This is a genomic window from Shewanella vaxholmensis, from assembly GCF_031932135.1.
Taxonomy (GTDB): domain Bacteria; phylum Pseudomonadota; class Gammaproteobacteria; order Enterobacterales; family Shewanellaceae; genus Shewanella; species Shewanella hafniensis.
In genome coordinates this window covers 173015-227497 of record NZ_JAUOEV010000003.1, presented here as the reverse complement: position 1 = coordinate 227497, position 54483 = coordinate 173015, and the positions used below count along the sequence as shown (strand labels likewise).

The window sequence follows — 54483 nt, the reverse complement described above, 5'->3', positions numbered from 1 at the left end:
GTGTTGCGATCAGCAAGGTTAAACCTTTGCTGATGAGTGCCGCCAAATTATCAAGTGAAATGATTGAATCCCAAGTTGTCGATCTGTGGGGCGAGCAAATTACTGCGCTGAATGCAGCATTGTTCGACTTCAATCAGCATAAATTGCAGCAGATATTAGACGATGCATTTGGCTTATATCCGTTTCAATTAGTGAAAGAAAAGTTACTGCAACCTTGGCTTAATCAACTCGATGACTTAGTGGATGAGCGGCTCGATGCCGAGTTAATTCTCGCTTGGTTAAAAAGCGAATTACTCAGCCGAGTTGGTGGGCGTTATGCCTTTACCGGACAGGCCATTGCGGCGCGAATGGCTGTGGTGCAGTTATCCCGCGGCGCGGCCACGCAGCCTAACTCTACCCGAACTAAAAGCCTGTTTTCTTTGCTCTTATCGCTCGAGTTAGCGTCGCTTCGAGTATCGGTTATCGACCTTGGCGAGCAGGCCATAAGTAGTTTACCGCTGCTGCAGGGCAGGCTTAACGTCGATGCGCTTTTGCTTATTCCCGATCCAAATCATTCGGGGTCTGAGCAGACTGAAATGCTCACTGTATTGGCACAAATGAGTTTCCCCTGTCGATTTGTTGGCCCCTTTGCGCCGACCTTGACTTCCTTATCGGCTTTCTGGGCGCCTTCGATGACAGACTTGATTGGACAAATGCCGTCTCGAGCAGTGGGGAAGACTAACAGAAGTCACAAAGGCAAAGGGAAAAGCGAGCAGGGCAATAGTGGAGAAAACAATGACATCAGTTAACGATTCAATGCCAATAGATTCAATGTCAATAAAAGTGCAGGGCAATAATGCACTGATGTGGTTTCGCCAAGATTTACGCCTTGCCGATAATCAAGCACTAAGTGCAGCCTGTGATTGGGCGCGGGAGAATGGAGTGGCACTTAAGGCCATTTATATCGCTACGCCAACTCAGTGGCAACGCCATGATGTGGCGCCCATTCAGTTAGACTTTATCGAACGTCACATCAATCTGCTTGCCCAAGAGCTGGCGAGCTTGGGGATTACATTCGAATTAATTCAGTTAGATACCTTTGCCGATGTGCCAGCGTTTATCAGTGATTACTGCCAGCAGCAAGGTATTAGCCGCGTGTTTGCAGGCAGTGAGCCTGAGATTAACGAGCAACAGCGTGACCAAGCCTGTATTCAGGCGGGTATTCCTCTGGTGCTAACCGATGAGCATTGTTTGCTTAAGCCGGGCAAAGTGCTGAACTTGTCCGGCGACATGTATAAGGTTTTCACTCCTTTTAGCCGTAAGTGGCGAGAAATTGCCGCTCGCCATGCCATTTTGCCGCTTCCAGTTCCGGCGCCGCTTGGACCTGTGTTGACCGAGCCAAAGCCGCATTTGTTTAACAATGTCACTAAAGTATCGAGTGAACTTTGGGCTGCGGGAGAAGGGCAGGCAAAGCGTATACTTTCAGCATTTATTCAGCAGAAAGTGCAGGATTATAAGCAAGATAGGGATTTCCCCGCCATCGATGGCACCAGTTCAATTTCACCTTATCTGGCCATTGGCGTCATTAGCCCAAGACAATGCGTTGCCGCGTTGCTGCATGACTTCCCCGAGGTGATTGTCGACGATACTAGTCCAGCCCGTACTTGGTTAAATGAGCTTACCTGGCGTGAGTTTTATCGTCATTTGCTGGTGGCATTTCCTGATTTATCTAAGAATCATAATTTCAATCGACAAGCTGACCATGTGCAGTGGCGCAATAATCCGCAGGAGTTTGCCGCTTGGTGTGAAGGTCGTACTGGCTATCCGATTGTCGATGCGGCAATGCGCCAGCTCAATCAAACGGGTTGGATGCACAATCGTCTGCGGATGGTGGTGGCGAGTTTCCTGACTAAACATCTACTGATTGATTGGCGTTGGGGCGAGCGTTATTTCCGCCAAAAGCTCATCGATGGTGACTTGGCTGCAAATAGTGGCGGCTGGCAGTGGTCCGCCGGTTGTGGCTGCGATGCCCAGCCTTATTTCCGCATTTTTAATCCTATGAGCCAGAGTGAAAAGTTTGATCCAGATGGCAGCTTCATCCGTAAGTACTTACCAGAGCTCGCATCTTGGCGAATTAAGCAATTACATCAACCCAGTACAGCGCAGACACCGTCCTTGTTTGAACAGCCGTTATTTAACACTCAAACGGCTTATCCGAGTGCGATTGTCGAGCACAGTGCAGCAAGAGCAAGGGCGTTAACCGTACTAGGCGTATTGAAAAAGGCCGCGGCCCAATAAATAGGATCAGGAGCAATAACCAGATGACAAACCAAGCGACGACTGAGACTAATACGCTTGTTGATGATTTTATTCAGCTTTATCAAGCCTTGAATAAAGATAACTTGCACCTGTTGGGTCAAGTTTACGACGACAGTATTAGCTTTACCGATCCTATGCATCAAATCAAAGGGCTAGAGTCGTTAACTCAGTACTTCGCGAAGTTATATAAGAATGTTAAGCATATTCAGTTTGAGATCAAAGAAGTACAGCAGGATGCGAATCAAGCCGCGCTGTTTTGGCAGATGGAATATAGCCACCCTAAGTTGAATAAAGGCGGACTTATCCGTGTTGATGGCATGAGCCAACTTAAATTCAACGACAAGATTTATTTTCACAGGGATTACTTCGACTTAGGGCAAATGTTGTACGAGCATTTGCCTTGCATGGGCGGGCTTATCCGCTTGCTCAAAGACAGGGCGGCAAAATAATGAGCGCTGTTAAACCATTGAAAATTAATACCGTGCTGATTACAGGTGCAAGCTCAGGAATTGGGCTTCAACTGGCGCAGGATTATTTAGCCTTAGGTTGGCACGTCATTGCCTGTGGCCGCTCCCAAGAAAGATTAGATGCGTTAGCCTTGAATGAACTCGTAGGTGCCACGCTGTTAATTTTTGATATATCCCAGCGCGACCAAGTTCAACAAGCTGGCCAAGATTTAGCCGAGCTGTTGGCGAAAACCGATTGTCAGCTCGATTTGGTGGTTTTGAACGCAGGCAGTTGTGAGTATATAGACGATGCTAAGGCCTTCGATGATGTGTTATTCGAGCGCGTCGTCCATACCAATTTAATTGCGATGGGATATTGTCTCGGGGCATTTTTACCTTTAATGCCAAGGGGGTCACGTATTGGCTTAATGAGTTCCAGCGCTATTTATTTACCTTTCCCTCGCGCTGAAGCCTACGGCGCCTCTAAAGCTGGCGTGCAGTATCTCGCCTCGAGTCTCTCACTTGATCTTGCTAAGAATGAAATCGGTGTGAGCTTGATTTGCCCTGGTTTTGTGGCGACGCCACTGACCGCAAAAAATGATTTTTCTATGCCAATGCAAGTGAGTGTACAAACCGCTTCTAAGGCGATACGTAATGGGCTGAAAGGTGGCAAGCGCGAGATCCATTTTCCGCGACGCTTTACTTATCTATTGAAATTGATGTCGTTTTTACCTGCCTTTGTGTGGCAAAAAATGATTGCAAACGATACTCAAGCCAAGCCGCTTAAGGACAAGAGTTTATGAAAAATATCGCCATCGTCGGCACCGGCATTTCTGGATTAACCTGCGGCCATCTATTAAGCGAGTCGCACAAGGTCACAGTGTTTGAGGCCAATGACTATATCGGCGGCCACACGGCGACAGTCGATGTGGAGCACCAAGGCCAAACCTACGCCATAGACACAGGTTTTATCGTGTTTAATGACAGAACCTATCCACGATTTGAGCGTTTATTGGCTCGCCTCAATGTCAACATATTACCGACTGAGATGAGTTTCAGCGTCCATAATGCGCTGACAGGGCTTGAATATAACGGCCACAATTTAGGGAGTTTGTTTGCCCAAAAGCGTAACCTGCTGAATCCGCGCTTTTGGGCCTTTTTAAAAGAAATCCTGCGCTTTAATAAAGGCTGTAAGGCACTCTATCAACAGGATATTTACCCTGAAGGTAACTTAGGTGATTATTTAGACAGTGAAAACTTTTCGCGCTTTTTTGCCGAGCACTATATTTTGCCCATGGGCGCGGCAATTTGGTCTTCGAGTATAGAAGATATGCGTTCGTTTTCGTTGAAGTTTTTTATTCGTTTCTTCCAGCACCACGGTTTATTAAATGTCAGTGATAGGCCACAGTGGTATGTGCTAAAGGGCGGCTCGCGTAGCTATATTCCTGATCTTATTGCGCCCTTTAAAGACAATATTCGCCTTAACTCCCCCGTGACAGGTATTGAACGTCATGGCAATGGGGTGAAGTTGCAGGTCCACGGTGAATGGTTGGAATTCGATGAGGTGATTTTAGCCTGTCATAGCGACCAAGCACTGCGGATGTTAAACGATCCCACGCCAACAGAACGCGCCATTTTAGGCGATCTCAGCTACCAAAATAACGATGTGGTGCTGCACATGGATACGGGTATCCTGCCTAAGCGAAAAGCGGCCTGGGCGAGTTGGAACTATAGGTTAGATGGCAATCTAAAACGCCCAGCGTCAGTAACTTACAACATGAACATACTGCAACAGTTACCAGCCAATGCGCCGACGTTTTGTGTCACTTTAAATCAGTCAGAGTTGATTGATGAGGCGAAAGTGATACGCCGCTTCAATTATGCCCACCCAGTGTTTAACGAAGCCAGCCTTAAGGCCCAGGGCCGCCGTGAGGAAATATCCGGCCAAAATCATACCCATTTTGCTGGAGCCTATTGGCACAATGGTTTCCATGAAGATGGTGTTCGCAGTGCACTGGATGTGTGTGCCCATTTTGGTGTCAGCCTATGACCGATGTAAATGTGACAAGCTTAAATATGACAGAGCTCAATAGCGGCATTTATTACGGCACTGTATCCCACAGCCGTTTTACGCCGATTAAACATAGCTTTAGTTATGCAATGGCGCTGCTGGCGATTGACTTAGATGAAGTCGATAAGATCAGTGCCATGGGGCGAGTTTTTGCCAGTCAGCGCCGCGCTTTACTGAGATTTAATCCGAAAGACTATTTAACGTCTTTTACGACTAAATCCAATAACAGCGGTGAAGTGGCAGTTGCCGATCCGAGCGCCGCGGCACTTAAGAGTCGAGTGCTAGCGCAAGTGGCCGAGTTAGGTGCAGATAAGCTTTGCGACCGAGTTTTGTTTGTGGGTCAGATCCGTCATTTTGGCGTGTATTTCAGCCCAGTAAATTTCTATTTTTGTTATCAAGATAAAACGCCTTTATACATGTTGGCCGAGGTGAGTAACACGCCTTGGGATCAACGCCATTGCTATTTAGTAGATGTAGCCGCGCCCAAACCTTCTGACAAAGTGTTTCACGTTTCCCCCTTTATGACCCTCGATATGCGTTATCTCTGGCATGTGGCTGCGCCGAGTGAAGACTTAAATATTGGTATTGAAAACAAGTCGATGCAAGAGAATGGTAAAAAACTGTTTAATGCCAATCTAATGATGAAACGCCAACCTATCACGGCGGCCAATTTACGTACGCTTTTATTTCGCTTTCCTTTTATGACTCTCAAGATCTTCTTCGGGATTTATTGGCAAGCGCTGAAACTCTTTTTCAAACGTGTGCCCTTTGTGCCGCATCCAGCTCAGATGGAGAAATAACATGGAAAATACTGCTTCGCAAACCTCAGTCGCCACAGGGAAACTGCCCGACAGTATTGCGCGTAAAGTCTTGCTCAAGGCGCTGGAAAGTCTGCCCCACGGTTGCTTGACCTTAGTTGAGGGCGATAAGAGCTATCGTTTTGGTGAGAGTCATACCGATTTACATGCCACGCTTGTGGTTAAACACCCCAGTTTTTATCGTCAAATAATGCTTTCAGGCTCCATTGGTGCAGGTGAAGGTTATATTCAAGGCCATTGGACGAGTCCTGATCTCACCAAAGTCGTGCAACTATTTGCCCGCAATTTAGCCTTGCTCGATAGGATTGAAGCCAAGTTTTTTTGGTTAACTGGCACGTTAAATCGCGTGAAGCATGTGCTGAATCGTAACTCGCAGGAGGGCTCGAAGCGCAACATTTTGGCCCACTACGATTTGGGTAATGCCATGTACGAGCAATTCCTCGACCGTGAAATGTTGTACTCGAGTGCGCTTTATCCCCATGAGGAAGCCAGTTTGCAGGAAGCCCAGCTGTTTAAGCTGATGACTATCTGCGAGCGCCTCGATTTACAGCCAGGTCAAACCTTACTTGAGATTGGTACTGGCTGGGGCGCACTGGCTATTTATGCGGCGAAGCACTATGGCGTGCACGTGACAACGACGACGATTTCAGATGCGCAATACGCCTATGCCAAAGCGCGCGTTGAAAGCGAAGGCCTGAGCGATAAAGTGACACTGCTGACCGAGGATTATCGCAATCTGACGGGGGAATACGACAGGGTTGTTTCTATCGAGATGATTGAAGCGGTAGGGCATGAATATTTACCGGGCTTCTTTAAAAAGCTGGAATCACTGTTAAAACCCCATGGGCGCATGCTGCTACAGGCGATAACGATTGCCGATCAACGTTACGACAGCTATCGCAAAAGTGTGGATTTTATTCAGCGCTATATTTTCCCCGGTGGCTGTTTACCTTCTGTCAGTCAAATGGTCGGTCACATTGCCAAACAGACGGATATGGTGGTCTGGTCGCTCAATGATATGGGGCTCGATTACGCTAAAACGCTGAGGCATTGGCATGAGAATTTTGATCATGCCGTGGGTGAAATCCAAACCTTAGGTTATGGCGAAGACTTTATCCGCATGTGGAAATTCTACCTAAGTTATTGTGAAGGTGGATTTTTAGAACGCACCACAAGCACAGTGCATTTAGTTGCCGTACGTCCGGACTATCGCGTTCTAGGCAATAGTCAACCTAGCCTGGCTGTTCCTGCGGCTACCCGGTTAGATTAGCCGTTGAGAGTAGTTCGTTTAGATGCATCCGTTTAAATGAAATTGTCGCTGTAGTTGTAGCAAGATAAAAGTGAGGCAAAGATGAAGTCAATGTTAGCTAACTCTCGGCATCTGCCTAAACATCAGGGTTTTATACTCTATAACGCCCTGAGTTTTCAGGCTGTGTGGTGGTCGAGTGTGCTTTGGCTTAACTTGTCACTGCTGCTAACTATACCTTTGTTATTGTTTCACTTTATCCTGTTGTCCTCGTCGGGTAAGCGCCAGTATCGCCAAGTCGATTTACGATTAATGCTCAAGGTTGCCGCCCTAGGGATAGGCATTGACACTGTGCTGTCGGTTTTAGGCCTGTTTGAGTTTGCTGCCTTCCCTTGGTGGCTTGGCTGTTTATGGCTGCACTTTGGCTTGAGTTTGAATCATAGCTTAGCGTTTATGCGACCCTTACCGCTGATATTGCAGGCGTTACTCGGAGGAATATTTGGCACGTTAAGCTATGTCGCGGGCGCGCAGTTTAATGCGGTGATTTTGCCCTACGGCAATGTTATTTCTGCTGTGGTGTTATTTTTTGTTTGGCTAGTCTTGCTGCCATTTTTAATCCAACTTGCTAATCCCTATGGATTTAATCGAAGCACTAAGGCTCGCACTTTTACTGTTTTTAATTTCAGCAGCTTAAGTTTATTGGCGCTCGGTTTGTTGATTGCACCTTTAAAACCATTAGAGGCGAAAACTTCTAACTTTGAAAACATTACTATCGAGCTGAATGATGCCGCAGATGTGACGCAGACTTTTCAGGAAGTGGGCCGGACAGAAATGGATTGGCTGTGGTTTAGTTTGTATAAGGCGAGGCTGATGACGGTAACTGGCCGTTATCAACAGGGGCAATATCCTCTGCTGCTAGATATTGAATATTATCGAGATATAGAGTCTGAAGATCTGTTAGAAGCGACAAAAGATCAATGGCAGCATCTAAAATTTGCCGAAAAGGATATCCAGCGTTGGCTCAGTTTATTAACCGCCACTTGGCCCGATGTGAAGCAGGGCGACCATTTAAGTTTTAAGGTTATGGATGGGCAAACGAGTCAGTTTTTCTTTAATCATCAACCACTCGAGATTATCCAGGATGCTGATTTTGCGGAGGCATTTTTAGCGATTTGGTTATCGAAAGACACTAGCCGTCCGAGTTTGCGGGCGCAATTACTCGGAGAAAAACCATGCGATTGTTAACACGACTTATCGGTCAAAAGTTATTGTTAGGCCTAATAATGATAGGGCTTTTATCGAGTTGTTCATCGGTGGAAGTGACAGACTATAAAGATTCTCATCCGACACTGGTGTTGGAATCATTCTTTAATGGGCCATTAAAAGCGTCTGGGATAGTACATGATTTTAGTGGCAAAGTGATCCGCAAATTCAATGTCACTATGGAAGCCAGTTGGCAGGGAAACGAGGGCGTCATTAATGAATGGTTTGTTTATGATGATGGCGAAACTCAAACTCGTGTGTGGCGCATTAAAGCGCTAGGGGAAGGGCGATACTCGGGAACTGCAGGTGACATTATCGGCACCGCCGATGGTCAATCCAGTGGTAGCGCGCTACGTTGGAAATACGATATGTTATTACCCGTCGATGGCGATGAATACCAAGTTCATTTCGACGATTGGATGTTCTTAGTGAATGATAATACCATTATAAATCAGAGTGATATTATTAAGTTTGGCATCACAGTGGCTAAAGTCACTTTAGTTATTCAAAAATAGTCTCAGCAATTTTTAGTTAAGTTAGCTTAACTATGTTTGTGCTTGCTTGTCATGGATTCACTCTGTTGATTAAGGCTTAAGTTGGCTTAAACAGTATAGCTTGGCTAATAATCACCTTTTGTCTGCACTAAAGTATCTAACTCAAACCAAAGTGTCAGCTAGGCACTTTTGCTAGCGGCATAAAGTGATAAATATGATAGTTAATTATATGTAACTCATTGTTTATTATTTTAATTATTCCAAGTTTAAGTCGGTGTAGATTAATGATTAAAAAACACTTAGTTCTATGGTGTGCCTTGTTGAGTTTGTCGTTAACTGCTTGTTCATCCTTTGACGTTGTGTTTGAGGAACAAGCTGAGACAAAAGCTGACCCTCATCAACCTGCCAGCGATCCTATGGTGCAAGATAATGAACGCCGTATTCGAGATGCGAGGGCAGATGGTCGTTTAGAATCCGATTTTTTTAAAACCTAGGTACCCGGTTAAGTTTAAATAAGAAGAGTGGGTTAGGGACTCGCTGCAACCTCAATACTTAACCCTCAATACTTAACCTTCAACAAGCATTGTGGGTTAAGTATTGAGGTTGCTAGGGAAAAGGGCGAAGAGCTAGCCTGCTTGACGACTGTTATCTATCGATTTTTTGTCATAATATTCAAACGGAAACACATTACGGATCCTTTGCTTCACATTGTCACTCACGTTGGCAGAAATATGTAAGCGTACATCTCCTGATTTTTCAGCCCTAACAGTACAGGTCAGTTTTTCAGCTTTAGCAATGTGGCGGCATTCCCGCTCGAAGCGCTCTGGGATTTTGCCTTTATGCTGAGTCATGCGGCCATCTTTAAAATGCATTTCAAAAATAGTTAGACCTTTCTTGCCACCAAATATGAGTTTGTAAACGAGAAAAATACCAATAGCGACAAAAATGAGTTTGAAAATATCGGCTGTCATAACGCCCCCTATCTTATGTTTATAGGACAAAGATACTCCTGAGTGACTTGTTTTAACAGTGCGCGAACACGCAATTTTGAATTGGCAATAAAATCATTCCCGCCTAGACTTAACTGGCGAAGGAAAAGTAATCCCTCAGTTAAGGAAAACGCCATGTACTTATCAAATGCAGATCGTTGGTCATTATTGTGTAAGAAGCAAATCGATGTAATTGAAAAACTTTCTACACAATTCCCCGAGAGAAAAGCACATCTTAGTGAACTCACTCAAGGGTGGCGCCATGTTCAACATCAAGTTCAAGCCGGTGATAGGCCTATGCCACTCGAGCTAATTAAATAAGCGCGAGCTGCTTGAACTGATAGTTTGTATAAGAGCCCAAAGTCACTCAATGAGTGGCTTTTTTATGATGTGTGTATTGATGCGCTGTTTACGCAATTTATCGAGTATTTGGATAGGGCGGGGTTCGCTAGTAAGTTTTTTAGGGCAAGCAACACAAACTGCTGGTGTTGATGTAAGTCAGTTGCACTTTGCTTTGAACTAATTCAAATTTCAGATACAAAAAAGCCACTCATTGAGTGGCTTCGTTGTTTATATGGTGCCGGCACCAAGAGTCGAACTCGGGACCTACTGATTACAAGTCAGTTGCTCTACCAACTGAGCTATGCCGGCTAAATTGTGGTGCCCGAACCCGGAATCGAACCAGGGACACGAGGATTTTCAATCCTCTGCTCTACCGACTGAGCTATTCGGGCAACTAACTAAGCGTTAGTTAACTACTTCAAACTAAGTCGTAAAGACCTTGTTCGTTCGAAGTGCGCGTATAATATAGTGCTCGCTTTGGCTGTGCAAGCCCTTTTTAAATGACTGATTAACTATTAAACAAAAATCGAACATTTATTTGATTCTTCCACTTTACTCATATTGAGTCGCTGAAAGTTTCAGCATTTTAGTGACGATAGCCTTGCCTTTAGACTGATAAGGTTAACTTCAGTGCTCGTTTAATCTGTGTTTTAAGAAAGAAAATTAACGCTTAAGGCATGCAATGTATCCGAAGGGGAGGGGAATATCGTCTGATGGTGAAGTTTAGTGAGTGTTACGGTACTTTTATCGACAGCAGATTTTGGTAGCTATGTTTGTCTGCAACTATGATTTTGAACTGGCATGAATTGAACGACCAAAAGTCGAGTTCAGGACCTACTGGTATTATCGAGAGTAAGTCAGTCCCGATTGACCACAGGCTTTGTTGTTTGAATCATTCACATTTCAGATACAAAAAAGTCACTTATCGAGTGGCTTCGTTGCTTTAACTGTGCCAGTACCAAGAGTCGAGTTCAGGACCTACTGGTTTATCGAGAGTAAGTCAGTTGCGGTAACCAAAGGCTTTGCTGTTGCTCAAATTATTTAAATTTCAAATACAAAAAAGCCACTCATTGAGTGGCTTCGTTGTTTATATGGTGCCGGCACCAAGAGTCGAACTCGGGACCTACTGATTACAAGTCAGTTGCTCTACCAACTGAGCTATGCCGGCTAAACTTTTACTGCAAAATAATGGTGCCCGAACCCGGAATCGAACCAGGGACACGAGGATTTTCAATCCTCTGCTCTACCGACTGAGCTATTCGGGCAACTAAACTGAGCGTTAGTTAACTACTTTGAACTCGCTAGCTGAGCCGTCTCGTTCGAAGTGCGGCTATATTAGCTAGTGAGTTTCACCTCTGCAAGTGCTTTTTCCCAATAAATAACTCGTTCGGCGGTTTAATGTGCATCTTGCTTGTTTTTTATCTCTTATTCAGCAGATTCAGGTCAATTTCATTCGTTGACTGTAGTTTTCAAGTTAGAAGGATACTGATGTTTACTATAGATTTATGCTCATAAATCCTAGTTTCCTGCTTACTTTCTAAAATTTAGAAAGATATGAGCGATTTTTACTGATTTTAGTTTTTAAAATTAGACTTATGATAATGAATATTATTTCATGGATGGCATGAAGAAAACGCGAGTACGGAGTCGCAGTATGTTTCGAAATAGTAAGTTTGCTTATGGGATAACCGCAATAGTGACTCATTGGCTGAGTGCGATCGTCGTGATTGGGTTGTTTGCAGTCGGTGTGTGGATGGTGGAGTTAACCTACTACAGCGTGTGGTACAAGACAGCGCCGCATCTACATAAGAGCATCGGGATTTTACTTTTGGCAGTGACGTTATTCCGCCTCTTTTGGCGCTTAATTAACCCTAAACCCTTACCAGAGGCGAATCATAAGCCTTGGGAGAGGCAGGCGGCTCATATTGCGCATTTAGCTATTTATGTATTGCTGCTGGTGATCATGTGTGCCGGCATTCTTATTTCAACGGCAGAAGGCCGTGGAATTATGGTGTTTGACTGGTTTGAACTACCAGGATTTGGACCTTTTTTTGAAAACCAAGCTGATATAGCAGGCAATATCCACCAATACGCAGCTTATAGCTTAATCGCACTCGTGGTAATCCACGCTGCAGGTGCGTTAAAGCATCACTTTATCGATAAAGACGCAACTTTACTCAAAATGATTAAATTTAATCGAGGATAACACAATGAAAAAGCAACTGTTAAGCGCACTGATTGGTGCATCTCTATTGGCTCCGATGGCGGCTTCAGCGGCGGACTATGTCATTGACCGTGAAGGAGCACATGCCTCTATTACTTTCAAAGTGAGTCACTTAGGTTATAGCTATGTCGTTGGCCGCTTTAATGATTTTAGCGGCGACTTTAGCTATGACGCGGCTAAACCCACTGCGGCTAAAGTGAATGTGACTGTAAATACGCTCAGTGTAGATTCAAACCACGCCGAGCGTGATAAGCATATTCGTAGCGCCGATTTCCTTAACACGAGTAAGTTTGCGCAAGCAACGTTTACCTCAACCACAGTTGAAGATAAAGGTAATGGCGACTTAGTGATTAACGGCAACTTAACCTTAAATGGTGTCACTAAGCCATTAGCGATCAATGCCCATGCAGTGGGCGAAGGTCAAGATCCTTGGGGTGGCTACCGTGCAGGTTTTACGGGCACAACCACGTTTGCGATGAAAGATTTCGGTATCAAAATGGATTTAGGCCCAGCGTCTAGCCATGTTGAGTTAGATCTTGTGGTTGAAGGCGTGCGTAAGTAACGCTCAGTTATTCTTCACGAGATTAATAAACAAAAAGCGCCGAAAGGCGCTTTTTTGTAAGCTTTGTCGTTAAGTGAACGACAAGAATTAATCTTGGTCTTTTTCAGGCACAAAACCTTCAATTTCTACTTCTTTACCTTCAAAGAGGAAAGAGGTCATTTGTTCTTCAAGAAACTTACGATCATCAACATTCATCATGTTGAGTTTCTTTTCGTTAATCAGCATGGTTTGCTTTTTTTGCCATAGGCCCCAAGCTTCTTTGCTGATGTTATCAAAAATACGCTTACCTAAATCACCTGGATACAGTTGAAAGTCTAGGCCGTCGGCTTCTTTATTTAAATATATGCAATTGACTGTACGCGCCATGATTATTCCTTACTGACTGCGGATTGAACGAGTGATCCCAAATTGGCTAGCACGCGCTCGGTGGCGGCGGCGAGTCCCACTTTGGAAGGATGACTTATGTTATACCAGAGAGACTGATTTTGTTCCATGACCGCGCCCACGCTCTGTTTATTGCCGTGGGTTTTATCGCCATGAGTTTTATCTAAGTTAAGCATCATGGGCTGAATATCTAAATGGAAGTGGCTGAATGTGTGCCTAAAGCCAGTTAGCCATTCGAGTTGCTGTGCAGCAAACCCTTGTTCTTCAAGATGAGTTTCAAGTGCGGCTTGGGTGGCAAACTCAGGGAAACACCAAAGTCCGCCCCAAATTCCCGCTGGCGGACGTTTAGCTAAAAACACTTGGTTGTCTTGCATTAGCACTAACATCCACGCCGCTTTGGTCGGTATGGTTTTTTTAGGCTTCTTGCCGGGGAAATCGGTTTGTCGTCCAATCAGCTGAGCTTTGCAATCAATCGCTACAGGGCAAGCGGCGCAGTTAGGTTTGCTACGAGTACAAATACTGGCGCCGATATCCATCATGGCTTGATTATATTTCTGAATATCTTGCTGCGGCGTATACGTGTCAGTCAGCTGCCAAAGCTGCGCTTCGACAGTTTTTTGCCCCGGCCAACCGGCGATAGCGCCGTGTCGTGCTAACACGCGTTTGACGTTACCGTCGAGAATGGGGTGATGTTGTCCAAGCGACAGCGATAATACTGCGCCTGCCGTTGAGCGGCCGATGCCGGGTAGGGCGAGTACTTGCTCAAAATCCGTTGGAAATAGTTCCTGATAATCGTCGCGGATCATCTTGGCTGCTTTATGCAGATTACGCGCCCTAGCGTAATACCCAAGGCCGGTCCAATGATGCAACACCTCATCATCTGGCGCGTTAGCAAGTGCTAACACATCGGGAAAACGCGCCATAAATTTAAGGTAATAGGGAATAACAGTCGCAACCTGAGTTTGTTGCAGCATGATTTCAGAAACCCATACGCTATATGGGGTTTTATCTTGCTGCCAAGGGAGGGTTTTACGACCGTGATTGTCGTACCAAGAGACGATACGTGTGGCGAAGGAGGCTGAAGATTTCATCGGCGCAGTGTAGCGGCAGTTATCTTCTTAGACAAGCTCAAAGACAAGTGGATAAGGGCTAAAAAGCCGAAAATCACTGCTAAATTCGCACTCTCAAATAATCTTGGTATACTTTCGCCCCATTAGTGCTTGCACTGTATGTTGAACTTTGGATAATGCCCTTCTTTTATGATGGTGCTGTCCACTAGACGAGGCAAAAATGAGCGAAGTCACTACCGCTGAATTTAATGAAGAAGGCAAGTATCTGCGTAAGATCAGAAGCTTTGTCCTAAGAGAAGGTCGCTTAACTAAAGGCCAAGCCCAAGCTATTGAAAGCCAGTGGCCAACAATGGGGTTAAATTACAGCCCAGCGCCATTGAACCTGAGCGATGTTTTTGGCCGTGAAGCCGATACTGTGCTGGAAATTGGCTTTGGCATGGGCGCCTCTTTAGTGCAAATGGCTAAAGACGCACCAGAGCAAAATTTTATTGGTATTGAAGTGCATAAACCGGGTGTTGGTTCTTGCTTAAGCGATGCCGCCATTGCGAGTGTGACTAATTTACGTGTGTATCATCATGATGCCATGGAAGTATTAGAACATGCGATTGCCGACGGTTCATTAGCCCGAGTGCAATTGTTTTTTCCCGATCCTTGGCATAAGAAACGTCACCATAAGCGTCGTATCGTACAAGCTGAATTTGCTGAACTGATCCGCCGCAAGCTAAAAATTGGCGGCGTGTTCCATATGGCAACCGATTGGGAAGAATACAGCGAGCATATGTTGGAAGTGATGCAAGCAGCTCCTGGTTATCAAAACCAGTCGAGTGATGGCACTGTGGTGCCGCGTCCTGATCATCGCCCACTGACAAAGTTTGAAGCCCGCGGCCATAGACTGGGTCACGGTGTATGGGATCTGATGTTTGAGCGTATTGCTTAATCTAGATATTTCAATTGATTAATTAGTTTTTTAACACAACGGGGAAAGTCACTATGGCAACTAATCGTAGCCGTCGTTTACGTAAGAAAATGCGCGTTGATGAATTCCAAGAGTTAGGTTTTGATATGGCTTGGACTTTTGATGCATCAGTATCAGAAGCCGATATCGATGCAACTGTTGATAAATTTATCGATGAAGTGATCGAAACCCGTAAGTTAGGTTTCCATGGCGGCGGTCACATCGAATGGGAAGGCATTATCGCAACCCAAACGATCGGCAAATGTACCGAAGAAGATATTGCAGCAGTTAAGGCATTCTGGGCGAATCAAAAAGTGTCTCAGGTTGAAGTTAGCGAACTGTACGACATTTGGTGGGGTTAATGCCCGAGTTGGCATTACTTGAGGAAGTGGTCGAGAAAGTTCGACCCTTGCTCGGCCAAGGAAAGGTTGCAGATTACATCCCCGCACTGGCCAGCGTTGATGCTGGCAAATTAGGCATTGCCGTCACAACCGTTGATGGTGAAACCTTAGGTGCGGGCGATTACCTTGAGCCGTTTTCGATTCAAAGTATCTCCAAAGTTTTCAGCTTAACCTTAGCGTTAACTTTATATGAAGAAGCCGAAATTTGGAGCCGAGTTGGCAAAGAACCTTCGGGCCATTCATTCAACTCTTTAGTACAAGTCGAGTTAGAACGTGGCAAGCCGCGCAACCCATTTATCAATGCTGGCGCGTTAGTGATTGCTGACTTATTGCAGAGTCGTTTAGGTGCACCTAAACACAGAATGCTCGAGTTAGTTAGGCAACTAAGCCAAAACGATAAAGTCAGTTTCGACAAACAAGTGGCCGACTCAGAATATCAGCATAGTGCGCGCAATGCGGCGATTGCTTATTTGATGAAGTCCTTTGGTAATTTTCAAGGCGATGTTGATACTGTGCTACGCACCTATTTTCATTACTGCGCCTTAAAGATGAATTGCGCTGACTTGTCTAAAGCCATGTTGTACTTGGCTAATCGCGGCAAAAGCATAATTGGGACTGAGCTTATCTCTCAGGTGCAAACTCGGCAGCTTAATGCCCTGTTGGCGACTTCGGGCCTATACGATGGAGCGGGCGAGTTTGCCTATCGTGTCGGTATGCCTGGTAAAAGTGGTGTCGGTGGTGGCATCATTGCCGTTATTCCTGGGGAACTGTCGATTTGTGTTTGGTCGCCAGAACTCGATGGCAATGGCAATTCGCTTGCTGGCACTGCCATGCTTGAGCATTTAAGCCAACGCCTTGGTCGTTCCATTTTCTAGTTTTACTTCACGTTTTTATTAGCACTATCAGACTAAAAGTTAGCGAATTTCGCTAATGACCTTTTAGTGCTAACTTTCCTAAATCCAACATAATCATATTGTTATAAAGTTGGCACGTCTCCTGCTATAAGCTATTCAGTAGTTTAGGTTTATCGAATTATTCAGATTAAAGGACGAACAACATGAAATTAAATAAGCTATTAACTGGATTTGCCTTATCCGGCGTGATTTTAGGGACATCTGGCCTACAGTTGGCGCAAGCGCAAACAGAGCCTAAAGTCGATGAACGTTGTGAAGTCTCTTTAAATTATGACGTTATGGTTGAGCCTAAAAAATTAGTCATGAGCGAGAAGGGCACCGAAAAGTATCGCATCGAAGTCGATAAGTTATTTGTTGAAGGCAAACAAGTAAACTTAACCGATAAGCAAAAAAAGCTAGTGACTCAATACGCCGATGAAGTGTCGACGCAAGTGCCTGAAGTGATTGAAGTCGTGAACGAGGCCGTCGCATTAGCTTCGCAAGCGGTGAGCATGGCGTTAACCCCTTTAATGGGCGATGCGGCCGGTGCTAAATTCGATGAAATGATGGCAGGCGTCCAAAAGCGTGTTGATTCAGTTGCCTACCGTCATGGCGATAGCTTCTATCTCGGCGCGACGGAGGACTCGATTCAGAACACCTTTAACGACGAATTCGAGCAGGAAATGGAGCAAATTGTTCAGAACTCAGTGGGCACCATTATGATGACCATAGGTGGCCAAATCATGTCGGGTGACGGTGATAGTTTTGAAGCCAAGATGGATGCCTTCTCCAAAAAAATGGACAACTTAGGCCAAGATATTGAGCAACAAATTGAGAGTCAATCTAAGGGACTGGAAGCTAAAGCTGACCGTTTGTGCGACCGATTTGAAAATCTGTTAGTGCTTGAAAATCAATTACGCCAAGAGGTACCAGAACTCGCGCCTTATGCGTTGACACAAAACTCAACCAAGGAGCTGCGTGAATAGTTCTTGTTAATCGTCCTTACTAATAGTTTTTGTGAATAGCCCTTGGTTTTAACTGCAATAACTTCTATCTCCTTGTGCATGAGTCAAATTTGAATGCTACGCCCCTAGTCAATTTATCGCCTAGGGGCTTTTTTATTGGCTAATTCTTAGTGGCGAAAGCTATGAGGATAAAGTCGATGTGGCTTGTAGGCTTGGCTTGCAGCGATTTAGTTCGGAATGTTACAGTCTAGAGACGAATATTTGGTATACTCTTAAAATATAATTAAAAGCTGGCATATCAGTCAGATATAACACCCTACTTTAGTGGACTTTTTCGGTCTAAATCTCTGCGTTATATCACTTTAATGCGAGATATCAATGCTATGGTTATTTTTAAGCGATGATTACGCTAACCACTGCTATTCACCGAAAGTTAATATCATTGTCGTAAACAGCTTAAGGCGACTTCCATGTTAGAACTGTTAGAACCTATTGCGATTTTTACTCATGTGGCCAGAGCTGGTAGTTTTAGTGCCGCCGCAAGAAGGCTTGGGATTTCTAAGTCTAAGGTCAGTACACAAGTCGCCGATCTTGAACATAGACTTGGTGTTCAATTAATCCAACGTACCACCCGCAGCTTAAGCCTGACTGAAGCAGGGCATTTGCTGTATCTGCAAGGTGAAGAATTGCTGCGTGACGCTGAACAAGCGATAGCCAGCGTGCATAACTTAAATGATGCGACCCGCGGCGTGCTTAAGGTGGGGATTTCCCAGTCCTTTGGGGTGATGCATATCATTCCTGCGCTGCCATCCTTTATGGCAAAACATCCTGAGCTTGAGCTACAAGTGAGCTTACTGGACCATAAAGTAGATGTAGTGAGTGAAGGCTTAGACTTACTGTTAACTATGTCGGAGCAATTACCGCTTGGCATGGTTGCTAGACCTCTGATGAAGTGCCAATTCCTGTTAGTTGCTTCTCCAGGCTACATTGCTCAACATGGCGAACCAACTCGACCTGAGCAGTTAGTTGACCACAATTGTTTGGTCTATCAAGGCGAGTGGCACGAGCACAGCATGTGGCAATTTAAGAAGGGTGATGATTACTGTGAAATTGGCGTATCGGGCAATTTCAGGGTGGATAACGCACCCGCATTAAAATCCGCCGCAATCAGTGGTCTTGGGGTTGTGTATCTTGCAAGTTATCTGATGGAAGATGAAATTGCCAAGGGGACATTAGTGCCTTTACTGAAGGATTGGCAATTGACCCACCATCTGCCATTGCAGGCGGTTTATCCCCGTCGTAAGCACTTAGCACCTAAGGTCAGTTCTTTTATCGAATTCATCAAAGATCACATAGGAACGCCGCCGTATTGGGATGCGCCCTATGTCGAATTATTCAGTAAACGTCAGTAAAATAGGAAACATTGTTCTCAAAACCAGTTATATGTAATTTTAAATTAACTAGGCACTTTTGTGACTATTTAAAATCAATGCTTTAGGTTGAATTGGTGGGTGCATTTGCGAATGATTTTTTAGGGTGTTATAAAGCTGTTTTTTATAACATCCTTGAACTCTGTTCTTAATTGAATACAATGGTGGCAGTTGATTCGGAATGACCTGAGTCCTATACGTTTATTGGAAATGACCCCTTTCAATTTTTGTGTACAGGTCGGCATTTATGCAGTTTTGGATCACAGCCAACAGAAGTTTGAGAACTAAAACAATGTTGGCTCTTTAAACCATCATCCTAGTTTTTGGTTTACCTCAGCCTTATCGCTGAGGTAATTTTTTTATTGATGGTTTACAGCTTTAGGCACAAGTTTTGTCTCCCTGTACCCTAAAGTCGCAACTGTGTGTTAAGTGATGTGAAGGCGAGTGCTAAAGCATAAATTAATACAACAAATATAGTGACCCACAGTGAGAAGGGTTCTGTTATCTAACGGGATAATGGTACCAATAAAAAAGCCACTTTCGAGTGGCTTTTTTATTGGGGGTAGCTAAGGCATTCACCTATGTCGCTTTAGTCGTGAAGCAAGTTAACCGTGCTTCACTACTAAGCACTTAGGTATTAAAGCATTAAAGCATTAAAGCATTAAAGCATTAGTGCATTAGGCCTTTTTCTTGCTGGCTATCCAGAGATCGACTTGTTGCTCTAACACGTCCAGTGGCAATGCGCCGTTAGCAAGTACTAGCGTATGGAAGTCGCGGATATCAAATTGACTGCCAAGCTGTTGCTCTGCTTTATGTCTTAGCTCTAGTAGTTTAATCATACCTACTTTATAGGCTGTCGCTTGCGATGGCATAACGATATGACGTTCAACCATTTTCACCGCATCCGATTTAGCATTGGGCGTATTATCTACGTAATAGGCAATTCCTTGCTCGCGGGTCCACTTTTTAGCGTGGATACCAGTATCTACGACTAAGCGACAGGCTCGCCATAGCTCCATTGCTAGACGACCAAAGTCAGAGTAAGGATCGGCATAGAGTCCCATTTCTTTCGGGAAAGATTCGCTATATAAACCCCAACCCTCGATATACGCGGTATAACCACCAAACTTGCGGAATTTAGGAATATTTTGCAGTTCTTGGGAAATGGCGATCTGCATGTGATGACCCGGAATACCTTCGTGATAGGCCAGTGCCTCCATTTGGTATTTCGGCATGGCTTTCATGTCATATAGGTTTGCATAGTAGCTACCTGGACGCGAACCATCCGGTGCCGGTTGCTCATAGAAGGCTTTGCCCGCAGATTTTTCTCTAAAGGCTTCAACCTGTTTCACTATCATCGCGGCCTTAGGTTTTACTTTGAACACTTCATCCAAGCGCGACTTCATATTGTCGATGAGCTTAGTCGCCTCTGCTAAATAAGCGGCTTTACCTTCGGCGGTATTGGGGTAGTAGAACTGGGGATCGTCACGCATGAAGCTAAAGAATTGCTGTAAATCGCCTTTAAAATTGACCTTCTTCATGATGGCGCGCATTTCGTTGTGGATACGTTCCACTTCAGAAAGCCCTAAGTCATGGATTTGATCGGCGGTCATGTTTGTCGTAGTAGTACGAGCTAAGGCATTGTTGTAGAAGGCGGCGCCATTAGGGAGTTTCCACGCTCCATCACGGTCGTCAGCTTTGGTCGCTAACGTTTTTATATAATCAATGAGCTTGTTGTAGGCGGGCTCGACTTGAGTCACTAGTGCTTGCTCAGCTTGCTTTATTAACGCTTGTTTCTCTGTTTCTTGAATCGCTAATGCGTTCACTTTACGGCGAAAATCTGCGAGTAACGCGCTGTCGTCACCTTTATCAAAAGGCGCACCTTTGATGATGTTTTGGCTGTCTGAAATCACATAGGCGAATACAAACTTAGGCGCAATAATGCCTTTGTCTGCGCGGACTTCTAACACTGCCTGTAATTGACTTAAACGTTTGGGCACGCCATTTAAGCGGCTGATATAGGCCTTGGCATCGCTAACATCTGTGATTTGATGTTGGTTAATTAAGAAGGAGGCTATCATAGAGTGGCCGCCATACATCTGATTCACAGGGTAATTATGGTAGCGCCATTGGTCATCTTCGATGTCATTTTGCAGATTTTGTTTGAGTAAGGTGAGGCTGAGGTTTGTTTGTGGATCGAGTTTGGCCGCATCAATCAGATTGACCTGCGCCAGTTGTTTTTTCGTGCGTGCTAGGGCTTTATCATCGGCGGCATCACCCAGTTCATCCCATTTATCATAGTCTTGCTTGATCCCCATATAGGTTTGCGAAATAGGGCTCGCCATGATGTTTTCCATGAAGATGGTTTCGAACAACGCATTGGCTTTGTCTGACTCGGTTTGCACCACTGCATTCATAGGTTCGCTTGCACTGTGTAAGGCTGGCGAGCTTGATGCTGCATATGCGGGAATGGTCAGCAGGGCTGAAAGGGTTAGTGCGACTAAGCTGATTTTAGTTTTTATTGGCATGATCAAGCTTCCTGGATTGAGTTGCATCAATTCTAAAGAAGCTGGACAAGAATGTATGGATATTAATGTTAGAAAATGTGTTAGCAGTAATAGTATTAAACTGCACTATTGACCACTAACACATTATTTATATAGCTATTTTAACGGCAGTGTTAGCAGAATTGTGTCAGTAAATCATTAACAAACATGTGACCTTTACTGGTTAATTGCCAATGTTCAGCGGATTCTGTGAGTAAACCGCGTTGTTTGGCCTTTTCCATTCCTTCGGTCAATGTGTCTCTGTGCTGTCCGGTACGCAGTTCAAATTCTTGCTTAGGGATAGGTGTCATCAGGCGCAGGCGATTCATTAAATATTCAAGCGCGCGATCTTCCTCTGCCACATCAATCGATTCGAAGGTGTAGTTGCTGGCACTCAGATATCCCTTGGGATGTTTAATTTTTACCGTGCGTATAATGCGGTTTTCTTCTGGCAGCGTCACTTTACCGTGGGCGCCACAGCCTATGCCTAGATAATCACCAAACTGCCAGTAGTTGAGATTGTGCTTACATTGGTAACCGGGTTTCGCATAAGCGGATATTTCGTATTGCTCATACCCTAATGCGGCCAGCTTTTGTTGACCTTGCTCATAGATATGCCAGAGCGCTTCGTCATCGGGCAACTGCGGCGGTTTTGAGTGGAATAGGGTGTTGGGCTCAATTGTTAACTGATACCAAGACAGGTGGGGCGGATTCAGCGCCGCTGCCGTGTCGATATCGGCCATCGCTTCAGCAAAACTTTGGTTGGGTAATCCATGCATTAAATCGAGGTTAAAACTCAAGTATCCCGCTTGGCTGGCTTTTTGAGCAGCGACTTGTGCCTCGTTTTGATCGTGAATACGTCCAAGTAAGTTGAGCTTATCCTTAGAAAAACTTTGCACACCGATAGATAAACGAGTGACACCGGCTGCGCGATAGGCACTAAAATCATCGTGTTCTAAGGTGCCAGGGTTGGCTTCCATGGTGATTTCGATATTGTCACTAAAGGGGATTAGCGCATTGGCACCATCGAGTATGCGTTTGATTTGCAAAGCATCGAATAAGGATGGTGTGCCGCCACCGATAAAGATGGTATGGATCTGCCGCCCTTGGACGAGATGTAAATCTTGGCGTAAGTCTTCCAATAGCGCATCAACATAGGCTTCCTGTGGCAGCTCACCATTTTGACCATGGGAGTTAAAGTCGCAGTAAGGACACTTTTGTACGCACCAAGGAATATGGATATACAGACTGAGTGGCGGCAGTTCGAGCTTCATCGCAGTAGTCACGGCAGTTGACGACATTATTGTGCATTCCCGCCAGTTAACACGCCTTGGGCTTGCATGGCAGCGATGAGTTGCACTAGGGCTTTACCACGATGGCTTAAGGCATTTTTCTCGTTGCTGCTGAGCTCCGCCGCGCTACATTGATAATTTTCAGGGATAAAAATCGGATCGTAACCATGGCCATTGTCACCACGTTGGTTAAAGTCGATTTGGCCTTCCCATGCGGCTTGGCAAATAATTGGGGTTGGATCTTTGGCGTGGCGCATATATACCAGCACGCATTGGAATCTCGCACTGCGAGGTGCTGGCTGGTCTTTTAATGTCTCAAGTAGTTTCAATACGTTGTCTTGATCTTTGGCATTCTCGCCCGCGTAACGCGCTGAATAAATGCCGGGAGCGCCTTGGAGTAAATCCACTTCTAAACCTGAATCATCGGCAATGGCCGCAAGTCCGGTGATTTCGGCGGCATGTCTGGCTTTGATAATAGCATTTTCGACAAAAGTGGTGCCCGTTTCGGCCACTTCGCTGACATTAAACTGACTCTGCGGCAGTACAGTGACACCGTAGCTGGCGAGCATTTGATCGAATTCGGCGAGTTTGCCTTTGTTGCCACTGGCGAGGACGATTTGTTGCATGGAACACCTATATCATTGGGGCGACTTATACTGCGGCAATGATACCCAAGCTGCGGGCTAAAGGACAGGAAAAGGGCGGGACGGTACAGACTTGTACCATCCTAAAGTGGTGTATGACTTGCGATAATCTTAGCTTGGCTTATTCAACGTAGAATTTTTGCTTGAACTGCAAGTTGGTATTTAATTGATTACCATGCTTGATCGCGATATTGAAGTTGATCTCCTGATCATCGCGGTAAGGAACTTCGGCAATATAATAAATCGCATCACCTTCACGGATCTCTTTGAAGGTTAAGTTGATTCGAGCATCTAATAAGTTATTGGCGACACCAGTAATTTCAACGGGTACTGCGGGTTTATTCGCTTCGCTGATATCTAATACCGCAATGTTGATAATGCCTGTATAGCTACTGCGTTGAATGCCATAGGATTTGGCTATGCTAGGCGTTAAAAATGTACTGCCAAGTGCCATGTAATGAATGTCAAAATTGCCGACAGTTTCTTTTTGCTCTGCGTTTGCAACACCACAAAGGCTAGCGGTGAGGGCTAATACAGCCAGAATATTACGGAACATGATGGGATACCTCATATTAGGGAATGTTTGAGTATAGGTCGCTGTGACTATTGTTTATGTCTATCTGTTTATCGATAAATTAACCGTATTCAAAGAAAATTCGTTTGTTTTCAGCCTTTCAATAGCATTAGCTCAGCTAGTTTGTCCCATCAGCTCAGTAATGATGCTTGGGATGATCTTTGGGTCAATCACGCGGATTTGCTTATGCCGACCAAGTTCACCTTTCATTATATGAATGTCGCTCTTTGGCACTTTAAAGGTCTTTGCTAAGTACTTGCTTAAATGGGCATTGGCCTTGCCATCAATAGGCGGCGCAGTGATGGCTACTTTTAGCTCATCACCGTGCAGTCCTACAATTTGATCTCGGCTGGCCTTAGGCTGAATGTAGAGATTAAGCAGCAAGTCACCTTGCTGCAAAGTCACTGCACTCATTAGATCACAGCCCAATAAGGGATATATTGGGCAAGTAACATATTGAGGAAATTCATACCAATAATCACCAACATTACCGATAAATCTAAGCCACCAATTGGCGGTATGATACGGCGGATTGGCGCTAATACGGGTTCAGTTAACTGGCCCATGACCATCATTATTGGGTTATAGCCTTGGTTAAACCAGCTCAATATTGCGCGTATCAACAGCATCCAAAACAGCAATACCCCTGCTTTTTTGATCACAGATACGACGGCAAACATCAAAAACAGCAGTATGTCTATGCCACCGCCCGCGATAAGACTGATCAGCAGTACTTTGACCATCACGACCAGCAACGCGAGGACGAATGATGCGGTATCAAACCGTCCTAAGGAAGGCAGAATACGGCGCATTGGCGCGATGAGCGGGTGAGTCGCTTTGACAATAAATTGGCTAAAAGGATTGTAAAAATCCGCCCTTGCCAGTTGCAGCCAAATCCGCAAAATCACCACCATCAAATATAAGTCGAATAGTGTGGTGATTAAAAAGGTAAATGCATTCATCGAGATTTCTACCTATATAAAGTCCGATATAAAAACGCGTTAGTGGAAATTAAAATGTCTTAGCCATTTCTTCTGCACGTTTAATGCAGTTTTCCATGGCTTTTTTTACTAAACCACGCATATCCGCAGCTTCAAATGTCGCCAGTGCCTGTGCGGTGGTACCGCCCTTTGAGGTGACATTCTCCCTTAGATTACCTAAGGTCAGTTGTGGATTTTGCTTTGCCATCATAGCAGCGCCGAGCGCGGCTTGCTGCACTAAAGTTCTGGCTTTGTCTTCATCCATTCCCATTTCTTTGCCAGCATCTATCATAGACTCCATCAGCAAAAAGAAATAAGCCGGTGAACTGCCCGATAGTGCAATCACTTGATCTAATTCTGACTCTTCATTAACCCACACAATTTCGCCGCCGCTGGACATCAAACGATCGCAAATGGCTTTTTGCTCGGTAGAAATAGCCTGAGGCGCATAGAGGCCAGTCATGCCCACACTAATCTGCATCGGTGTATTGGGCATAGCGCGGATAAGCTTAATATCCTGCGCCAGATAATCGGTATAACGCTTTGCTTTGATGCCTGCAGCAATAGTGATGACTAACTTTTGCGACATGTCTACAGTTTGTAATGCTTCACACACTTGCTGCATCAATTGCGGTTTTACCGACAGCACTATGACATCGGCAGCTTGTGCTGCGGCTAAATTATCTTGAGAAACCAAAATCCCTAAATCGGCTTTTAGTGCGTCGAGTTTACCTTGGCTAGGATTGGTCGCTTGGATGAGTTGAGCAGGATAGCCGCTATGAACTAGGCCACTGATGATGCTGCGCGTCATGTTGCCGGCACCGATAAAGCAGATTTTCTGTTGATCCATTTGATTCTCTTCAGTGTGTTAACCGTTAATTTGTAACAGACTCACCTTAAATCAAGATGATAAAACGGTTAGTCATTTGAATGTCAGAGCCAGATTAGTCGACTCTCGCTAATTGATCTTAAATGTCGTGAACTTTAATACAGTATTTGGGCATAAAGCGCTAAAAACAAGGTCAAGCCCACACACTGACCTCGAACTTCATGCCTCGGGTGAGTTTACGCCGCGTAATTTCGCTCACCAAAAATGGCACTGCCAATGCGCACCATAGTAGAACCGCAGCTAATCGCTGCATCTAGGTCATTACTCATCCCCATGGAAAGCGTGTCTACACTAGGGTAATGTGATTTAAGTTCTTGAAATAGATTGTTTAACATAGAAAACTCTTTAAGCTGTAACTCAGTATCTGCAGTAGCCGTTGGGATTGCCATTAGGCCTCTCAGTGCGAGATTAGGTAACTGAGCGATCAGTTCGGCCAGTGGCAGCATTTGCGCCGCATCTATGCCAGATTTTGTGTCTTCAGCACTGATATTAATTTGAATACAGACGTTCAATGGCGCTAATTCAGCTGGACGTTGGTCATTGAGACGTTGGGCAATTTTGTCGCGCGAGACAGTGTGCATCCAATCGAAATGCTGGGCGACTATGCTGGTTTTGTTGGATTGGAGTGGCCCGATAAAGTGCCATTCAATGTCCGGAAAATCCCCCTTGAGTGCGGTAATTTTCTCCGCGCCTTCTTGGACATAGTTTTCGCCAAAGCAACGCTGACCGGCTTGATAGGCTGCTATAATGTCTTCAATAGGTTTGGTCTTGCTGACGGCAAGTAAGCGAATACTGCTAGGTTGGCGTGCACATTTTTGCGCCGCTTGTGCGATCCTGCGCTGGGCGATTGCGAGTCTGTCTGCTATTGTTGTCATGATGTAATTATCTAGTTGCAAGGATATCCCAAACGATGGAAATCACTGAGTTATTGGCATTTAGTGTAAAACACAAAGCCTCGGATCTACACCTTTCTGCAGGGATATCTCCCATGATCCGTGTCGACGGTGAAGTGAGAAAGATTAACCTGCCCGCGCTCGATCACCAAGGCGTACACAGCCTAGTGTACGACATAATGAATGATAAGCAGCGCAAGGACTACGAAGAACATTTAGAAATCGATTTCTCGTTCGAAGTCCCTAATCTTGCACGCTTTCGTGTTAACGCATTCAATCAATCCCGTGGTGCTGCGGCCGTATTTCGTACCATTCCTAGCGACATCTTGTCACTTGAGCAATTGGGTGCGCCGGAGATTTTTAAAAAAATCGCCAGTTTCCCTCGGGGATTAGTCCTAGTGACTGGGCCAACGGGTTCAGGTAAGAGTACCACACTTGCCGCTATGGTGGATTACGTTAACGAAAATCGACACGATCACATCTTAACCATTGAAGATCCTATCGAATTCGTACACCAAAATAAGCAATGTTTGATTAACCAGCGTGAAGTTCACCGCCATACCCACAGCTTTAATGCGGCGCTTAGAAGTGCACTACGTGAAGATCCGGACGTGATTTTAGTCGGTGAGATGCGTGACCTTGAAACCATTCGTTTGGCGATGACCGCCGCAGAAACAGGCCACTTAGTGTTTGGTACCTTGCATACCACCTCCGCCGCGAAAACCATTGACCGTGTGGTCGACGTATTCCCCGCCGGTGAAAAAGACATGGTGCGCACTATGTTGTCGGAATCACTGCAAGCGGTTATTTCACAAACCCTGATTAAAAAGGTAGGCGGAGGCCGTGTCGCCGCCCATGAAATCATGATGGGCACTCCCGCTATTCGTAACCTTATTCGTGAAGACAAAGTGGCGCAGATGTATTCGGCGATTCAAACCGGTATGGCCCACGGAATGCAGACCTTAGAGCAATGTTTACAGAACTTAGTCAATCGCGGTCTTATCACCCGTGAAGATGCAATGGCGAAGAGTTCGAATAAACAAGCGACATTTTAAGGATTTATGATGGATGTTCTTCCGTTTTTAAAAGTGATCGTTGAGCGCAAAGCCTCCGACTTGTTCATTACAGCTGGCTTTCCGCCAAGTGCCAAGATTGACGGTGAATTGCGTCCCTTGGCTGAAAGTGCCTTTACTCCGGCACAATCACTGGATTTTGTTGAATCCTTAATGACCGAAGCGCAGAAACAAGAGTTTCATTCAACTCGTGAGTGTAACTTTGCTTTTGCTGCAAAGGATTTAGGTCGTTTTCGGGTGAGCGCCTTTTGGCAGCGTGAATCGCCAGGCTGTGTGATGCGTCGTATCGAAACTAAAATCCCTGACGTCGATGATTTAAAACTGCCACCCATTCTGAAAGATCTGGTGATGAGTAAACGTGGTCTCATTATTATGGTGGGCGGAACGGGTACAGGTAAGTCGACATCTCTAGCTGCCTTGGTGGGATATCGTAATGGTCATGCTCGAGGCCATATTCTCACGATTGAAGATCCAGTCGAATTTGTTCACGACCACAGAAAAAGCATTATCACCCAGCGTGAAGTGGGCATAGATACTGAATCTTTCGATGCGGCGCTAAAAAGCTCCCTTCGCCAAGCACCCGATGTGATTTTGATTGGTGAAATTCGTACCCAAGAGACGATGGAGTTCGCTCTGTCGTTTGCGGAAACAGGCCACCTCTGTATGGCAACCTTGCATGCCAACAACGCCAACCAAGCATTAGACCGCATTATGCACCTCGTGCCTGAGAGTAAACATCAGCAGTTATTGTTCGATTTGTCATTGAATTTGCGCGGTATTGTGGCGCAGCAATTGATCCCAAAAGTCGATGGCACTGGGCGCCGCGCCGCGATTGAAGTATTGATTAACACCCCAAGGGTGGCGAGTTTAATTGCGAAGAACGAGCTGCATTTACTCAAAGAAACCATGGCAAAATCCAACGAGCAGGGCATGCAGACGTTCGATCAAGCCTTGCTCAAACTTTATGTCGATGGCGAGATTAGTTACGCCGATGCGCTGCACCATGCTGATTCACCGAACGATTTACGTTTGATGATTAAATTACAGAATAAAGAATCCACGGGCTCAGGCTTTATGGAAGGTGTCACCTTAGACATGGACTAACGCGATAGTCAGGTTCTAGGTTAAGCAGCTCTTTATGGGCTGCTTTTTGTTGGTGTCGTTAGATTTTCGTTCAGCTCAATCGGTTTTACTTCATCGCTATGCGGTCGTTAACCATAGCTTTTATTTTTTAATTCAATATGATCTTTACCTAGTACGTTTACGTAATGTACCGGTAAAGGAGAAAGCAATGAAAAAATTACCTATGATATTCGCTATGACAGCGAGCTTGATGAGTGTTGGCGCTATGGCGGCCACTTGTCCTGAGTATTTGAACCTTGAAGTACGAAAATTACATTCTGAAGAGACAGTTAATCTGTGTGAATTGACTCAGGGAAAGCCAGTGTTGATTGTTAACACTGCGAGTAACTGTGGTTATACCCCGCAGTTTAAAGCGCTCGAAGCATTGCATGAAAACTATAAAGACAAAGGCTTAGTGGTTATTGGTTTCCCATCGGATGATTTTTTCCAAGAAGAAAATGACGAGAAAGACACGGCTAAGGTGTGTTACATCAATTACGGTGTCACTTTCACTATGTTGTCGACTTCAGCTGTGCGTGGCAGTGACGCCAATAGCGTATTTAAATACTTAGCCGAAAAAACCGGTGCGCCTAAGTGGAATTTTTATAAGTATGTCGTTAGCGGCGATGGCGCGGTTGTGCAACAGTTCAATTCTAAAGTGAAGCCAGATAGCGAAGAGCTTAAGCAAGCAATAGAATCTGTACTTTAATTTTATAAGTATTTATTAATTAAGAGGCTGTTTTGGCTAAATTTTCAGGCTTATCCAAAGAAGTTGGACACGGACAGCGCGGCAAAGTGGGCGTGCTGTTATTAAATTTAGGTACGCCAGATGCACCCACAGCATCGGCTGTTAGGCGTTATCTAGCTGAGTTCTTAGCAGATCCCCGCGTAGTCGAAATTCCTAAATTAGTGTGGATGATGATTTTACACGGGATCATTTTGCGGGTACGCCCAGCAAAATCGGCGGCGTTATACCAGAAGGTATGGACAGCGGCCGGCTCACCGTTAATGGACATTAGTTTGCGTCAAACGGCGAAGTTAGCGGATAAACTTAACGCCGATAACCATGATGTTTCTGTCCATTTAGCAATGCGTTATGGCAGTCCATCGGTCGCCAGTACATTGCAAACTATGCATCAAAATGGCATTGATAAAATCGTGGTGTTACCTCTGTATCCCCAATATGCGGCGCCAACTACGGGTTCTGCTTTTGATGCGATTGCGGCTGAGTTGTCTAAGTGGCGCTATATTCCATCGTTGCATTTTATTAATACTTATCATGATAATGCTGATTTTATTAACGCGTTAGCGAGTTCGATCACGGCTGATTTTGAAGCCCATGGTAAACCGCAAAAATTGGTGTTGTCTTATCATGGTATGCCTGAGCGTAATTTACATTTAGGCGATCCGTATTATTGCTTCTGCATGAAAACGACTCGACTGGTTACCGAAAAGCTTGGGTTAGGTAAAGATGAGTTTGTCATGACATTTCAATCGCGTTTTGGTAAAGCCAAATGGCTACAACCTTATACCGATGCGACTTTGAAAGCGTTGCCGCAACAAGGTGTGCGCGATATTGCTATCGTTTGCCCAGCTTTTAGCGCCGATTGTTTAGAAACGCTGGAAGAAATTGTTGGTGAGAATGGTCATCTCTTTGCCGAGGCGGGTGGTGAGAAGTTCCGCTACATTGCTGCACTAAACGATGATGATGCGCACATTACTATGATGGCCAACTTAGTGAAGCCACATTTTTGATCCGGTAATTTATCGGGTTAAACATCAAACTGAAAAGGATAAGGCAACTTATCCTTTTCTTTTTATATGGTTTTTTATTGTGGCATTACTTGCTGAAGTTATTTTCAAAGTAGCTTTCGATAATTAGTACGGCAGACACCGCATCGACTTGGCCTTTGGTGAGCGCCTTGAATCCGCCTAACTCGAATAATCTCGCCTTAGCATCGGTAGTGGTTAATCGCTCATCTTGAGTGGCTATTTTGACTTTGAACTTAGCATTGATACGGTTCGCAAATTTACGCGCCCTGTGGGTCATATCTTGCTCAGTGCCATCCATGTTTAAGGGCAGACCAACAACCACTAGGTCGGGTTGCCACTCTTTGATTAAATCGCCTATCTGATCCCAGTTGGGGATCCCATCGACGGCTTTGATTGACAATAATGGCGTGGCGCTAGCGGTGATTTCTTGGCCTATAGCCACACCAATACTTTTAGTGCCAAAATCAAAGCCTAATACGGTTTTCGAATTCATAGTGTGCTGACTTATATTAAGAAATAGGCTTAAGCGTGACCCGCTTGAGCTGAAACCTGCCAAGCATCAAATCCAAGAGCTCGGCTGGCCTGTGGCCAACGGTCTTCGTGTTTAATGTCAAACAAGAGTGCATTGGTTGCAGGAATCGTTAGCCAAGAATTATCGGCAAGCTCTTGTTCGAGCTGATCTTTACTCCATCCAGCATATCCTAATGCGACGAGGAACTTCTCTGGCGATCTGTTGCTTCCAATAGCGGTTAACACATCGCGTGAGGTGGTTAACATTAAACCACAACCCAGATCTGTGCTGTTGGCCCAATAGGGCTGAGAGGTATGCAGTACAAAGCCACGATCTTGGGAAACGGGTCCGCCCATCATGACATTGGCATTGAACGCTAAATCTGTGGATACTTGCTCAGCTGGCAAATCCATTTGTTCTAATAGCGAATTAACTTCGATACCGAGCGGTTTATTGATCACCAGTCCCATGGCGCCTTTGGCATCATGTTCACAGATATAGATGACTGAGCGTTCAAAAAACGTATCGTGCAGTGAAGGCATGGCAATTAAGAAATGGTTCTGCAAACTCTCCATTTAACTACTCCGTTCGATGTGGCTAAGTTGATCTAGCATGCTGCTATATTGCTAAGTCGGGCGAGATTAACCGCCAGCTAATTTAACTTTGTAGTTCTGCTTCTCAAGCAATAGCTTTAATTGCTCGCGGTTATCGGTTTGGACCTCAATAGTGAAATCTTTAACCGTGCCACCACAACCACATTGTTTTTTAAGGGTTTGAGCCATTGCTTTTAACGCGGTTTCATCGAGACCTAGGCCTGAGATAATCGAAACGCCTTTGCCTTTGCGGCCCTTACTGTCTCTATGGATCCTGACTATACCGTCGGATTCAGGAATCGCTTTAGTGACGGGCTCTGCATTAATACGGCCTTTGTCGGTGCTGTACACTAAGGATACATTAGGATCTGCTTTCATAGATTTCATTCATTGGTGTTAAAAGATGACTTATACCCGTTGAGTTTATCAAATTTGCAGGGGTTCTGGGAGGTAAAAAAAGACCACTTGAGGATTATCCTTAAGTGGTCTGAACAAAATGCTAACTCTTTGCAGGGAAGTAAGCATATTTTTGAAAAAGGGAGCGTTTTCAGCCGTTTTAATTCATGCGCATAAAGACCATGATGATCAGCGCTACTGCGGTCAGTAAGGCGCTGGGCATAATAAATTTATGCAGCTTAGGTAACGCAATTAAGCAGGCGGTAGTCACAAAGCCGAATGCGGCGACTGTCGCATAGTTAGTACCATTCGCGACGGTATCTATGACCAACCAGCCAAGTACAATAAGAGGTAAAATCAGTAAGCTGACAGGCAAATGGCGCTTTATTTTTGCGTTATTTGCCTCGAGTGAGATTTTTTCTGGCGCAAGGAAGAAAATGGCTGATGCAACCAAAAACGCGCTAATAAACCAGTACATTTCATTATTCCTTTAATCTCAATTGATAATCATTATCATCTTTGATCTTGCTGAAGTCAAGCTGAATGAGATGCTGCTTTTTAATCAATTGAGTTGTAGATCAGATGATTGCTCTGTAAGCTAAATTCATATCTCTGATACTTGTCTTTGTTCGGTTCGAACATCTGAGGAAATTAAGATGAAAAATATTTTTGTAGCTTTAGCCGTGCTGGCATTAAGTGCCTGTAGCTCGATGAAGTCTGGTTGGGACTATGATCCTAGCGCTAATTTTACCCAATATAAAACCTATGCTTGGGTTGCTCAGAAAGCCGATTCTGCCGGATATCATCTTGATGGCTTGATGGATCAAAGAGTAAGAGAAGCGGTTAATAGCCAGTTAGCGAGTAAAGGCATGACATTAGTCGATGCGAAAGACGCTGATGTATTGGTTAACTACCTGACCAAAGTCGATAAGAAAATCAACGTTGATACCTTCAATAGTAATTTTGGCTACAACCCATACTATGGTCCAGGATGGGGTTGGGGCGGCAATATGCAGACCCAAACTACAGTGAGAGAATATGAAGTTGGTACTCTGATTATTGATTTAGTTGATAATAAAACTACTAAGCTTATCTGGCGTGGTTCTGTTGCCGATACCATTCGCGACAAAAATACCCCAGAAGAAAGAGTACAGATCATCAATCAAGCGGTGGGCAGTGTGATGGCAAATTATCCCCCTAAGCCTGACACTAAGTAGTCCTGACTCAGTTTGAATAAAAATTAAGCGGCCTGAGGGCCGCTTTTTTGTGGCTAATTTTTATGCGTTTTGCCCATTCGATTAGATGATCTGCAGTTATTTATCATCTGATTGAATTTACGTTATTAATACTTATTAAAAATTTTAGTTATCTAAATAGACGTGAGAAGTAGTTTTGCGCATAACTGGCTATTTTATTTGCAATTTATACAGTGCTATTTTGTGGTTGTAGGTATTGGCAATTCATTATTGATGAAATGATGAATTAATTTTTCTAATGATCAATTCAAAATAAAATCATTATAGAACTGAGGGTTTATCAGGCAGAATCTGTTTCTTTACCTTGTTGGTAGTAGCAGAGATGCATGAGACGCAGATTATTGGATTACTTTGGCTTATTGGTATTATTGCCGAGGCTATGACGGGCGCTCTGGCGGCGGGTCGCAAGCAGATGGATTTGTTTGGTGTAGTGATCATTGGCTGCGCAACGGCGATTGGTGGCGGCACACTAAGGGACATTATGCTCGGCAATTACCCCTTAATTTGGGTTGAGCACGTGAATTACCTTATTGCGATTGCATTCGCTTCTTTGCTCACTGTCGCTATCGCTCCTGTGATGCGTTATCTATCTAAGTTGTTTTTAGCTATCGATGCCTTAGGCTTAGCCGTGTTCTCCATCGTGGGCGCGCAGAAGACCTTAATGTTGGGATTTAGCCCAACGATTGCCGTGGTGATGGGATTGGTGACGGGCGTTTTTGGTGGCGTTATCCGCGATATCCTGTGTAATCAAGTGCCTTTGATTTTTAAGAAAGAACTCTACGCAGTGATTTCACTACTGACGGCAGGCTTGTATATCGTCTTAAAAGCCTATCAATTAACCGAGTGGATTAATCTAGTTATTTGTCTGAGCGTTGGTTTTAGCCTGCGGATGTTAGCGCTGCGCTATCATTGGTCTATGCCGACCTTTGATTATCAGGCCAATGGCGATCAGCACACACATTAGATCGTAAAACCAAATCGTAGAAATACAAACGTAAAACAAAAGGGCAGCTAAGGCAGCCCTGTTTTTTAGCGGTAAATTACTGCTGTGCTTGAATGGTTTTCAGCGCTTCAAGTGCGGCATCATAGTTAGGATGCTCGGTGATATTCGGAACTAACTCTTGGTATTGGAGTTTACCTTCGGCATCTATGATGAAAATAGCTCTCGCGAGCAAGCCGTAATCTTGAATCAACAAGCCATATTTTTCACCGAAATCACGCCAGACAGAATCGGATAGTACTTTGATTTTATCTACGTTTTCTACTTTGCAGAAACGTTTCTGTGCGAAGGGTAAATCGGCACTGATGGTTAGCATGACCACGTCATCGGAAAAATGGCCCACTTCGCTGTTGAAACGTTTAGTTTGTAGTGCACACACGCCCGTATCTAAGCTTGGTACGGCACTTATCAGCACGGTTTTACCCTTAAAGTCGCTTAGCATGACAGGCGCAAAATGATCATCAACCACTTTGAATCCTGGCGCCATTTGCGACAGCTTAGGTAACTTGCCTTCCAAGGTGACGGTTTTTTCACCCATAAGAACCTGGGTTTTCTCACTGGCAAGCGCATTGGGACTCATCAGCACTAAGCCATAAATGCAGCTGGCGGCTAAAAATGATACGTATTTTTGCATTGGATTTCCTCGCACATAAATATCTGTGCCTTCGCTAATATCTGTCCTTTAAGGTACGCTAAAATGCTACGCGGAACCATAAAAAAAGGCCGGCAATTGCCGACCTTGGTTATTCATTTAGGGTTATTTGCTGAGTGGCAATTCTTTGACATGAATATCCATTTGTGGGAATGGAATACCGATATCGGCGGCATCTAATGCATTTTTGATTTGCTCAAGCAGTTGGAAACGAGCCGTCCAATAATCAGCCGTTTTTACCCAAGGGCGAACCACGAAATTAATTGAAGAGTTCGCTAATTCAGCCAGTCCAACTGTATATGATGGATCTTTTAACACATATTGGTTGTTGTCTAAAATCTCAGTTAAGATTTTCTTCGTGAGTGCGATATCGGCAGAATAAGACACGCCAATCACTAAATCGATACGGCGAGTATCCATTGCCGAATAGTTAGTGATAGTGCCATTCATGATGGATGAATTTGGCGCCACAATAACCTTGTTGTCTGGCGTGCGAAGTTTGGTTGAGAATATAGTAATTTCATCAACAGTACCGGCAATGCCAGCGGCTTCAATATAGTCACCAACGCGGCAAGGGCGGAATAACACCATTAACACGCCCGATGCGAAGTTAGACAGAGAACCCTGTAGTGCTAAACCCACCGCTAAACCAGCGGCACCGATAACGGCGACCAATGATGCGGTTTGTACGCCAATTTGGCCTAAGGTTGCAATCACAGCGAAAACAAACACAATTGCCCAAGCGAGGTTTGCGACAAATGAAACAACGGTTGGATCAACTTTACGGCTGTTCAGTAATTTACGAACCAGCTTTTGCGCTACGCCGGCAAAGTATTTACCAACAAAGAAAATGATAATGGCAAATAAAACTTTTAAGCCATAAGTCACAATCAGATCCGGTGCTTGCTTTAATAAACCTTCAAGGTTTTCCATTGAATAACTCCCTAAATATACGCTAACTAAAACTATTTATTATTGACGATAAATTGTACTCGTCGATTTAAACTGCGCCCTTCGCTAGAACGGTTGTCCGCTACAGGTTCAGATATACCTTTACCCATTACGGTAAAGCGATTTGGATTAAAGCCATAATCATCAACCAAAATACGTTTCACATTTTGAGCGCGCTGAAGTGACAGCTGATAATTAAACTCAGGCGTGCCAACGATATCTGTGTGACCCACTAAGGTTAGTGCGACATCATTCGCTGCTAAATATGCTTTCACTAAGGCTAAAGTTTTCCATTGCGAAAAGTCAACTTCGGCAATGGCAAATTCAAAATACACCACAGCGGTAGAAATATTATGACAATCTGCGCTGAACTCAGCATTGGGATTACTCGTACTACAATCTGCTGATGCAGTCGCTTCCACCTCGACCTCTTCAACACAGCCATTGGCCATTACTTGCGTGTCTGGCGCTGTGTTAGGGCAGGCATCTTTGATGTCAGGCACGCCATCTTGGTCAGTATCAGACCAAGCGAATACCTGCGATGTTAGGCTTAAACTTAATAGTAAAATTACCAGCTGAATCCATCGAGATTGGGAGTTTTTCACTACAAATCACCTATTGAACGATAAGTACTAGTCAAAATTACTAAAGTGAACGCATGATTGCAGCATGACCATCTTAGTGCGGCATTCTATCGACTTAGGCGCATTTCGCCAAGTGAAACGCGCTCACGTGTCGACTCGTCGACAGACATATATCGGCAATATCTTGAGTATGTTTATGTTTTTATGAGTTCTAGCAACTATTCAGATTATCACTTCGCTCATGTATTCACGTTTGAAGTCAGTAAAATGCTTAGTAAGCATGATGATAAACTATACAAAATAAGCCTTTGGCGCTAGAGTCTTGAGCCAATTAAGCGCCAACCAAACCTTAAGTTGAGGACGAGATGATAGATTTACGCAGTGATACTGTTACCCAGCCAACAGCCGCGATGCGATTAGCCATGTCCAGAGCCGAAGTCGGTGACGATGTTTACGGTGATGATCCCACGGTAAATAGTCTGCAGGATATGGCTGCAGAGATGTTTGGCTTTGAAAGCGCATTATTTACCTGTTCGGGTACGCAGGCGAATTTATTGGCTTTGATGGCTCACTGTGAGCGCGGTGATGAGTATCTATGCGGCCAGCAGGCCCACAATTATAAGTTCGAGGGCGGCGGCGCCGCTGTCCTAGGCAGCATTCAACCCCAACCTTTGTTGAATCAAGTCGATGGCACCATTGCCTTGGCCGATATTGAAGCCGCCATTAAGCCTGACGATATCCACTTTGCCCGCACGCGTTTGCTCAGTTTAGAGAATACAATTGGCGGTAAAGTGATTCCGCAAAGCTATTTAGCGGACGCGCAGGCATTGGCCTTTCATCGCGGATTAAAAATCCATCTCGACGGCGCGCGAGTTGCTAATGCGGCTGTGGCGCAGAATATCGCGATAAGTAAGATTACGGCGCATTTTGATTCTGTGTCGATTTGTCTGTCCAAAGGGTTATGCGCGCCAGTTGGCTCATTACTCTTAGGTGACGAGCGTTTGATTAAGAAAGCGATTCGCTGGCGTAAGATGCTCGGTGGCGGTATGCGTCAAGCAGGGATACTTGCTGCTGCGGGTAAGCTTGCTTTAACTGAGCAAGTGCAACGACTGAGTGAAGATCATGACAACGCGGCGTATTTGGCTCGTCAGTTGGCAGAGCTGAGTGAGTTCGACGTCGATTTAGCCGCAGTACAAACCAATATGCTATTTGCCAAATTAGCGCCTCAGGTTGATGCGGATTTATTGGCAAAACACTGTCGAGCGGAAGGCATTCTGATAAGCCCTGGGCGCACGATTCGGCTTGTGACTCACAAAGATGTGAGCCGTCAGGACATAGATAAAGTGTTGCGTGTTGTTAAGCAGTACTTCACCGCCTAAACGATACTTGTTTTAAAACCTCTAAATGCCCGAGCTTTGCCTCGGGCATTTTTTATTGGCGGGTATAACCAGGTGTTGAATTATTGAACAATTAACTGTTGATTGGTAAAAACAAGCCTTAGACCACGGGCGAAATATGTGTGCTTATCTATACTCAAAACAACAAGGTTTTATTGCTAAGGTAAATTTGGGTTGAAGCCTAATAACAATACTAATAAAGGGGTCGATTATTGGACAAATCGGATCAGTGAATTAGAAATGCCCGCACTGTGTTCGACTGTTAAATCGCTAGAAAAGCTCGCCAAGGATGACGTTTCCTCTCTCGCATTACTTGGGCGTAGCGTGATGCACGATAACGCCTTAACCTCTCGTATTCTTCGAGTCGCCAATAGTGCTATTTATCATAAGGGGAGTAGCCAAATCTCCACCGTTAGCCGCGCCGCCATAGTGCTGGGTTTCGATGCGGTGCGAAATATCTGTATTACAGCTAAGTTACTTTCAAGCTTGTTGGAGAGTAAAAATCTCGCGCCCAATGTCTATCAAAGGTTAATTAAATTGATGGCCAAAGCATTTCAAGCGGCTATGATGGCGCGGATGATGTTGAGTCATCATGACGAGGAGATGCAGGAGGAAGCCTTTATTGCCTCTTTGTTGTATCACATCGGCGAGAGCGCTTTTTGGAGTATTGGGGGCGAATTTACCGAAGAATTAGACTTAACACTCAGCCAATGTGAAACGCCCGCCGAAGAGAGAAGTGCTACCCGCGAAGCCCTTGGTGCTTCTTTTTTGCAGCTCACCCAGAGTATTGCCCGTAATTGGGGATTGGGAGAGTTGTTGATCCAAGCATTGAATTATCCAGAGGAGCAGCGGCCAGATATTCGGGCTATTTTTCTTGCCGATAAGCTCTGCGACATTTTATCGCAACCCGTTCTCGATAAGCTGGAGTTAGCGAAACGTATGACTCAAGCGGCGAGTTTTACAGGGCTAGAAGAAAATGAGTTTTTGTTGCGGATGCAACGCTGCGCGAATGCGACCCATAAGTTGGCAGAAGTGTACGGTGCTAAAGTGTTACTCGATTACTTGCCCGATCCTAAACGTATTGTCGCCGCTGAACCCGATCTACCTCCCATTCCGTTAGATATGCCAGTCTATCAAGTGAATTTGAATATTCAGTTAGCTAAGTTGCGCGAATTGACAGGTTTTGCCATTAATAAAGCCGATTTCAATCAGATAATGCAGACGGTTCTTGAAGGTATTCTTGAGGGCGTAGGGGTTGACCGCTGCGGCGTATTATTGTTATCGCCCAGCCGTAAACAGCTCCAGCCTAGGGTGATATTGGGCCGTGATGCCGATGCGATAAAACAAGAGTTTATTATCGATTTGAGTGACAAACGTGGGCTATTTCATCAAGCGATGGAGCATAAGGCGCCACTTTGGGTGGATGATCCCAGTTCCAAAAAATGGCAGGAGCAGTGCAAGGAATTGCAGGCGCGGCATGTATCACGGCAGGGCTTTTTACTGGCGCCTTTATTGATCGACAGCAAAGTGATCGGGTTTTATTACGCTGATCGTGGCCCTTCACAAAGGGCGTTTGAAGAAGTGGATTTTCAAAGTTTTATCCACTTCTCCCAATTGGCGAATGTGTGTTTTACCGTGTCCTTAAGATAGCGTTTGCTTTTAGCAGCTTTATCTTAAAGCTGCTTTTTTTAAACCGTACAATTTGAAACCGAACAATTTGAAACAGCGATGCTATCTAAATCTCACTTTTATAAATTGCACGCTTTCGAAACAGTATTCTGAGGAGTGCGGCATCATTGTTTATTTGCGGCTTTGATCTCGGCGGTGATCTGTTTCGCTATCTCATTGGGGATTGGGAAACTTAAGTGGTATTGCGCAATTTTCCAGTTGCCATCGGTTTTGATCAAAGTACCGGTTCCTCGACTGACACCATAGGCGGGGCTATTCAATAACTCGTCGAACAATATGACGTCGCCATGTTGGATTAAATGCCGCTCCGTTAAATCATAGCGCCAACCTTTTGTAGGGCGGGAGTAATGTTCAAATTCCGCCATTCCCCAACGCTCACTCGCATCCGTCCCAATAAAAATGCCGTCTTTTCGGTACAGGGCAAAATACTTATCCCAATCGGCATCGCTTGAATATTGGTTGAGTAAATCCAACACCTGAGCTGCCGCTTGTTGATCTGGACTCGAAGCCGTTTGAGCGCTTTGTACTTGCGTATTTTGTGCTTGAGCGCTTTGTGTTGGCGAGTCCAGTGCCTGTGCGCTTACATTAAGGCCGCCGAGCATTAACGCACTGAGCAGTAACCCTAAGCTAATGCGAATAATATTAGTGGCACGACTGGCTTTAGTCGCGCGACTCATATTAGCGGCGCGATTAACAGTGGTACCTTTAACTGCGAATGCATGAGTGTCTTTGAGCATTTAGTGTGCCTCTACTTTTATGGGTTAATGCCAGTTTATCGGATCGAGTTGATAAAAGCGGCTCAGTTCCCGATACAAGTCTGGGTGTTGTTGGTAGAAATCCTCTGGCTTTTCAAAAAAGACTTCAGTAATAACGGCAAAAAATTCAGCGGGATTCGTCGCACCATAGTAATTAAATAATGAGGGCGTGCCAAAGTTCGCGCTGTGCTGTAATTGGGTGAAGGCTTTACTTAGCACTTCGGACCAAGTGCTGTAATCGGCAAAATGTTGCAGTATCGGCGCTCCATTAGCTTGGCCGTCTTCTTGATCGAGCTGATGGGCAAACTCGTGGATCACGACATTATTGCCATCGTGGGGATCTGCGGCGCCGTCTAAGGTATTTTTCCACGAGAGCACCACTTTGCCGTATTCCCAAGATTCGCCCGCCAGCACATTGCGCTGTTCCCACACAATACCGCTGGTGTCTCTATGTTGATTATTAACGATAAAGGCATCGGGATAGACCAAAATTTGTTTCAGTTTGGGGTAAAAGTCTGTTTTTCGATTGAGCAGCAGGAGGCACGCCTGTGCTGCGATAGTGACTCTCACTTCATCGGTGATCTCGAAATCATCGCAGCCAACAAACTCCTTTTCATCGATGAAGATTTGGATAAGCCGTTTGAGCTGTAGCTGTAAATCTGTCGGTAACGCATGGAAGTAAGGCAGTCTTTTTTTGAGAATGCTGCGCCATTCTTTTGGAAAAGGTTTGGCCGTGATCCGGCGGCGGTGCAAGGTTTTACGCCAACGACTTGAAAGTAGCCAAGCAATTGCCCCGACTCCGAGGATAAGCGTGATAACAATAGCGAGCATACTTTCCCTGTTCTAATCCTGATTATCTTAATATTAGCTAATGGGGATGAAGAGGGCTTAACTCAATCCTTTGCTGAAAAAAGAAACGTTTCTGCCGTCGCGATTGGCGCCTTAGGAATACCGAATGGGTTGGCCGAGGAGGGCTTCGGTGCGGTTACGCCCCGTCAGTTTGGCATGATAGAGGGCTTCATCGGCGCGATTAATTAAACTATTGGCATCTAGCTGTTGCGGTAGTTGCCAGCAAGTAATCCCCGCGCTGATGGTAAGTATGCCCGCATGGGGAGAGTCTTCATGGGGAATTTCTAGGCTGATGATTTTCTCCCGTAATCGTTCGGCAAATTGATAGACCTCCTCGAGATGACTCGATGGCAGCACTATCATAAATTCCTCACCGCCATAGCGGGCAAGCATGTCAGTTGGGCGTTTTAAGATGGATTTAGCGGCGTTAACAATGTTTTTCAGGCATTGATCGCCGGCGACATGGCCATATCTGTCGTTAAATTGTTTAAAGTTATCAATATCAAACAGAATAATGCCAAGAGGCATATTGTGATCCCTTGCATACTCGAGTTCTTTTTGGAGTTGTATGTCTAAATAACGGCGGTTGTAGCAGCCTGTTAGTCCGTCGGTTTCCGCCATTCCTTTAACCTGGGCCGCATAGCTTTTTAGGGTTTCTAAAGAGTTCACCATTTGCTGTAGTTCTAGGTTGTCAGTGACTGGCATGTGGGTGTCGAGCTTTTCGTTGGCGATAGCGTTCATGGCATCTCGCGTCGCCATCACAGGTTTGATAATGCCCTTAGTGATAAAGTGCCAGCTGGTGAGCCAGATGAAGAAGCAATACAGAATACCACTGCAGAAAATCAATATGATAAATGCGGTGCTGTCGCTTTTAAGTTCGCCGCCCGTTTGTTGGATTTCATTCTCGACTTGGTTGACCAGATTTTGAGTATAAGTCGCGACAATTTGCGCGGCATCGGCTTGGTACTCTAAATGCGCATTGGCGATATGCGTGCTTTTAATGGCCTTGCGGGACAGTTCAAACAGGTTATCTTCACCGACCATGGTCTGTTTTATTTGCGATAACAAATTGAAATATAAACTGGTATCCCCGCTAACGCCCTCGAGAATCGCCTCCATATTTAACAGCAGTCGCATCGCTTCTCTTTGGGTGCGGTTAAGCTCAACTAGATTGTCGATAATCTTTACCTGAGATAGGCGGGTAAATAAGTGTTCCCCCAAATGACTAAATTGAGACAATTGCTGGTTGGTATTGATATTCATCGCAATCTTGTCAAAGTTTTTCAGCTTAAGCTGACGCTCTGAATCGGCATTGATGCTGTGAAATTGGGTCTGCATTTCATCGGTAAATCCCGATGCCATTGAGGTTAAATTGGCTTGAATATTTGTTGCTTGTAAATTGGCTTGTAGGGCGGAATCGGTTAACTCGGCAAGTAATGGCAGCTGTTGTAAATAGTAAAGTTGGATATCTAACGCGTGATTCAATTCTTGCTTACTGACAGTAGCGGTTTCAATCAAGGCCAGTAATCGGGAGTCATTAATTAATAGTTCCCACTGCGCCGAGAGCTCACTCAATAGGCGAAGTCTTTGCTGTTCATTATCATAATGATTTAAACGTGCTGTGATGATTTGCAGTTTTTCACTGTTTTTTGCCAGTTGCAGCGCAGTGGTGACTTTAACAACATCCACTCCCACTAAATGCTCAATTTCTGATTTCAGTTGCTGTGACAGCAGTATGGCGACGACACCATTAAACAGCGCCATGCCCACTATGATATAGAAGGCTAAGGTTATTTTTTGTTTTAGGCTTTTCAGCGGTTTAGTGCTTGTCATTGGTTTTCTTGTCAATCGCAGGTACCTCTCCATAGGTATTTTGGAGGTGTTTTATCTCTGCACTTAGTTTAATGAAAATATCCTCGCTGTCAGCGGGCCTGCGGCTAGCGCGATAGCAAGCATGGCTGAGTTCAGGGTAAATCTGTCCCATGGCGGTACTGGTAAAATGCCCAAGTTCTAGCACTTTCGTTGACCAAAACATATTAGCGATGTGGCTTGCCTCGAATGCGCCCGCTATGGTCCTTAACGATTCACTTTTAAATTCGGGGGCGGTCACGACATCCATACGACAGGGATTACCGCCGCCGAGGGCATAAGCGTGTTGCGCCTCATAGGTGCCCATGTATTTGATGAGCCAATAGGCCGCTTGGGGATTTTTGCTGTCGTAGCTCACGGCAAAAGCATAGGCGCCGTTATAGGGATAACCGCCGGGCACTTGACTCACCGCAAGGCGTGCGCCGGGAATATTTTGTTCAACTTTAAAAGATTTGTACCACAAATTATTGTAGGCAAAAGGCCACATTGCCGCTTGCCCTGTGGCGATTGCATTGGCAGCCTCATTGAAGGCAAATTGCTCGTTGGCAGGCACGGCATAGGGCATTAATTCGCGATAAAGCTTGGCGGCTTTGATGGCCTCATGGTTGATAGTCGGCACTTCAAAATGACTGATCTTTTTTTGTTCATTATAAATTGGCTGCATCCAATTGCCGCCTAAGCTCCAGATCATGCTGGAAAATTCATCGTTAATATGTGGCTTATCACCCGACATTAGCGCCAAGCCATAAAAGTCGTGGGTTAACATTTTATCCGCCAACATAGTGCCCGCTTTACGGGTGAAAAACTGGGCTTGATCCCGTAACTCGGTTAAGGTTTTTGCTGGTGCGAGCGGGTAACCGAACTGGCTCTGAAAATGTGTTTTTTCAGTGTTATTATCGAAGAGGTCGGCTCGGTAATGATTACCCATCACATAGTTATTGTAGGGAATAGCATGGATTTCTCCATGGTAGGATAAGATGTTCAGTAGCGATGGGTAATAGGGTTCTAGGTACTTCTCCATTGCCTTTTCACCGTCGGGATCGTAGAGTTTTGCGAGTTCGACTAAAGGGACTGTGTAGCCATTGGCTGCCCATTCTTTTGCCCAGCCAGCTTCCATCGTCAGCAAGTCGTATTTGCCTGAACCTTGGAGTAAATCTTGGGTCTGCAAATTAAACATACTATCAAGTTCGGTGCTGATCACTTGCACTTTTACACCAGTTTTTTCAGTGAATTTAGGCAACATTTCTTGGGTTAAATAGTCGGTCCAAAATCCCTTTTCTGCGACTAAGGTGATGGGCGCTTTGTTCGTGAGCGGCGGGATTTGTGCCAATGAAAACTCAGCATAGCAGGGCATTAGAAACGCAGCGCTTAAACAAAGACAGATAAGTTGGTTTGGCTTTCGCAAAAAATACACCTTAACGTTACTGATTCACTGTGAATAAATAACACTTATTTATCATTCTGTACATTTAAGGATAGGTGTGATCAGCACTTATGCCGCGATTATATTGTGGTTTTTATCTTGGTTTTTTGTTCTTGAGTAAAAAAGCCGATAACCCGAGCTTAGCTGAGTTACCGGAAAAGGGTGGGAGTATTGCGAAGTGTTAACGGTTTTGGCGCTGTTGTTCTCGTAATTGCCTCAGGGCAATGGGCAGCTCGTAATGTTGTTCAATCAAGAATCGGAGCAGTTTCGATTTGGAGAGCGTGCTGTCTTGCGACAAGGTCGCGAGCTGGCTAATAGCCGCTTCGCTGAGTGAAAAGGTTGCCTTGCGATAGTGAGTTTTCGCCTCAACGTTTGCTGGCGATAAGACTTCTGTCCCTAAGCTCTGTTTATGCAAGATCAGTACATTGGAATGATTCAGCCCAGTGTCAGTTGTTATGTTAGTGAACGTTTGGTCAGCGGTTTTAGCGTTCGTTGTCGCTGTTTCAAAAGCGAAATGACTGCCTTTTGTCTTATTAGGACTTTGTCCCATTGCATATAAGTTGGCTGCCTCAATAAACTCATCTAACGAAAGCGACGGCTGTATGTTGCTAGATGGCATAGCGTTTTTCTTGAGGTCGCTGAGTCCCATTTTGCCCCCTTTGTTGAGTGGTAAGGTGAGAGGGTTGAGCTTGATGGTGCAAGCCATTATTGACCAAACAATTATTTATCAAACCATTGTGCATCTGACCTTTACCAGTACTCTGAGCAAGCTTTGCAGGGTGTAGGTTGTCTTCTAAACTCGCGGCGCAATCGACTTGGAACAATTCACAGGCAATAGTACGGATTTCTTCTGCGGCCTTTCCGCTAGGGTCGATTTCAATCACTGATAGTCCTGACTTTTCGCTGTCATCATACAGATTACGGCAGTAGGTTATTGCATCAAGGACGTTGATATCATAGGTTTTACAGACTTCTTTGGCTTCTAAAATTTGGTTAGCTTGATTCGGTAAACTTGGGCATTGGGTAATCACAAATGAAGCCTGTAGCTTTGGATTTATCATCTTACAAGTCGCGACGATATCGTCCATGTGGCTAACGGTTTTCAAATCGCGACGCTTAGGTCTTAAGGGCATTAAAATGTAAGCGGCGACAGACATGGTTGCACGTAGCGCTAAGTTATCTTGACCACCACAGTCGACTATGACGACATCATAATGTTGTTCAAGACTGAGCAAGTCATTACGGATCTTGCCGTAAAGCTGCACGCAATTGATGCTGGCCAATTTGGGATTATTGTTCCTTGCCTGGATCCAATCTGATGTGGTGCGTTGGGGATCGCAGTCCACCATAATGACTGAGGCATTGCATTCTGTGGTTAGAAAGACAGCTATGTTTTGGGCTAAACAACTTTTACCGCTGCCGCCTTTTTCTCCGCCGATTAACACTATCATGACGCATTCCTTAATTCTTTTGATGACCCTTGGGCAGCGAGTTGATGAGTTGGGAGCCACACCGTTTTTGTGCTCGAAATCGAATGTAAATCTTATGTTAACCTCAGTCAATTGGCTGATTTTTGACGGTTTTTGATTAAATTATCAGCAATGGTTTTTTGTCAGTATCTGGTCACGTGCCGTTAATTTGACAAGTAATAGTTGAGGAATAATTTGTGAGTGATATTTTTAAGTTTTTATTTTTAAAAGGTTTAATTTGAGTGGTATCAAGTTGCAGGCTTGTTTGTTGCAATCTATGCCTGTTCACAAAATCTGAATTCTGACTTTTTATTTCTCTATCGGTATAAATGTTAATTTTATATTGCTAAATGTTATTAATGAATCCGTGTAAAGAATCGACTTCTCAGTCGAAAGTGGTCTTGTTTGGTGAGGAGCTTGTCATCAAACTGCCAAATGCTGGCTTTATCATCTCTTAGACTGCCGTCTAAATCGCTTGCAATTTCAACCATGAGAGAAGGGATGCCAAATGGATATCAAAACTATTATGCCTATTAAGTTTGAACTCGTTGAAACAGCACCGCTATTCCATGAATTACTCAATCTGCGTAGTGCCGCTGGCCGCCCTTCGATCGGTGTTGAGCTTGCGGATGTGCAGGCACTGTTTTGGGTCTCTATCCGATTGAGTGACAATGCTGAAATGGAGCATGCTGGCGCGGGAGTCGCTAAGTCTAATCTGTTAGCTACGGCGTGTGTTTACGGTAATAAGCCTGGGCATTTGGCCATTGAAGATTTTATCGTGTTGCCTGAATACCAATCCTATGGGCTGGCGAAGATCATGCTTGAGCGAGTGATGGACTTTGTCGATGGACACGCAAGTTCTGGGACTTGTATCAGCATTACCGCCTATGGTGAGTCTGAACGCTTATGCTGTGAATATGGTTTTCAATATGCGCCATGCGCTAATTTAGGGCCAAATCTATTAAAGATTGTTGCTTAGGATTCAGCTGGGAATGTAGTTTGTGCGTTTATGGTACTCACCTTAAGTGTTGGATGACTTATGTGGGAGTGTTGTATGAGTTAACTGCGACATTGATTGGCTTATGTTGTAGCATCCGTGGGATTATCGGGACGACCTGCACGAGATAACAATCTATGGATCAGCAACTACTCATCGACGCTGTAAATCAAAAAATGCCCTTTGGTAAGTACGCTGGGCGTAAGTTACTCGAATTACCCGAACCTTATTTGGTGTGGTTCCATAAGCAAGGTTTCCCCCAGGGAAAACTCGGTGAGCAATTAGCCCTAATGTACGAAATCAAGCTTAATGGTTTAGAAGGCATGCTAAAACCGCTGTTGAAATGAAGTTCCCGTCTTTTAAGAAAAATACTGCTTTTGCGATAAGTGTTGTATTTCGTGATAGAGATTAGCGATTTATTGTTTTTAGCGTGCTTTAATGCAGCATATTAGCAAAACAAAAGGAACGCAGGCATGATGGCAAAATGGGTAAAATTAGCGGCGGTAGCGACTTTAGCGTTAGGCATGTCAAGTGCTTGGGCTCAAGGTGTCACCCACGAAGGTACTGTTGTTGATACGATGAACGGTGGTGGTTACACCTACGTACAAATTAAAGAAGCTGACACCACTTTTTGGGCTGCAGGTCCTCAAACTGAAGTGAGTAAAGGCGATAAAGTGGCTGTGGTTGAACAAATGTGGATGAACGAATTCACTAGCAAAACCTTAAACCGCACCTTTGATAAGCTGTTATTTGTCGGTCAAATCGATAAGAAGTAACAGTGGCGAGTGCGCTAACCTGTGCGCCTCTTTAATCCAACGGCTTCGATACCTTCGAGGCCGTTTTTGTTTTTAGCCTTCAATGCCGCAAAATCTGAGTCTATCTCGATTAAGCGAAACGCGGCAAAATAGCACTATTGCTAGCGGTTATTACTCAACAGAGAACACTTAAGTGACGGCGTTTGAACAGTTTGAGATCCAGCCTTATCAGTCATGTTATGCCCGAGAGGTTAGTGAGTTATTTCATCTTTGCGTGCATAACATCACCCATGCTCGTTATTCACAGGCGCAACTTGCAGCTTGGTCTGCGGCGCCAAGATCGGCTAAACATTGGGATTTGCGCTTAAACCGCTCGAAGGCGTGGGTAGTATTAGTCAAAGATGCAGCGACAGCTTCTTCAATGTGCTGCGGTTTTATCAATGTCGAAACCCATTTTACCCATCAAGGCTATGTAGATAGCTTATATATCCATCCAGATTATCAAGCTAAGGGATTAGGTGAACGTGCTTATCTTGTTTTAGAAGCGTGGGCTAAGGCGCAAGGCTATGCGCGCTTGAGAGTGGACGCCTCTTATCTCTCTAAAGGATTGTTTACCCGTATGGGATTCATTCAAATACAGCGTAGTTATCAGCAAAAACTAGGGCAAGTGATCCCTGGCTTCTATATGGAGAAGAATATTTAACGTTAGCTTACTATGGTTTCAACCAAAAAGTGATGTAAGGTATTCCACAGTAAAACATTAGCTTAACGCCGTTGAGTGACACGATTTAAGTTAAATCAGCACTATTTAACTTAAATTAGAATACGGTTAATCTTAAGCGATTAACAATTCAAGATGGAGGGCAGAGAATGAAGATCCGACTATTTACGCTATCGGATGTCTCGCAGCTGGCGGCGATCTTTGAGGCGAGTGTAATGCAAGGCTCTGGCGAGTTTTACTCGTTTGCCGAGCGCTCTGCTTGGGCTTATATCGAAGGTGAGATCCGCAGTGAGAACTATTGGCTCGAACGCTTAAAGGGCACCACGATTTGGGTTGCTGAAGCGGATAACATGCTGGTGGGATTTATCAATCTTAAGATCGGTGCCGACAGTGATGTTGAAGCCGCTGCCGAAGTGGAATGTTTGTTCGTGCATCCCGAATATGCCCGTTCTGGGGTGGCCACCTCTTTGTATTTTGCGTTGTTTGAAGAAGTTAAAATTTTAGCGCTGAAACGATTAACGGTTGAAGCATCCTATCTCGCGCGACCTTTTTTTGAGAAACAGGGGTTTCGCAGTATTCGTCGTAATGAACATAAGCGTTTTTTGAATGCGGCGGATAAAGCACAGGGCCAAGCCCAAGTCTTGGTTAATTTCAGCATGACACTCGCGCTATAACTCAGCGTATCAAGGTGCTGGTCTGGTTCGCTCAACGAGGCCGTTAGCACTGCTTTTATAACATCGCCTTATAACATGGCCATCAAAACGCCAATAAAAAACACTGCCAAAGATGACTTGTGGCAGTGCTTCTAGGTTTTCTAGGTTAGTGCTTATCAAGTTGGCATGTAATCACTTGCTCAACCGTTTGCTCAATGACTTACTTAATTGTTTACTCAATCGTTAAGCTGTTTTACTGAGTGGTTCAGTTAAGCCATTCGCTCGTATTACGCGTTAGCCGACAAGTCGAATACTAGTGCGGTGACTTGTCCGCTTGCTGCCGTAAAGTCGACACTGGCGAGTTGGGTCAGATGTGCGCCGTCCCCCGCCGTCAGTGTTGTGTCATTGATATCCAGCGTACCTTCAATCAATTGAACATACAGATGACGACTCGCTTGTTCGGCGGTTCTGGCCATCGTCACTTTTTCGCCTTCGCTCAACATTAAACGATATAAGGTCGCATCCTGCTGCACTTTCAGCGTGCCATTTTCACCGTTTGGTGTCACCACGGCCGTCAGTGGTGAACTCTGTTCGAATGCCTTTTGCTGATAACCCGCATCTATGCCTAAGGTATCTGGACGGATCCAAATTTGTAAAAAGTGTAGCGGCTCAGTATTAGAAGCATTGAACTCGCTGTGGTAAATGCCTTTACCCGCCGACATCAACTGAAACTCACCAGCAGGTAAAGTTTTGATATTTCCGAAACTGTCTTTATGGGCGATAGTGCCAGATATCACGTAACTGATGATCTCCATGTCTTTATGTCCATGGGTATCAAAACCTGCACCCGGTGCAACTCTGTCATCGTTGATGACTCTTAGGGATGAAATCCCCATGTGCTCTGGGTCATAGTAGCTAGAGAAAGAGAAGGTATGTTGACTCTTTAGCCAGCCTAAATCTGCTTGACCGCGATCCTGTGCTTTTCTTAATGTGATCATCTTGCTTCCCTTTTATTTGATGCGGTTAGCGAATACGTTATCGACAGCGAACTTGCCTGCACCTGAAACCGCCAATGACACTGTGGCTGCGAGTAGGGCGAGACCAAATTCGTAACCGTTGTTGGCAAGAAACAGACCGTTGCCTATGTGTACTGAGAAAATCGCTATTATCATAGTGAATGACAATACGAGGGCGGTTGGGCGAGTCAGCAGGCCAAGTAACAGGAATAGGCCGCCGAAGAATTCGCTTGAACCTGCCATCAGTGCCATTAAGTAACCTGGCGTCAAACCTATGGATGCCATCCATTGTCCAGTGCCTTCTAAGCCGTAACCGCCAAACCAGCCAAACAGTTTTTGTGAACCATGAGCGATTAAGATAATTCCGATAGGAATACGCAGTGCCAGTGGGGCAAGACTAGGAGCTGATTTGAGTGTTTTTGCGATGAGAGTTTTCATAGGGTATTCCTTATTTCAAATTATTTAACAAGTGGTTAAGAGTAATGTTTAATCTGTTTTAACTCAGTTCTTTAATCTGTTTCTAGCGTTAAATTACTTTGTTTCTACATCCGATTTCGGCAGTGAGTTCCGCAGAACCTCTCCATTGCTAAGCAGTGTAGACTTGACCTTTGGCAAAGAAAATCGGAACATTTTCAATGTATGCTTCAAATAATTTGAACATGAGGTTTTTATGTTGCCATCTATTAGTCTTGATGGATTAATCGTACTCGATGCCATTGATCGAAAAGGCAGTTTTTCCGCGGCGGCCGAGTCCTTATTCCGTGTGCCGTCGGCGCTGACCTACACAGTGCAGAAACTGGAGAGCGATTTAGGCACAAAATTATTTGAACGTAAGGGCCAGCGCGCCGAACTGACCTTAGTCGGTCAACTTGTGCTGCGCCAAGGGCGAGAGATCCTTTCGGCAACATCCAGACTCGAAGAGGCGGTGCGTCAACTCGAGACCGGCTGGGAGTCTTCGTTAACTTTAGCGATTGATACCGTCGTGCCGGATTTACCCCTATTGCAGTTGATCGGGGAATTTACTGACCTAGGTAAGCAAGTGACTGTGAATATCAGCGAAGAGTCCTTAGGTGGCGGCTGGGATGCGCTTTATTCGGGACGTGCCGATATTGCTATTGGTGTGACGGGTGAACTGCCAAAAGGTCAATATCATGTGGTCGAAATCGGTGAGTTGGAGTTTGTGTTTGCCTTAAATCCTGCCCACCCATTAGCGCAGCACGCCGGTCCTATTCCGACCGAGGCATTACTGCAATTCCCTTCCATTGTGGTGGCAGATAGTTCGACCGCCTTAGCGCAGCGCTCGAGCGGCTTATTTGATAGCCGTCAGGTGATCCGGGTGCCGAATATGCAGACCAAGATTAAAGCGCAGCAATTAGGACCCGGCGTAGGCTACATTCCAAAACACTTGATCTTAGATGCGTTGACGGCGGGAAGCTTAGTGGCTTGTCATGTGGAAATGCCGCGCCCACCCCAAGCTGTGTTTATGGCGTGGCGCAAAGACGCGCAGGGCAAAGCGCAGGATTGGTTTACTGCGCGTTTACCGCAATGTGATTGGCAATTTTAAGCTCAGGTTTGTTTAGCGCTTTGTAAGCAGCCACTCACTTTGCTCCTCACTGCATCAATGTTGACGCCATGAGGAGCATTGGCACTTAACCCATACGTTGGCTGTGGCTGGTGTAATGCACGTGCTGTGACAGTAAATCAGACAGATTCGGTGAGCGATTTAAGAATCGAATAAAGGCCTGTGGCAACGTCAGAGACTCCATCGACTCCTGCCAGCGAGCTTGCAGCAATGGATGATAGCCTTCCTTACCCGCAGCAGTGTAAGACGTCGATACCCCGACATACAGTGACTCAGGCTCAACGGGATACCAAAGGGATTGGCTGTCCTGCTGCATCATCTCCAATCTGAATAAACGCTCGCCCAGTGGACGCCGCCCATCGTAGTAATACCGTAGGCCATAGGTGTAAGGGAAACTACCCGCACCTGTGCCTCGGACACTGTTGTTGGTTGCCGCGTTAATCGCCGATTCGAGCGCTTGATAGAGGAATTGACCTTGAATTTCATACTTAACTAATGGCAATTCGAAGGGCAGCAATTGCCCCATCACATCCGCTAGTGTCAATTGTCCTTGGGCCACCGACTGGCGTACACCGCCGGCATTATGCAGGGCAAAGTTCACCCTAGGGTCGACAAGCTTAGCTTCTTGGAACATGCTGCGACTGACCCAAGGCGCAATTTCACTGCCGTGGGGCAGGGCCTTAGACGGCAGGCGCGTATGGACTAAGTTTTTTGGCACTAGTGCTAAGACTTTGTTTTCCATCTCTGCGATGGCGGGTTTGTAGATGTCTTGGATCACGCCATCAATATCGGCATCGGCATCATCCCAAAGGACATTTGGATGCTGACTGAGCTGTTGGCGCACCGCTTGGTAATCTTGGTTATCGACGGTCGTGTTAGCACTTAAGATAAAGTGCTGATCCAGCATGAAGTAATTGCCGCCAGTTAAGCTCTGCACTTTACCTTCAGCATCAAATGTTATCTCGGCTAAGCCGACGACTTCGGCATATTTCCCCGCGTGCACTATCGGTGTGTTATTGATGACTTCACCGTAGGGTAGATTGCTCAAACCTAAGGCGCGAAAATCGCCCTGTAGCGTATGCGTGTGACCACCTACGATCAGGCTAATACCCTCGACTTCGGCCGCAAGGCGCTTATCTTGATCTAAGCCTAAGTGGCTGAGCACGATAATATGTTTGATTCCTTGATTTTTAAGGTGCTCAACCGTGCGTGCGGTTGTGGCGATAGCATCGACAAAATGAGTGTCGGGATCGGGGCGAGCGATCTCTTTCATTTGATCTAAGGTAATACCGACAATGGCTAACGTCTTATCGTGGAAGGGCTTAAGCAGATATTTCGCGCGTTTTTGCTCATGATCATAATCTAAGATATTAGGCAAACCACGCAGACAACCGGGTTTGTTAAGATCTTCTTGGCTTAAATCCATGTTGCCCGCAAGCAATGGGAAATCAATCTGTTTAGCAAACTCGGCAAGTCTGGCGTTACCTTCATCGATATCGTGGTTGCCAATGACCATAGCATCGGGCGCTAACAGATTGAGTAAGTGGGCGTTAGCCTTGCCTTTAAAATGGCTGAAATAAAGCGTGCCTTGGAAGCTGTCGCCACCGTGCAGGAAAACAAACGGCGTATTGGTTTGTGCAGCAGCTTGACGTGCCTTAGTGATGTGGTGGCCTATGCGGGCATAACCACCGCTATGGCTGGTTACATCAAGCTTATGCTGGCCGAGGTTAAGACTAAATTGGACGCGGCAGGGCTCAAAATTCGAATGGGTGTCATTAATGTGCGCGAGTGAGAGTGTGTAGCTCTGTGTCATAACTTACCTCTATTACGGCGGGTGAGTATATACCCAAGCGACCTCAAAATGCGAGGCTCAGAGGGTTCTGAGTTATCCGCATTCTAAAAGAATAAAGGGAGCTAGGCTCCCTTTATATTAACAAGCACTAAACTGGCTTAGCCTTCAGCCGGATTTGGCTTCGTCATCATCGGATGCGGCTTCAAAATCACCGTCATCGGATAGGCGAATGCCTTTTTGCTTCATGCGCTTAGTCCAAAGTTTACGTGCTAATTGCTGCATATCGGTCGCGGGATCGTTTAAATCGACAATCTCTAATCCTAACATAGATTCGATAATATCTTCTTGAGTCACAATACCTTGGCTACTGCCGTACTCATCGACCACCATAGCAATTTGGGTGTTACGTTTAATCATACGCTCAAATAGTGGCAGAATTTTTGCGGTTTCAGGCACCACAAATAAACTCCGTTTAAGCTCACCAATCGATGCCTCTGGTGTGTAACGCTCAGCCAGCAACACATCGGTACGGGTGATATAACCGATAATATCGTCATGATCCTGATCGTATACTGGAATACGGGTAAAAGGCTTGTCACGATACTGACGTACAAACTCATTTTGAGTCAGATCCACAGGTAGCGAGAACATCACAGTGCGCGGTGTCATAATTGCTGTAACGGGCATATCACGTACCTTGAGCATTTGCGTCAGAATTTTCGACTCTTGCTCGTCAAGCTCACCGGATTCATGGCCGATTTTTGCCATCGCGCTCATTTCTTGTCGGATATATTGGCCTTCATCGCCTTTGCCCATCAGGCGAGTGACTTGCTGCGACATCCAGATCAGCGGTTTAGTGACACGCTTCATCCACGTCACGGCAACAGACACGCTCGGTGCGAGGCGACGCCAATGGTTGGCACCCAATGATTTAGG

The 54483-nt window shown here is 45.1% G+C and carries 59 protein-coding genes, 4 tRNA genes and 2 pseudogenes (2 of these 65 only partly in view); 33 read left to right on the top strand and 32 right to left on the bottom strand.

The genetic code is table 11. The annotated features are described in order from the left end of the window. From Q4Q46_RS04680 to Q4Q46_RS04630, 11 genes and pseudogenes are all read left to right on the top strand, one after another. A protein-coding gene (locus tag Q4Q46_RS04680; protein ID WP_311905346.1) for a MerR family transcriptional regulator crosses the window boundary here: on the top strand, nt 1–788 show its 3' portion. It extends 223 nt beyond the left edge of the window; 788 of the gene's 1011 nt are visible here — the last part of the coding sequence; the start codon falls outside the window, past its left edge; it ends in the stop codon at nt 786–788. Continuing rightward, nucleotides 775–2277, top strand: a complete 1503-nt coding sequence (gene phrB, locus Q4Q46_RS04675; protein WP_311905345.1) for a deoxyribodipyrimidine photo-lyase — start codon at nt 775–777, stop codon at nt 2275–2277. Before Q4Q46_RS04680 ends, phrB begins: the two co-directional genes overlap by 14 nt. Before the next feature lie 23 nt (nt 2278–2300). Further along, entirely contained in the window at nt 2301–2747 is a 447-nt protein-coding gene (locus tag Q4Q46_RS04670; protein WP_226058991.1) for a nuclear transport factor 2 family protein, read from the top strand. Further along, a complete protein-coding gene (locus Q4Q46_RS04665) occupies nt 2747–3547 on the top strand; it encodes an SDR family NAD(P)-dependent oxidoreductase (protein ID WP_311905344.1) in 801 nt (266 codons plus the stop codon). The genes Q4Q46_RS04670 and Q4Q46_RS04665 overlap by 1 nt, the downstream gene beginning before the upstream one ends. Then, nucleotides 3544–4794: an NAD(P)/FAD-dependent oxidoreductase gene (locus tag Q4Q46_RS04660; RefSeq protein WP_311905343.1), complete on the top strand. Its 1251-nt coding sequence runs from the start codon at nt 3544–3546 to the stop codon at nt 4792–4794. Before Q4Q46_RS04665 ends, Q4Q46_RS04660 begins: the two co-directional genes overlap by 4 nt. After that, the gene (locus Q4Q46_RS04655; RefSeq protein WP_311905342.1) at nt 4791–5615 is read left to right on the top strand and encodes a DUF1365 domain-containing protein; all 825 of its coding nucleotides are present in this window, start codon (nt 4791–4793) and stop codon (nt 5613–5615) included. Before Q4Q46_RS04660 ends, Q4Q46_RS04655 begins: the two co-directional genes overlap by 4 nt. Before the next feature lies 1 nt (nt 5616). Next, a complete protein-coding gene (locus Q4Q46_RS04650) occupies nt 5617–6903 on the top strand; it encodes a class I SAM-dependent methyltransferase (RefSeq protein ID WP_311905341.1) in 1287 nt (428 codons plus the stop codon). Between the two features lie 81 nt (nt 6904–6984). Continuing rightward, nucleotides 6985–7557: pseudogene (locus tag Q4Q46_RS04645) on the top strand (DUF2878 domain-containing protein); the annotation flags it as partial. A 21-nt stretch (nt 7558–7578) separates the two neighbouring features. After that, the gene (locus Q4Q46_RS04640; RefSeq protein WP_311905386.1) at nt 7579–8124 is read left to right on the top strand and encodes a chalcone isomerase family protein; all 546 of its coding nucleotides are present in this window, start codon (nt 7579–7581) and stop codon (nt 8122–8124) included. Beyond that, on the top strand, nt 8112–8657 hold the full coding sequence (locus Q4Q46_RS04635; protein WP_311905340.1) for a DUF3833 domain-containing protein: 546 nt from the start codon (nt 8112–8114) through the stop codon (nt 8655–8657). The genes Q4Q46_RS04640 and Q4Q46_RS04635 overlap by 13 nt, the downstream gene beginning before the upstream one ends. A gap of 263 nt (nt 8658–8920) precedes the next feature. Continuing rightward, a pseudogene (locus tag Q4Q46_RS04630) lies at nt 8921–9152 on the top strand (hypothetical protein). Nucleotides 9153–9262: 110 nt separating this feature from the next. Here Q4Q46_RS04630 and Q4Q46_RS04625 read toward each other — a convergent pair. After that, on the bottom strand, nt 9263–9607 hold the full coding sequence (locus Q4Q46_RS04625) for a DUF3634 family protein (protein WP_220777163.1): 345 nt from the start codon (nt 9605–9607) through the stop codon (nt 9263–9265). A gap of 153 nt (nt 9608–9760) precedes the next feature. On the opposite strand from Q4Q46_RS04625, the gene Q4Q46_RS04620 reads away from it, so the two are divergent. Beyond that, nucleotides 9761–9946: a hypothetical protein gene (locus Q4Q46_RS04620; RefSeq protein ID WP_106649920.1), complete on the top strand. Its 186-nt coding sequence runs from the start codon at nt 9761–9763 to the stop codon at nt 9944–9946. Between the two features lie 254 nt (nt 9947–10200). On the opposite strand, the gene Q4Q46_RS04615 is transcribed toward Q4Q46_RS04620, so the two are convergent. From Q4Q46_RS04615 to Q4Q46_RS04600, 4 genes are all read right to left on the bottom strand, one after another. After that, a tRNA-Thr gene (locus Q4Q46_RS04615) sits at nt 10201–10276 on the bottom strand. 7 nt (nt 10277–10283) lie between these two features. Continuing rightward, nucleotides 10284–10359: transfer RNA gene (locus Q4Q46_RS04610), tRNA-Phe, on the bottom strand. Nucleotides 10360–11059: 700 nt separating this feature from the next. Beyond that, nucleotides 11060–11135 (bottom strand) — tRNA-Thr (locus Q4Q46_RS04605). Between the two features lie 21 nt (nt 11136–11156). Further along, nucleotides 11157–11232 (bottom strand) — tRNA-Phe (locus tag Q4Q46_RS04600). 389 nt (nt 11233–11621) lie between these two features. On the opposite strand from Q4Q46_RS04600, the gene Q4Q46_RS04595 reads away from it, so the two are divergent. Together Q4Q46_RS04595 and Q4Q46_RS04590 are read left to right on the top strand one after the other, a co-directional pair. Further along, nucleotides 11622–12173: a cytochrome b gene (locus Q4Q46_RS04595; RefSeq protein WP_311905339.1), complete on the top strand. Its 552-nt coding sequence runs from the start codon at nt 11622–11624 to the stop codon at nt 12171–12173. Nucleotides 12174–12177: 4 nt separating this feature from the next. Further along, nucleotides 12178–12753 (top strand): YceI family protein, encoded by a 576-nt coding sequence (locus Q4Q46_RS04590; RefSeq protein WP_006082533.1) that lies wholly within the window; start codon nt 12178–12180, stop codon nt 12751–12753. An 87-nt stretch (nt 12754–12840) separates the two neighbouring features. Here the strand turns inward: Q4Q46_RS04590 and Q4Q46_RS04585 are convergent, their stop codons facing one another. Together Q4Q46_RS04585 and mutY are read right to left on the bottom strand one after the other, a co-directional pair. After that, nucleotides 12841–13119 (bottom strand): oxidative damage protection protein, encoded by a 279-nt coding sequence (locus Q4Q46_RS04585; protein ID WP_311905338.1) that lies wholly within the window; start codon nt 13117–13119, stop codon nt 12841–12843. 2 nt (nt 13120–13121) lie between these two features. Continuing rightward, entirely contained in the window at nt 13122–14228 is a 1107-nt protein-coding gene (gene mutY, locus Q4Q46_RS04580; RefSeq protein WP_311905337.1) for an A/G-specific adenine glycosylase, read from the bottom strand. Between the two features lie 199 nt (nt 14229–14427). Between mutY and trmB the strand changes: the two genes are divergently transcribed. The 5 genes from trmB (at nt 14428) to Q4Q46_RS04555 (ending at nt 18833) form a co-directional block, all read left to right on the top strand. After that, nucleotides 14428–15144, top strand: a complete 717-nt coding sequence (trmB, locus tag Q4Q46_RS04575; RefSeq protein ID WP_311905336.1) for a tRNA (guanosine(46)-N7)-methyltransferase TrmB — start codon at nt 14428–14430, stop codon at nt 15142–15144. 53 nt (nt 15145–15197) lie between these two features. Further along, nucleotides 15198–15524 carry a YggL family protein gene (locus tag Q4Q46_RS04570; protein WP_006082529.1) on the top strand — a complete coding sequence of 109 codons (327 nt, stop codon included), beginning with the start codon at nt 15198–15200 and terminating at the stop codon, nt 15522–15524. Beyond that, nucleotides 15524–16438 carry a glutaminase B gene (glsB, locus tag Q4Q46_RS04565; protein WP_311889341.1) on the top strand — a complete coding sequence of 305 codons (915 nt, stop codon included), beginning with the start codon at nt 15524–15526 and terminating at the stop codon, nt 16436–16438. Before Q4Q46_RS04570 ends, glsB begins: the two co-directional genes overlap by 1 nt. A 182-nt stretch (nt 16439–16620) precedes the next feature. Further along, nucleotides 16621–17442, top strand: coding sequence for a YggN family protein (locus tag Q4Q46_RS04560; protein WP_259540874.1), 822 nt, complete (start codon nt 16621–16623; stop codon nt 17440–17442). A 449-nt stretch (nt 17443–17891) separates the two neighbouring features. Next, a complete protein-coding gene (locus Q4Q46_RS04555) occupies nt 17892–18833 on the top strand; it encodes a LysR family transcriptional regulator (protein WP_006082526.1) in 942 nt (313 codons plus the stop codon). A 695-nt stretch (nt 18834–19528) separates the two neighbouring features. On the opposite strand, the gene Q4Q46_RS04550 is transcribed toward Q4Q46_RS04555, so the two are convergent. The 8 genes from Q4Q46_RS04550 to Q4Q46_RS04515 all read right to left on the bottom strand — a co-directional run bounded on the left by Q4Q46_RS04550 (nt 19529) and on the right by Q4Q46_RS04515 (nt 26651). Continuing rightward, nucleotides 19529–21379: a DUF885 domain-containing protein gene (locus Q4Q46_RS04550; protein WP_311905335.1), complete on the bottom strand. Its 1851-nt coding sequence runs from the start codon at nt 21377–21379 to the stop codon at nt 19529–19531. A gap of 152 nt (nt 21380–21531) precedes the next feature. Next, complete coding sequence (gene hemW, locus Q4Q46_RS04545; protein WP_115334186.1) at nt 21532–22698, bottom strand: radical SAM family heme chaperone HemW; 1167 nt, start codon at nt 22696–22698, stop codon at nt 21532–21534. Further along, complete coding sequence (rdgB, locus tag Q4Q46_RS04540; RefSeq protein ID WP_011847370.1) at nt 22698–23315, bottom strand: RdgB/HAM1 family non-canonical purine NTP pyrophosphatase; 618 nt, start codon at nt 23313–23315, stop codon at nt 22698–22700. Before rdgB ends, hemW begins: the two co-directional genes overlap by 1 nt. 139 nt (nt 23316–23454) lie before the next feature. Continuing rightward, the gene (locus Q4Q46_RS04535; protein ID WP_006082522.1) at nt 23455–23889 is read right to left on the bottom strand and encodes a DUF4426 domain-containing protein; all 435 of its coding nucleotides are present in this window, start codon (nt 23887–23889) and stop codon (nt 23455–23457) included. Nucleotides 23890–24021: 132 nt separating this feature from the next. After that, nucleotides 24022–24321: a DUF167 family protein YggU gene (yggU, locus tag Q4Q46_RS04530; protein ID WP_006082521.1), complete on the bottom strand. Its 300-nt coding sequence runs from the start codon at nt 24319–24321 to the stop codon at nt 24022–24024. Continuing rightward, nucleotides 24321–24869 carry a YggT family protein gene (locus Q4Q46_RS04525; RefSeq protein ID WP_311905334.1) on the bottom strand — a complete coding sequence of 183 codons (549 nt, stop codon included), beginning with the start codon at nt 24867–24869 and terminating at the stop codon, nt 24321–24323. Before Q4Q46_RS04525 ends, yggU begins: the two co-directional genes overlap by 1 nt. 49 nt (nt 24870–24918) lie before the next feature. Beyond that, entirely contained in the window at nt 24919–25737 is an 819-nt protein-coding gene (gene proC, locus Q4Q46_RS04520; RefSeq protein ID WP_006082519.1) for a pyrroline-5-carboxylate reductase, read from the bottom strand. 215 nt (nt 25738–25952) lie between these two features. Beyond that, on the bottom strand, nt 25953–26651 hold the full coding sequence (locus tag Q4Q46_RS04515) for a YggS family pyridoxal phosphate-dependent enzyme (RefSeq protein ID WP_071938283.1): 699 nt from the start codon (nt 26649–26651) through the stop codon (nt 25953–25955). Between the two features lie 35 nt (nt 26652–26686). Here Q4Q46_RS04515 and Q4Q46_RS04510 point away from each other — a divergent pair, with 35 nt between their 5' ends. The 4 genes from Q4Q46_RS04510 to hemH all read left to right on the top strand — a co-directional run bounded on the left by Q4Q46_RS04510 (nt 26687) and on the right by hemH (nt 30619). Continuing rightward, nucleotides 26687–27724 (top strand): type IV pilus twitching motility protein PilT, encoded by a 1038-nt coding sequence (locus tag Q4Q46_RS04510; protein ID WP_006082517.1) that lies wholly within the window; start codon nt 26687–26689, stop codon nt 27722–27724. 9 nt (nt 27725–27733) lie between these two features. Then, a complete protein-coding gene (locus Q4Q46_RS04505) occupies nt 27734–28846 on the top strand; it encodes a PilT/PilU family type 4a pilus ATPase (RefSeq protein ID WP_006085705.1) in 1113 nt (370 codons plus the stop codon). A gap of 187 nt (nt 28847–29033) precedes the next feature. Then, nucleotides 29034–29573 carry a glutathione peroxidase gene (locus tag Q4Q46_RS04500; RefSeq protein WP_037392614.1) on the top strand — a complete coding sequence of 180 codons (540 nt, stop codon included), beginning with the start codon at nt 29034–29036 and terminating at the stop codon, nt 29571–29573. Nucleotides 29574–29605: 32 nt separating this feature from the next. Then, nucleotides 29606–30619 carry a ferrochelatase gene (gene hemH, locus Q4Q46_RS04495; RefSeq protein ID WP_006085703.1) on the top strand — a complete coding sequence of 338 codons (1014 nt, stop codon included), beginning with the start codon at nt 29606–29608 and terminating at the stop codon, nt 30617–30619. An 85-nt stretch (nt 30620–30704) separates the two neighbouring features. On the opposite strand, the gene ruvX is transcribed toward hemH, so the two are convergent. The 4 genes from ruvX to Q4Q46_RS04475 form a co-directional block, all read right to left on the bottom strand. Beyond that, the gene (gene ruvX / locus Q4Q46_RS04490; protein ID WP_006082513.1) at nt 30705–31130 is read right to left on the bottom strand and encodes a Holliday junction resolvase RuvX; all 426 of its coding nucleotides are present in this window, start codon (nt 31128–31130) and stop codon (nt 30705–30707) included. A 29-nt stretch (nt 31131–31159) separates the two neighbouring features. Further along, nucleotides 31160–31723: a YqgE/AlgH family protein gene (locus Q4Q46_RS04485; RefSeq protein WP_006082512.1), complete on the bottom strand. Its 564-nt coding sequence runs from the start codon at nt 31721–31723 to the stop codon at nt 31160–31162. A gap of 66 nt (nt 31724–31789) precedes the next feature. Continuing rightward, nucleotides 31790–32119 (bottom strand): stress response translation initiation inhibitor YciH, encoded by a 330-nt coding sequence (gene yciH, locus Q4Q46_RS04480; RefSeq protein ID WP_037392612.1) that lies wholly within the window; start codon nt 32117–32119, stop codon nt 31790–31792. Nucleotides 32120–32297: 178 nt separating this feature from the next. Continuing rightward, nucleotides 32298–32615 (bottom strand): hypothetical protein, encoded by a 318-nt coding sequence (locus tag Q4Q46_RS04475; protein WP_006085701.1) that lies wholly within the window; start codon nt 32613–32615, stop codon nt 32298–32300. Nucleotides 32616–32793: 178 nt separating this feature from the next. Between Q4Q46_RS04475 and Q4Q46_RS04470 the strand changes: the two genes are divergently transcribed. Both Q4Q46_RS04470 and Q4Q46_RS04465 read left to right on the top strand, forming a co-directional pair. Continuing rightward, nucleotides 32794–33354 carry a DUF4136 domain-containing protein gene (locus tag Q4Q46_RS04470; protein WP_006082509.1) on the top strand — a complete coding sequence of 187 codons (561 nt, stop codon included), beginning with the start codon at nt 32794–32796 and terminating at the stop codon, nt 33352–33354. Nucleotides 33355–33715: 361 nt separating this feature from the next. Next, on the top strand, nt 33716–34357 hold the full coding sequence (locus tag Q4Q46_RS04465) for a trimeric intracellular cation channel family protein (protein WP_311905333.1): 642 nt from the start codon (nt 33716–33718) through the stop codon (nt 34355–34357). A gap of 76 nt (nt 34358–34433) precedes the next feature. Here the strand turns inward: Q4Q46_RS04465 and tpx are convergent, their stop codons facing one another. The 3 genes from tpx to Q4Q46_RS04450 form a co-directional block, all read right to left on the bottom strand. Next, the gene (gene tpx, locus Q4Q46_RS04460) at nt 34434–35027 is read right to left on the bottom strand and encodes a thiol peroxidase (RefSeq protein ID WP_107402319.1); all 594 of its coding nucleotides are present in this window, start codon (nt 35025–35027) and stop codon (nt 34434–34436) included. A gap of 123 nt (nt 35028–35150) precedes the next feature. Continuing rightward, complete coding sequence (locus Q4Q46_RS04455) at nt 35151–35978, bottom strand: mechanosensitive ion channel family protein (RefSeq protein ID WP_006082505.1); 828 nt, start codon at nt 35976–35978, stop codon at nt 35151–35153. 32 nt (nt 35979–36010) lie between these two features. Continuing rightward, a complete protein-coding gene (locus Q4Q46_RS04450; protein WP_311905332.1) occupies nt 36011–36601 on the bottom strand; it encodes an OmpA family protein in 591 nt (196 codons plus the stop codon). A gap of 344 nt (nt 36602–36945) precedes the next feature. Here Q4Q46_RS04450 and ltaE point away from each other — a divergent pair, with 344 nt between their 5' ends. After that, entirely contained in the window at nt 36946–37959 is a 1014-nt protein-coding gene (gene ltaE / locus Q4Q46_RS04445; RefSeq protein WP_311905331.1) for a low-specificity L-threonine aldolase, read from the top strand. Nucleotides 37960–38151: 192 nt separating this feature from the next. After that, nucleotides 38152–39627 carry an HDOD domain-containing protein gene (locus Q4Q46_RS04440; protein ID WP_311905330.1) on the top strand — a complete coding sequence of 492 codons (1476 nt, stop codon included), beginning with the start codon at nt 38152–38154 and terminating at the stop codon, nt 39625–39627. 143 nt (nt 39628–39770) lie between these two features. Here Q4Q46_RS04440 and Q4Q46_RS04435 read toward each other — a convergent pair whose 3' ends face one another. The 6 genes from Q4Q46_RS04435 to Q4Q46_RS04410 form a co-directional block, all read right to left on the bottom strand. Beyond that, nucleotides 39771–40403 (bottom strand): nuclear transport factor 2 family protein, encoded by a 633-nt coding sequence (locus Q4Q46_RS04435; protein WP_311905329.1) that lies wholly within the window; start codon nt 40401–40403, stop codon nt 39771–39773. Nucleotides 40404–40427: 24 nt separating this feature from the next. After that, complete coding sequence (locus tag Q4Q46_RS04430; RefSeq protein WP_311889326.1) at nt 40428–41252, bottom strand: M90 family metallopeptidase; 825 nt, start codon at nt 41250–41252, stop codon at nt 40428–40430. Between the two features lie 111 nt (nt 41253–41363). Continuing rightward, nucleotides 41364–43103, bottom strand: coding sequence for a GGDEF domain-containing protein (locus Q4Q46_RS04425; RefSeq protein WP_012197406.1), 1740 nt, complete (start codon nt 43101–43103; stop codon nt 41364–41366). Continuing rightward, on the bottom strand, nt 43090–44493 hold the full coding sequence (locus Q4Q46_RS04420; RefSeq protein ID WP_311905328.1) for an ABC transporter substrate-binding protein: 1404 nt from the start codon (nt 44491–44493) through the stop codon (nt 43090–43092). The genes Q4Q46_RS04425 and Q4Q46_RS04420 overlap by 14 nt, the downstream gene beginning before the upstream one ends. Before the next feature lie 250 nt (nt 44494–44743). Continuing rightward, complete coding sequence (locus tag Q4Q46_RS04415; RefSeq protein ID WP_311889323.1) at nt 44744–45211, bottom strand: CopG family transcriptional regulator; 468 nt, start codon at nt 45209–45211, stop codon at nt 44744–44746. Continuing rightward, nucleotides 45171–46013 (bottom strand): AAA family ATPase, encoded by an 843-nt coding sequence (locus Q4Q46_RS04410; RefSeq protein WP_311905327.1) that lies wholly within the window; start codon nt 46011–46013, stop codon nt 45171–45173. The genes Q4Q46_RS04415 and Q4Q46_RS04410 overlap by 41 nt, the downstream gene beginning before the upstream one ends. A gap of 526 nt (nt 46014–46539) precedes the next feature. Here Q4Q46_RS04410 and Q4Q46_RS04405 point away from each other — a divergent pair. The 5 genes from Q4Q46_RS04405 (at nt 46540) to Q4Q46_RS04385 (ending at nt 49178) form a co-directional block, all read left to right on the top strand. Further along, nucleotides 46540–47010 carry a GNAT family N-acetyltransferase gene (locus Q4Q46_RS04405; protein ID WP_311905326.1) on the top strand — a complete coding sequence of 157 codons (471 nt, stop codon included), beginning with the start codon at nt 46540–46542 and terminating at the stop codon, nt 47008–47010. Nucleotides 47011–47165: 155 nt separating this feature from the next. Further along, on the top strand, nt 47166–47375 hold the full coding sequence (locus Q4Q46_RS04400) for a DUF3820 family protein (protein ID WP_006082494.1): 210 nt from the start codon (nt 47166–47168) through the stop codon (nt 47373–47375). A 126-nt stretch (nt 47376–47501) separates the two neighbouring features. Next, the gene (locus tag Q4Q46_RS04395) at nt 47502–47804 is read left to right on the top strand and encodes a hypothetical protein (protein ID WP_006082493.1); all 303 of its coding nucleotides are present in this window, start codon (nt 47502–47504) and stop codon (nt 47802–47804) included. A 172-nt stretch (nt 47805–47976) separates the two neighbouring features. Next, nucleotides 47977–48486, top strand: a complete 510-nt coding sequence (locus Q4Q46_RS04390; protein ID WP_311905325.1) for a GNAT family N-acetyltransferase — start codon at nt 47977–47979, stop codon at nt 48484–48486. 167 nt (nt 48487–48653) lie between these two features. Then, nucleotides 48654–49178 carry a GNAT family N-acetyltransferase gene (locus Q4Q46_RS04385; RefSeq protein WP_311905324.1) on the top strand — a complete coding sequence of 175 codons (525 nt, stop codon included), beginning with the start codon at nt 48654–48656 and terminating at the stop codon, nt 49176–49178. A 266-nt stretch (nt 49179–49444) separates the two neighbouring features. Here Q4Q46_RS04385 and Q4Q46_RS04380 read toward each other — a convergent pair whose 3' ends face one another. Beyond that, complete coding sequence (locus Q4Q46_RS04380; protein ID WP_311905323.1) at nt 49445–50155, bottom strand: pirin family protein; 711 nt, start codon at nt 50153–50155, stop codon at nt 49445–49447. Between the two features lie 12 nt (nt 50156–50167). Further along, nucleotides 50168–50611 (bottom strand): DoxX family protein, encoded by a 444-nt coding sequence (locus Q4Q46_RS04375; protein WP_106649953.1) that lies wholly within the window; start codon nt 50609–50611, stop codon nt 50168–50170. A gap of 232 nt (nt 50612–50843) precedes the next feature. On the opposite strand from Q4Q46_RS04375, the gene Q4Q46_RS04370 reads away from it, so the two are divergent. Further along, nucleotides 50844–51737, top strand: coding sequence for a LysR family transcriptional regulator (locus Q4Q46_RS04370; protein ID WP_311905322.1), 894 nt, complete (start codon nt 50844–50846; stop codon nt 51735–51737). 85 nt (nt 51738–51822) lie between these two features. Here the strand turns inward: Q4Q46_RS04370 and Q4Q46_RS04365 are convergent, their stop codons facing one another. Together Q4Q46_RS04365 and Q4Q46_RS04360 are read right to left on the bottom strand one after the other, a co-directional pair. Then, on the bottom strand, nt 51823–53568 hold the full coding sequence (locus Q4Q46_RS04365) for a bifunctional metallophosphatase/5'-nucleotidase (RefSeq protein WP_311905321.1): 1746 nt from the start codon (nt 53566–53568) through the stop codon (nt 51823–51825). A 144-nt stretch (nt 53569–53712) separates the two neighbouring features. Continuing rightward, nucleotides 53713–54483, bottom strand: the 3' portion of a protein-coding gene (locus Q4Q46_RS04360) for a CNNM domain-containing protein (protein WP_106649956.1). Its footprint extends 321 nt past the window's final position; 771 of the gene's 1092 nt are visible here — the last part of the coding sequence; the start codon falls outside the window, past its right edge — the gene reads right to left on this strand; the stop codon is at nt 53713–53715.

Excerpts from the sequence above, each read along its gene's own strand:
- phrB (WP_311905345.1), top strand. The coding sequence starts at position 775 with ATGACATCAGTTAACGATTCAATGCCAATAGATTCAATGTCAATAAAA.
- Q4Q46_RS04670 (WP_226058991.1), top strand. The coding sequence starts at position 2,301 with ATGACAAACCAAGCGACGACTGAGACTAATACGCTTGTTGATGATTTT.
- Q4Q46_RS04665 (WP_311905344.1), top strand. The coding sequence starts at position 2,747 with ATGAGCGCTGTTAAACCATTGAAAATTAATACCGTGCTGATTACAGGT.
- Q4Q46_RS04660 (WP_311905343.1), top strand. The coding sequence starts at position 3,544 with ATGAAAAATATCGCCATCGTCGGCACCGGCATTTCTGGATTAACCTGC.
- Q4Q46_RS04655 (WP_311905342.1), top strand. The coding sequence starts at position 4,791 with ATGACCGATGTAAATGTGACAAGCTTAAATATGACAGAGCTCAATAGC.
- Q4Q46_RS04650 (WP_311905341.1), top strand. The coding sequence starts at position 5,617 with ATGGAAAATACTGCTTCGCAAACCTCAGTCGCCACAGGGAAACTGCCC.
- Q4Q46_RS04635 (WP_311905340.1), top strand. The coding sequence starts at position 8,112 with ATGCGATTGTTAACACGACTTATCGGTCAAAAGTTATTGTTAGGCCTA.
- Q4Q46_RS04625 (WP_220777163.1), bottom strand. The coding sequence starts at position 9,607 with ATGACAGCCGATATTTTCAAACTCATTTTTGTCGCTATTGGTATTTTT.
- Q4Q46_RS04620 (WP_106649920.1), top strand. The coding sequence starts at position 9,761 with ATGTACTTATCAAATGCAGATCGTTGGTCATTATTGTGTAAGAAGCAA.
- Q4Q46_RS04595 (WP_311905339.1), top strand. The coding sequence starts at position 11,622 with ATGTTTCGAAATAGTAAGTTTGCTTATGGGATAACCGCAATAGTGACT.
- Q4Q46_RS04590 (WP_006082533.1), top strand. The coding sequence starts at position 12,178 with ATGAAAAAGCAACTGTTAAGCGCACTGATTGGTGCATCTCTATTGGCT.
- Q4Q46_RS04585 (WP_311905338.1), bottom strand. The coding sequence starts at position 13,119 with ATGGCGCGTACAGTCAATTGCATATATTTAAATAAAGAAGCCGACGGC.
- mutY (WP_311905337.1), bottom strand. The coding sequence starts at position 14,228 with ATGAAATCTTCAGCCTCCTTCGCCACACGTATCGTCTCTTGGTACGAC.
- trmB (WP_311905336.1), top strand. The coding sequence starts at position 14,428 with ATGAGCGAAGTCACTACCGCTGAATTTAATGAAGAAGGCAAGTATCTG.
- Q4Q46_RS04570 (WP_006082529.1), top strand. The coding sequence starts at position 15,198 with ATGGCAACTAATCGTAGCCGTCGTTTACGTAAGAAAATGCGCGTTGAT.
- glsB (WP_311889341.1), top strand. The coding sequence starts at position 15,524 with ATGCCCGAGTTGGCATTACTTGAGGAAGTGGTCGAGAAAGTTCGACCC.
- Q4Q46_RS04560 (WP_259540874.1), top strand. The coding sequence starts at position 16,621 with ATGAAATTAAATAAGCTATTAACTGGATTTGCCTTATCCGGCGTGATT.
- Q4Q46_RS04555 (WP_006082526.1), top strand. The coding sequence starts at position 17,892 with ATGTTAGAACTGTTAGAACCTATTGCGATTTTTACTCATGTGGCCAGA.
- Q4Q46_RS04550 (WP_311905335.1), bottom strand. The coding sequence starts at position 21,379 with ATGCCAATAAAAACTAAAATCAGCTTAGTCGCACTAACCCTTTCAGCC.
- hemW (WP_115334186.1), bottom strand. The coding sequence starts at position 22,698 with ATGTCGTCAACTGCCGTGACTACTGCGATGAAGCTCGAACTGCCGCCA.
- rdgB (WP_011847370.1), bottom strand. The coding sequence starts at position 23,315 with ATGCAACAAATCGTCCTCGCCAGTGGCAACAAAGGCAAACTCGCCGAA.
- Q4Q46_RS04535 (WP_006082522.1), bottom strand. The coding sequence starts at position 23,889 with ATGTTCCGTAATATTCTGGCTGTATTAGCCCTCACCGCTAGCCTTTGT.
- yggU (WP_006082521.1), bottom strand. The coding sequence starts at position 24,321 with ATGAGTGCAGTGACTTTGCAGCAAGGTGACTTGCTGCTTAATCTCTAC.
- Q4Q46_RS04525 (WP_311905334.1), bottom strand. The coding sequence starts at position 24,869 with ATGAATGCATTTACCTTTTTAATCACCACACTATTCGACTTATATTTG.
- proC (WP_006082519.1), bottom strand. The coding sequence starts at position 25,737 with ATGGATCAACAGAAAATCTGCTTTATCGGTGCCGGCAACATGACGCGC.
- Q4Q46_RS04515 (WP_071938283.1), bottom strand. The coding sequence starts at position 26,651 with ATGACAACAATAGCAGACAGACTCGCAATCGCCCAGCGCAGGATCGCA.
- Q4Q46_RS04510 (WP_006082517.1), top strand. The coding sequence starts at position 26,687 with ATGGAAATCACTGAGTTATTGGCATTTAGTGTAAAACACAAAGCCTCG.
- Q4Q46_RS04505 (WP_006085705.1), top strand. The coding sequence starts at position 27,734 with ATGGATGTTCTTCCGTTTTTAAAAGTGATCGTTGAGCGCAAAGCCTCC.
- Q4Q46_RS04500 (WP_037392614.1), top strand. The coding sequence starts at position 29,034 with ATGAAAAAATTACCTATGATATTCGCTATGACAGCGAGCTTGATGAGT.
- ruvX (WP_006082513.1), bottom strand. The coding sequence starts at position 31,130 with ATGAATTCGAAAACCGTATTAGGCTTTGATTTTGGCACTAAAAGTATT.
- Q4Q46_RS04485 (WP_006082512.1), bottom strand. The coding sequence starts at position 31,723 with ATGGAGAGTTTGCAGAACCATTTCTTAATTGCCATGCCTTCACTGCAC.
- yciH (WP_037392612.1), bottom strand. The coding sequence starts at position 32,119 with ATGAAAGCAGATCCTAATGTATCCTTAGTGTACAGCACCGACAAAGGC.
- Q4Q46_RS04475 (WP_006085701.1), bottom strand. The coding sequence starts at position 32,615 with ATGTACTGGTTTATTAGCGCGTTTTTGGTTGCATCAGCCATTTTCTTC.
- Q4Q46_RS04470 (WP_006082509.1), top strand. The coding sequence starts at position 32,794 with ATGAAAAATATTTTTGTAGCTTTAGCCGTGCTGGCATTAAGTGCCTGT.
- Q4Q46_RS04465 (WP_311905333.1), top strand. The coding sequence starts at position 33,716 with ATGCATGAGACGCAGATTATTGGATTACTTTGGCTTATTGGTATTATT.
- tpx (WP_107402319.1), bottom strand. The coding sequence starts at position 35,027 with ATGCAAAAATACGTATCATTTTTAGCCGCCAGCTGCATTTATGGCTTA.
- Q4Q46_RS04455 (WP_006082505.1), bottom strand. The coding sequence starts at position 35,978 with ATGGAAAACCTTGAAGGTTTATTAAAGCAAGCACCGGATCTGATTGTG.
- ltaE (WP_311905331.1), top strand. The coding sequence starts at position 36,946 with ATGATAGATTTACGCAGTGATACTGTTACCCAGCCAACAGCCGCGATG.
- Q4Q46_RS04435 (WP_311905329.1), bottom strand. The coding sequence starts at position 40,403 with ATGCTCAAAGACACTCATGCATTCGCAGTTAAAGGTACCACTGTTAAT.
- Q4Q46_RS04430 (WP_311889326.1), bottom strand. The coding sequence starts at position 41,252 with ATGCTCGCTATTGTTATCACGCTTATCCTCGGAGTCGGGGCAATTGCT.
- Q4Q46_RS04425 (WP_012197406.1), bottom strand. The coding sequence starts at position 43,103 with ATGACAAGCACTAAACCGCTGAAAAGCCTAAAACAAAAAATAACCTTA.
- Q4Q46_RS04420 (WP_311905328.1), bottom strand. The coding sequence starts at position 44,493 with ATGCCCTGCTATGCTGAGTTTTCATTGGCACAAATCCCGCCGCTCACG.
- Q4Q46_RS04415 (WP_311889323.1), bottom strand. The coding sequence starts at position 45,211 with ATGGGACTCAGCGACCTCAAGAAAAACGCTATGCCATCTAGCAACATA.
- Q4Q46_RS04410 (WP_311905327.1), bottom strand. The coding sequence starts at position 46,013 with ATGATAGTGTTAATCGGCGGAGAAAAAGGCGGCAGCGGTAAAAGTTGT.
- Q4Q46_RS04405 (WP_311905326.1), top strand. The coding sequence starts at position 46,540 with ATGGATATCAAAACTATTATGCCTATTAAGTTTGAACTCGTTGAAACA.
- Q4Q46_RS04400 (WP_006082494.1), top strand. The coding sequence starts at position 47,166 with ATGGATCAGCAACTACTCATCGACGCTGTAAATCAAAAAATGCCCTTT.
- Q4Q46_RS04395 (WP_006082493.1), top strand. The coding sequence starts at position 47,502 with ATGATGGCAAAATGGGTAAAATTAGCGGCGGTAGCGACTTTAGCGTTA.
- Q4Q46_RS04385 (WP_311905324.1), top strand. The coding sequence starts at position 48,654 with ATGAAGATCCGACTATTTACGCTATCGGATGTCTCGCAGCTGGCGGCG.
- Q4Q46_RS04380 (WP_311905323.1), bottom strand. The coding sequence starts at position 50,155 with ATGATCACATTAAGAAAAGCACAGGATCGCGGTCAAGCAGATTTAGGC.
- Q4Q46_RS04375 (WP_106649953.1), bottom strand. The coding sequence starts at position 50,611 with ATGAAAACTCTCATCGCAAAAACACTCAAATCAGCTCCTAGTCTTGCC.
- Q4Q46_RS04370 (WP_311905322.1), top strand. The coding sequence starts at position 50,844 with ATGTTGCCATCTATTAGTCTTGATGGATTAATCGTACTCGATGCCATT.
- Q4Q46_RS04365 (WP_311905321.1), bottom strand. The coding sequence starts at position 53,568 with ATGACACAGAGCTACACACTCTCACTCGCGCACATTAATGACACCCAT.